This is a genomic window from Arthrobacter sp. SAFR-044 (assembly GCF_059414985.1).
The window spans coordinates 1-57452 of record NZ_JBPFDN010000015.1; the positions used below are offsets into that span (position 1 = coordinate 1).

52 protein-coding genes (1 of these 52 running past the window's edge) are annotated in these 57452 nt (G+C 66.2%); 16 read left to right on the forward strand and 36 right to left on the reverse strand.

The features are described from left to right. Window positions 1-181 precede the first annotated feature (181 nt). The 3 genes from ACR65J_RS18470 to ACR65J_RS18480 all read left to right on the forward strand — a co-directional run bounded on the left by ACR65J_RS18470 (window position 182) and on the right by ACR65J_RS18480 (window position 2424). Window positions 182-934: a DUF4191 domain-containing protein gene (locus tag ACR65J_RS18470; RefSeq protein WP_255175166.1), complete on the forward strand. Its 753-nt coding sequence runs from the start codon at window positions 182-184 to the stop codon at window positions 932-934. A 119-nt stretch (window positions 935-1053) separates the two neighbouring features. Then, entirely contained in the window at window positions 1054-1413 is a 360-nt protein-coding gene (locus ACR65J_RS18475) for a DUF3817 domain-containing protein (RefSeq protein ID WP_440171805.1), read from the forward strand. 15 nt (window positions 1414-1428) lie between these two features. Beyond that, window positions 1429-2424, forward strand: a complete 996-nt coding sequence (locus tag ACR65J_RS18480) for a DMT family transporter (protein WP_440171807.1) — start codon at window positions 1429-1431, stop codon at window positions 2422-2424. A 19-nt stretch (window positions 2425-2443) separates the two neighbouring features. Here ACR65J_RS18480 and ACR65J_RS18485 read toward each other — a convergent pair whose 3' ends face one another. Then, the gene (locus ACR65J_RS18485) at window positions 2444-2881 is read right to left on the reverse strand and encodes an RDD family protein (protein WP_440171809.1); all 438 of its coding nucleotides are present in this window, start codon (window positions 2879-2881) and stop codon (window positions 2444-2446) included. Between the two features lie 285 nt (window positions 2882-3166). Between ACR65J_RS18485 and glnA (ACR65J_RS18490) the strand changes: the two genes are divergently transcribed. Then, window positions 3167-4591, forward strand: a complete 1425-nt coding sequence (gene glnA / locus ACR65J_RS18490; RefSeq protein ID WP_440171811.1) for a type I glutamate--ammonia ligase — start codon at window positions 3167-3169, stop codon at window positions 4589-4591. 260 nt (window positions 4592-4851) lie between these two features. Here the strand turns inward: glnA (ACR65J_RS18490) and ACR65J_RS18495 are convergent, their stop codons facing one another. From ACR65J_RS18495 to glnA (ACR65J_RS18505), 3 genes are read right to left on the reverse strand one after another with little or no spacing between them, the layout of a single operon-like run. Beyond that, window positions 4852-5433, reverse strand: coding sequence for a GNAT family N-acetyltransferase (locus tag ACR65J_RS18495; RefSeq protein WP_440171813.1), 582 nt, complete (start codon window positions 5431-5433; stop codon window positions 4852-4854). Further along, a complete protein-coding gene (locus tag ACR65J_RS18500; RefSeq protein WP_440171814.1) occupies window positions 5423-8434 on the reverse strand; it encodes a bifunctional [glutamine synthetase] adenylyltransferase/[glutamine synthetase]-adenylyl-L-tyrosine phosphorylase in 3012 nt (1003 codons plus the stop codon). Before ACR65J_RS18500 ends, ACR65J_RS18495 begins: the two co-directional genes overlap by 11 nt. A gap of 9 nt (window positions 8435-8443) precedes the next feature. Next, entirely contained in the window at window positions 8444-9784 is a 1341-nt protein-coding gene (gene glnA / locus ACR65J_RS18505) for a type I glutamate--ammonia ligase (protein WP_141160830.1), read from the reverse strand. Between the two features lie 287 nt (window positions 9785-10071). On the opposite strand from glnA (ACR65J_RS18505), the gene panB reads away from it, so the two are divergent. Beyond that, complete coding sequence (gene panB / locus ACR65J_RS18510; protein ID WP_440171817.1) at window positions 10072-10959, forward strand: 3-methyl-2-oxobutanoate hydroxymethyltransferase; 888 nt, start codon at window positions 10072-10074, stop codon at window positions 10957-10959. A 15-nt stretch (window positions 10960-10974) separates the two neighbouring features. Here the strand turns inward: panB and ACR65J_RS18515 are convergent, their stop codons facing one another. Then, on the reverse strand, window positions 10975-11139 hold the full coding sequence (locus ACR65J_RS18515; RefSeq protein WP_255175160.1) for an SPOR domain-containing protein: 165 nt from the start codon (window positions 11137-11139) through the stop codon (window positions 10975-10977). Window positions 11140-11258: 119 nt separating this feature from the next. On the opposite strand from ACR65J_RS18515, the gene map reads away from it, so the two are divergent. Both map and ppgK read left to right on the forward strand, forming a co-directional pair. Then, a complete protein-coding gene (map, locus tag ACR65J_RS18520) occupies window positions 11259-12137 on the forward strand; it encodes a type I methionyl aminopeptidase (RefSeq protein WP_440171819.1) in 879 nt (292 codons plus the stop codon). Between the two features lie 107 nt (window positions 12138-12244). Next, entirely contained in the window at window positions 12245-13048 is an 804-nt protein-coding gene (gene ppgK / locus ACR65J_RS18525; protein ID WP_440171949.1) for a polyphosphate--glucose phosphotransferase, read from the forward strand. Between the two features lie 52 nt (window positions 13049-13100). Here the strand turns inward: ppgK and nrdR are convergent, their stop codons facing one another. From nrdR to ACR65J_RS18540, 3 genes are all read right to left on the reverse strand, one after another. Further along, a complete protein-coding gene (nrdR, locus tag ACR65J_RS18530) occupies window positions 13101-13604 on the reverse strand; it encodes a transcriptional regulator NrdR (protein ID WP_440171821.1) in 504 nt (167 codons plus the stop codon). Between the two features lie 137 nt (window positions 13605-13741). Then, complete coding sequence (gene hisD / locus ACR65J_RS18535) at window positions 13742-15115, reverse strand: histidinol dehydrogenase (RefSeq protein WP_440171823.1); 1374 nt, start codon at window positions 15113-15115, stop codon at window positions 13742-13744. Window positions 15116-15119: 4 nt separating this feature from the next. Continuing rightward, window positions 15120-15653, reverse strand: a complete 534-nt coding sequence (locus ACR65J_RS18540) for a hypothetical protein (protein ID WP_440171825.1) — start codon at window positions 15651-15653, stop codon at window positions 15120-15122. Between the two features lie 128 nt (window positions 15654-15781). On the opposite strand from ACR65J_RS18540, the gene ACR65J_RS18545 reads away from it, so the two are divergent. After that, window positions 15782-16282 (forward strand): flavin reductase family protein, encoded by a 501-nt coding sequence (locus ACR65J_RS18545; protein ID WP_056331660.1) that lies wholly within the window; start codon window positions 15782-15784, stop codon window positions 16280-16282. A gap of 73 nt (window positions 16283-16355) precedes the next feature. Here the strand turns inward: ACR65J_RS18545 and dnaE are convergent, their stop codons facing one another. From dnaE to dinB, 23 genes are all read right to left on the reverse strand, one after another. After that, window positions 16356-19913, reverse strand: coding sequence for a DNA polymerase III subunit alpha (dnaE, locus tag ACR65J_RS18550; protein WP_440171827.1), 3558 nt, complete (start codon window positions 19911-19913; stop codon window positions 16356-16358). Window positions 19914-19962: 49 nt separating this feature from the next. After that, the gene (locus ACR65J_RS18555; RefSeq protein ID WP_440171829.1) at window positions 19963-20889 is read right to left on the reverse strand and encodes an RluA family pseudouridine synthase; all 927 of its coding nucleotides are present in this window, start codon (window positions 20887-20889) and stop codon (window positions 19963-19965) included. Next, window positions 20882-21454, reverse strand: coding sequence for a signal peptidase II (lspA, locus tag ACR65J_RS18560; protein ID WP_440171831.1), 573 nt, complete (start codon window positions 21452-21454; stop codon window positions 20882-20884). The genes ACR65J_RS18555 and lspA overlap by 8 nt, the downstream gene beginning before the upstream one ends. Window positions 21455-21548: 94 nt before the next feature. After that, complete coding sequence (locus ACR65J_RS18565) at window positions 21549-22235, reverse strand: DivIVA domain-containing protein (protein ID WP_440171833.1); 687 nt, start codon at window positions 22233-22235, stop codon at window positions 21549-21551. A gap of 175 nt (window positions 22236-22410) precedes the next feature. Continuing rightward, window positions 22411-22698, reverse strand: coding sequence for a YggT family protein (locus tag ACR65J_RS18570; protein ID WP_440171835.1), 288 nt, complete (start codon window positions 22696-22698; stop codon window positions 22411-22413). A gap of 135 nt (window positions 22699-22833) precedes the next feature. Beyond that, entirely contained in the window at window positions 22834-23364 is a 531-nt protein-coding gene (locus tag ACR65J_RS18575) for a cell division protein SepF (RefSeq protein ID WP_142121297.1), read from the reverse strand. A 90-nt stretch (window positions 23365-23454) separates the two neighbouring features. Beyond that, window positions 23455-24216, reverse strand: a complete 762-nt coding sequence (locus tag ACR65J_RS18580; protein ID WP_440171837.1) for a YggS family pyridoxal phosphate-dependent enzyme — start codon at window positions 24214-24216, stop codon at window positions 23455-23457. Next, window positions 24209-24898, reverse strand: a complete 690-nt coding sequence (locus tag ACR65J_RS18585) for a purine nucleoside phosphorylase YfiH/LACC1 family protein (RefSeq protein WP_440171839.1) — start codon at window positions 24896-24898, stop codon at window positions 24209-24211. Before ACR65J_RS18585 ends, ACR65J_RS18580 begins: the two co-directional genes overlap by 8 nt. Before the next feature lie 8 nt (window positions 24899-24906). Continuing rightward, complete coding sequence (gene ftsZ, locus ACR65J_RS18590; RefSeq protein WP_440171841.1) at window positions 24907-26160, reverse strand: cell division protein FtsZ; 1254 nt, start codon at window positions 26158-26160, stop codon at window positions 24907-24909. Between the two features lie 184 nt (window positions 26161-26344). Further along, entirely contained in the window at window positions 26345-27268 is a 924-nt protein-coding gene (locus ACR65J_RS18595; RefSeq protein WP_440171843.1) for a cell division protein FtsQ/DivIB, read from the reverse strand. Next, on the reverse strand, window positions 27261-28637 hold the full coding sequence (gene murC, locus ACR65J_RS18600; protein ID WP_440171845.1) for a UDP-N-acetylmuramate--L-alanine ligase: 1377 nt from the start codon (window positions 28635-28637) through the stop codon (window positions 27261-27263). The genes ACR65J_RS18595 and murC overlap by 8 nt, the downstream gene beginning before the upstream one ends. Then, window positions 28634-29734 carry an undecaprenyldiphospho-muramoylpentapeptide beta-N-acetylglucosaminyltransferase gene (gene murG, locus ACR65J_RS18605; RefSeq protein ID WP_440171846.1) on the reverse strand — a complete coding sequence of 367 codons (1101 nt, stop codon included), beginning with the start codon at window positions 29732-29734 and terminating at the stop codon, window positions 28634-28636. Before murG ends, murC begins: the two co-directional genes overlap by 4 nt. Before the next feature lie 6 nt (window positions 29735-29740). Continuing rightward, window positions 29741-31075, reverse strand: coding sequence for a putative lipid II flippase FtsW (gene ftsW / locus ACR65J_RS18610; RefSeq protein ID WP_440171848.1), 1335 nt, complete (start codon window positions 31073-31075; stop codon window positions 29741-29743). A gap of 2 nt (window positions 31076-31077) precedes the next feature. After that, complete coding sequence (gene murD / locus ACR65J_RS18615; protein ID WP_440171850.1) at window positions 31078-32655, reverse strand: UDP-N-acetylmuramoyl-L-alanine--D-glutamate ligase; 1578 nt, start codon at window positions 32653-32655, stop codon at window positions 31078-31080. Then, a complete protein-coding gene (gene mraY, locus ACR65J_RS18620; protein WP_440171852.1) occupies window positions 32637-33746 on the reverse strand; it encodes a phospho-N-acetylmuramoyl-pentapeptide-transferase in 1110 nt (369 codons plus the stop codon). Before mraY ends, murD begins: the two co-directional genes overlap by 19 nt. After that, window positions 33743-35206: a UDP-N-acetylmuramoyl-tripeptide--D-alanyl-D-alanine ligase gene (locus ACR65J_RS18625; protein WP_440171854.1), complete on the reverse strand. Its 1464-nt coding sequence runs from the start codon at window positions 35204-35206 to the stop codon at window positions 33743-33745. Before ACR65J_RS18625 ends, mraY begins: the two co-directional genes overlap by 4 nt. 6 nt (window positions 35207-35212) lie before the next feature. Continuing rightward, window positions 35213-36844 carry a UDP-N-acetylmuramoyl-L-alanyl-D-glutamate--2,6-diaminopimelate ligase gene (locus tag ACR65J_RS18630; RefSeq protein ID WP_440171856.1) on the reverse strand — a complete coding sequence of 544 codons (1632 nt, stop codon included), beginning with the start codon at window positions 36842-36844 and terminating at the stop codon, window positions 35213-35215. A gap of 97 nt (window positions 36845-36941) precedes the next feature. After that, complete coding sequence (locus ACR65J_RS18635; protein WP_440171858.1) at window positions 36942-38744, reverse strand: peptidoglycan D,D-transpeptidase FtsI family protein; 1803 nt, start codon at window positions 38742-38744, stop codon at window positions 36942-36944. A 48-nt stretch (window positions 38745-38792) separates the two neighbouring features. Beyond that, window positions 38793-39527 (reverse strand): cell division protein FtsL, encoded by a 735-nt coding sequence (ftsL, locus tag ACR65J_RS18640; RefSeq protein ID WP_440171860.1) that lies wholly within the window; start codon window positions 39525-39527, stop codon window positions 38793-38795. Then, window positions 39524-40516, reverse strand: coding sequence for a 16S rRNA (cytosine(1402)-N(4))-methyltransferase RsmH (gene rsmH / locus ACR65J_RS18645; protein ID WP_440171862.1), 993 nt, complete (start codon window positions 40514-40516; stop codon window positions 39524-39526). Before rsmH ends, ftsL begins: the two co-directional genes overlap by 4 nt. Window positions 40517-40682: 166 nt before the next feature. Beyond that, complete coding sequence (gene mraZ, locus ACR65J_RS18650) at window positions 40683-41111, reverse strand: division/cell wall cluster transcriptional repressor MraZ (RefSeq protein WP_018763545.1); 429 nt, start codon at window positions 41109-41111, stop codon at window positions 40683-40685. Between the two features lie 364 nt (window positions 41112-41475). Beyond that, window positions 41476-41847, reverse strand: coding sequence for an SCO2097 family morphological protein (locus tag ACR65J_RS18655; protein WP_440171864.1), 372 nt, complete (start codon window positions 41845-41847; stop codon window positions 41476-41478). A gap of 252 nt (window positions 41848-42099) precedes the next feature. Next, a complete protein-coding gene (dinB, locus tag ACR65J_RS18660) occupies window positions 42100-43332 on the reverse strand; it encodes a DNA polymerase IV (protein WP_440171951.1) in 1233 nt (410 codons plus the stop codon). A gap of 124 nt (window positions 43333-43456) precedes the next feature. Here dinB and ACR65J_RS18665 point away from each other — a divergent pair, with 124 nt between their 5' ends. Together ACR65J_RS18665 and ACR65J_RS18670 are read left to right on the forward strand one after the other, a co-directional pair. Next, window positions 43457-43981 (forward strand): hypothetical protein, encoded by a 525-nt coding sequence (locus ACR65J_RS18665; RefSeq protein WP_440171866.1) that lies wholly within the window; start codon window positions 43457-43459, stop codon window positions 43979-43981. Continuing rightward, window positions 43978-45072 (forward strand): polyprenyl synthetase family protein, encoded by a 1095-nt coding sequence (locus ACR65J_RS18670; RefSeq protein WP_440171868.1) that lies wholly within the window; start codon window positions 43978-43980, stop codon window positions 45070-45072. The genes ACR65J_RS18665 and ACR65J_RS18670 overlap by 4 nt, the downstream gene beginning before the upstream one ends. A 9-nt stretch (window positions 45073-45081) precedes the next feature. On the opposite strand, the gene ACR65J_RS18675 is transcribed toward ACR65J_RS18670, so the two are convergent. Next, a complete protein-coding gene (locus ACR65J_RS18675; RefSeq protein WP_324644755.1) occupies window positions 45082-45435 on the reverse strand; it encodes an Rv2175c family DNA-binding protein in 354 nt (117 codons plus the stop codon). 249 nt (window positions 45436-45684) lie between these two features. On the opposite strand from ACR65J_RS18675, the gene ACR65J_RS18680 reads away from it, so the two are divergent. After that, a complete protein-coding gene (locus tag ACR65J_RS18680; protein WP_440171870.1) occupies window positions 45685-47085 on the forward strand; it encodes a lytic transglycosylase in 1401 nt (466 codons plus the stop codon). A 101-nt stretch (window positions 47086-47186) separates the two neighbouring features. Beyond that, window positions 47187-49262, forward strand: coding sequence for a Stk1 family PASTA domain-containing Ser/Thr kinase (pknB, locus tag ACR65J_RS18685; RefSeq protein ID WP_440171872.1), 2076 nt, complete (start codon window positions 47187-47189; stop codon window positions 49260-49262). A 50-nt stretch (window positions 49263-49312) separates the two neighbouring features. On the opposite strand, the gene ACR65J_RS18690 is transcribed toward pknB, so the two are convergent. Both ACR65J_RS18690 and ACR65J_RS18695 read right to left on the reverse strand, forming a co-directional pair. Next, a complete protein-coding gene (locus ACR65J_RS18690; RefSeq protein WP_159632253.1) occupies window positions 49313-50704 on the reverse strand; it encodes a class II 3-deoxy-7-phosphoheptulonate synthase in 1392 nt (463 codons plus the stop codon). Between the two features lie 98 nt (window positions 50705-50802). Next, the gene (locus ACR65J_RS18695; protein ID WP_440171875.1) at window positions 50803-51624 is read right to left on the reverse strand and encodes a lysophospholipid acyltransferase family protein; all 822 of its coding nucleotides are present in this window, start codon (window positions 51622-51624) and stop codon (window positions 50803-50805) included. Window positions 51625-51734: 110 nt separating this feature from the next. On the opposite strand from ACR65J_RS18695, the gene ACR65J_RS18700 reads away from it, so the two are divergent. Genes ACR65J_RS18700 through ACR65J_RS18710 form a run of 3 tightly spaced genes read left to right on the forward strand, consistent with a single transcriptional unit; the run spans window position 51735 to window position 53871 of the window. Next, window positions 51735-52523 carry an alpha/beta hydrolase gene (locus ACR65J_RS18700; protein WP_440171877.1) on the forward strand — a complete coding sequence of 263 codons (789 nt, stop codon included), beginning with the start codon at window positions 51735-51737 and terminating at the stop codon, window positions 52521-52523. Then, a complete protein-coding gene (locus tag ACR65J_RS18705) occupies window positions 52520-53317 on the forward strand; it encodes an alpha/beta hydrolase (RefSeq protein ID WP_440171879.1) in 798 nt (265 codons plus the stop codon). Before ACR65J_RS18700 ends, ACR65J_RS18705 begins: the two co-directional genes overlap by 4 nt. Next, entirely contained in the window at window positions 53314-53871 is a 558-nt protein-coding gene (locus tag ACR65J_RS18710; protein ID WP_440171881.1) for a hypothetical protein, read from the forward strand. Before ACR65J_RS18705 ends, ACR65J_RS18710 begins: the two co-directional genes overlap by 4 nt. A 28-nt stretch (window positions 53872-53899) precedes the next feature. On the opposite strand, the gene ACR65J_RS18715 is transcribed toward ACR65J_RS18710, so the two are convergent. Further along, complete coding sequence (locus ACR65J_RS18715) at window positions 53900-54988, reverse strand: ROK family glucokinase (RefSeq protein ID WP_440171883.1); 1089 nt, start codon at window positions 54986-54988, stop codon at window positions 53900-53902. A 168-nt stretch (window positions 54989-55156) separates the two neighbouring features. Between ACR65J_RS18715 and ACR65J_RS18720 the strand changes: the two genes are divergently transcribed. Continuing rightward, entirely contained in the window at window positions 55157-56965 is a 1809-nt protein-coding gene (locus tag ACR65J_RS18720; RefSeq protein ID WP_440171885.1) for an AMP-dependent synthetase/ligase, read from the forward strand. A 62-nt stretch (window positions 56966-57027) separates the two neighbouring features. On the opposite strand, the gene ACR65J_RS18725 is transcribed toward ACR65J_RS18720, so the two are convergent. After that, window positions 57028-57452 carry the 3' portion of a pyruvate carboxylase gene (locus ACR65J_RS18725; protein ID WP_440171887.1) on the reverse strand. It continues 2974 nt past the right edge of the window, so 425 of the gene's 3399 nt are visible here — the last part of the coding sequence; its start codon lies off the right edge, out of view; its stop codon occupies window positions 57028-57030.

The following is a 57452-nucleotide window of genomic DNA, read 5'->3' on the forward strand; positions in this document are numbered from 1 at the left end:
ATCCCCGCCAACCTCGCCCACATCGCAGAAGGCATCCAGGACTCCGGCACCACCCGCCAGGAAGCCGCCACCCTCCTCGCAGCCCATTCCTGACCTCACCTTCGTGAAGTTGCCATGAGCCGGACGCTGGATGATTCCAACGTCCGGCCCTTTGGTTTAAGTCACGTAGAATTGAGGCACTATGGCGAAATCCCCTGACTCCAGCAACTCCACCCCGGCGGGCTCAAGCGCGGTGAAGCGCGGCCTGTTCACGCGCAAGCCCAAGGAAGCTAAGGCCAAGAAGCCCAGCAGGCTCAAGCAGATCGGCGAGGTCTTTACCATGACCCGCCGCCACGACCCCATGGTTCCGTGGCTGATGCTCCTGGTGTTCCTCGGTGTTGTGGCCGTGAGCTTCCTGGTGGGTTTCTGGCTGGATAACTGGATCACCGGCCTGATCATCGGCATTCCCCTGGGTCTGCTGGCAGCAACCTTTATTCTGTCCCGCCGCGCTGAGCGTGCTGCATTCGCGCAGATCGAGAACCAGCCCGGAGCCTCCGGCGCCGCCCTGGGGACGCTCCGCCGCGGCTGGATCACGGAAGAACAGCCTGTGGCTGTCAACCCGCGCACGCAGGACGCCGTGTTCCGCGCAGTCGGCCGTCCCGGCGTCGTCCTTGTCAGCGAAGGCCCCACCCACCGGGTGAAGCCGCTGCTCGATGCCGAGCGCAAGCGCCTTGCGCGCATCCTGCCCAACGTCCCTGTCCACACCATCCAGACCGGGCGCGGCGAAGGCCAGGTGCCGCTGAGCCAGGTGGCAAAGCAGATGGGCAAGATGAAGAACGAGTTGACCAAACTTGAAGTCAGCACGGTATCCAAGCGCATCGCATCCATGGGCACCCGGCTTCCCATTCCCAAGGGCATCGACCCCTACAAGGCCCGTCCCAACCGCGGACGCTAGCTGATAGGACGCCCCGGTACCGGCCCTGCCGGCAGCCGGGGCGTTTTTTCTTGGGCCCGCACCGCCGCCCGCAGCCCCTTTCACCGCCGGCGGCACCATACATCACACGACGACAGGACATGACCGTGCACCCCAGGACTACCGTGATCCGTGCTTTCCGCATCCTCGCCGTGGCCGAGGCCTGCAGTTGGGCAGCGCTCCTCGCCGGCATGTATTTCAAATGGATTGCCGGCACCACGGAGATCGGCGTGCAGCTCGCAGGCCCTGTCCACGGGGCCCTGTTTATTGGCTACGGTGTTGCCGCGCTCATGCTGTGGCGGGTGCAGCGCTGGCCGTTCCTGGTGGCCGTGCTGGCCGGTGGCTCGGCGGTCTTCCCGTTCGCCACCCTCCTTTTCGAGCGCTGGGCCGGGCGCCGCGGTTACCTCAGCGCTGCCGGGGCCGCGGAACCCGCCCCTGTCCTTGAATCAAGCCGCGCCTAGGGGAACAGGCCTGCCGTGGAATCCGTTGAGCAGGGGCTGAAGGCACAGCGATCGCAGAAGGCGGAGGCGCCCGATCCGCGGGTGCAGGGGCGCAGACGGCTGGTCGCTCTCCTGTCCCTGCTGGGGGCAACCCTGTTCTGGGCCGGCAACTACGTTGTGGGCGCCGGCGCCGTCCAAAGCATCGACCCCCTGAGCCTGGTCTTCCTGCGGTGGGCCATCGCGCTGGTGCCGCTGCTGCTGATAGCCCAGCTGGTGGAGCGGCCATGCTGGCGGGAAGTCGCGGCCGCGTGGCCGTGGCTGCTGGCGCTCAGCGTGTGCGGGCTGCTGGGCTACAACCTCCTCCTTTACTTTGCGCTGGAACACACCGACGCATTCAATGCATCGCTGATCAATGCCTTCAATCCCGCGCTCATCACGCTCGCGGCCGCGCTCTTCCTGCGCGAACGGCTCACGCGACTGGCAGTCGCCGGCGTCGTGATGGCCCTGGCCGGCGTCCTCATCGTTATCAGTGGAGGGAATATTGGCAGGCTGGCCTCTGCCGGCTTCGGCACAGGCGAGATGCTTATGGTGGGGGCAGTTCTTGTCTGGACGGCCTACACCGTCATTGGCCGGCTGGCACCAAAGATCCCGCCGATTACCGCTACTGCCGTTCAAGCAGCCCTGGCGGTGGCCCTGTTGGCCCCGGTGCGGTTCGCGACGGGCGGCCTGGCCCTTCCCGCAACGGGCAGCACGGTGGCGTCATTGCTCTTCATCGCCATCTTCCCGTCGGTACTGTCCTACCTCCTGTGGAACCGGGCACTGACGGTCCTGCCGGCAGGCGGTGCAGGCGTGTTCCTCAACCTGATCACCGTCTTCACGGCAGTCCTCACCATTCTCACCGGACACGTCCACACAGCCGCGCAGTTTGTGGGCGGCGCCATCGTGATCGGCGGTGTAATCGTCACGAACGCGCCGGCCTTCCGCCGGCAGCGGCGGTCCAGGCAGCTGCCCGGCCAGAAGGACGCCCACTGACGCCCGTTGGGACGCGGGACTACCGCCGGATGAGGAGCGTATTCATGGCCTTGTCATGCAGCCCCCGCTGGTCCGGGTCGAAAATGACGGCGGGGATGACCAGGCAGAGGAGCACTGCCCGCACCAAACCAGCCAGCGGTCCCGGGGTGCCGCCTCCCGGCTTTATCACGGCGATGCCCATGATGCGGTGGCCGATGCTGTAACCAAGGGTTCCCACCAGCAGGGTCTGCTCGATGGCGAAGACCCCAAGCGTGGCCCAGGAATCGCCACCAAAGGCAAAGTTGCTGATCAGCAGCGCGATGCCCCAGTCGATCATGATCGCAACGATCCGGCGTCCAGCGCGCGCAATGGAGCCGGGGCCGGACTCCGGCAGTCCCAGGCGCTCCCCCGGATACTTTGAGATTCCGGAGGTATCCGGTCCAGTGAGCCAGGAGCCAATGTCTTTGCGATCTACCACCGTCCAAGTTTACCGATCCATCCCGCCGCGGCGCGCCCACAGTGTGGATGGGACTCGACCACACTGTGGACGGAGGATAGCGTGGACATAGCAGGGCATTCTGTAACCTGCCCGAAACAATGCGGACACGGACGGGAAATGCCGGATCCATAGTCTGTTAGCAGTTTCAAGCAATCCCCCGGCAGGTACAGGCGACAGGGAAAACCGTGCGTTCTCCCTGATTTTGGATTGCGCTGGATCACATGGCTTGCATGCCAGATATTTACATATGCGTTAGGAGCATAGATGTTCAAGACTGCGGACGAAGTCCTCAAGTTCATCAAGGACGAAGATGTAAAGTTCGTCGATATCCGCTTCACCGACCTGCCGGGCGTCCAGCAGCACTTCAACGTCCCCGCCAAGAGCGTTGACGCTGATTTCTTCGTCAACGGCCAGCTCTTCGACGGTTCGTCCATCCGCGGATTCCAGGGCATCGCCGAGTCTGACATGCAGCTGATCCCGGACGTCACCACCGCGTTCCTGGACACGTTCCGCATGGAGAAGACCCTCGCGCTGAACTTCTCGATCGTCAACCCGCGCACCGGTGATCCCTACCACCGCGACCCGCGCGGCGTGGCCGAGAAGGCTGAGGCCTACCTGGCCTCCACCGGCATCGCCGACACCGCGTTCTTCGCTCCCGAAGCCGAATTCTTTGTGTTCGACAACGTCCAGTACCAGTCCTCCCCCGAGGGCAGCTTCTACAAGATCGACTCCGAAGAAGCCCACTGGAACAGCGGCCGCGAGGAAGAGGGCGGCAACCTGGGCTACAAGACCCCCGTCAAGGGCGGTTACTTCCCGGTCTCCCCCACCGACAAGCAGGCTGACCTGCGTGACGCCATGTGTGTTGCCCTGGACGAAGCCGGCCTCGAGGTCGAGCGCAGCCACCACGAAGTTGGATCCGCCGGCCAGGCCGAGATCAACTACAAGTTCACCACCCTGACCCACGCTGCCGATGACCTGCAGAAGTTCAAGTACGTCATCAAGAACACCGCTGACGCCTGGGGCAAGTCCGTTACCTTCATGCCGAAGCCGGTCTTCGGCGACAACGGCTCCGGCATGCACTGCCACCAGTCGCTGTGGAACGGCGGCGAGCCGCTGTTCTACGACGAGAAGGGCTACGCCGGCCTGTCCGACACCGCCCGCTGGTACATCGGCGGCCTGCTGCAGCACTCCTCCGCCGTGCTGGCCTTCACCAACCCGACGGTGAACTCCTACCGCCGCCTGGTCAAGGGCTTCGAAGCCCCGGTCAACATGGTCTACTCGCAGGGCAACCGCTCCGCCGGTATCCGTATCCCCATCACGGGCTCCAACCCCAAGGCCAAGCGCATCGAGTTCCGCGCACCGGACCCGTCCTCCAACCCGTACCTGGCCTTCGCTGCCCAGCTGATGGCCGGCATTGACGGCATCCGTAACCGCATCGAGCCCCCGGCTCCCATCGACAAGGACCTCTACGAGCTCCCCGCCGAGGAAGCCAAGGACATCCCCAAGGCTCCGGGCACCCTGGAGGAAGCCCTGGAGGCCCTGCGTGAGGACAACGAGTTCCTGCAGGCCGGTGGCGTCTTCACCCAGGACCTGATCGACACCTGGATCGAGTACAAGTACGAATACGAGATCCGCCCGCTGTCCCTGCGCCCGAACCCCTACGAGTTCGAGCTCTACTACGGCGTCTAGCACCACCGCTTCCTGAAGCAGCAAAGGCGGCCACCGGTTCATCCGGTGGCCGCCTTTCGCGTTGTCCGGGCCGCCAGGCCACGGACGGAGACCGTAAAGGTGGGGGCCCGCCTCCAGACGTGCTGAGACCGGGAGCCGGACCCCCTGACGAATGCCCCCCGAGACGAAGACTGTCCAGCCTTCCCCCCAACAAGGTTGGAGAGCACCGCCATCCACATAATCGGGCAAACGCTTGGCAAGCGCAATGCCGGTCCGGCGCGTTACGCCTGCGTCGTACGTGTGTCCGGCGCGCCTTGCGCCGGCGTCGTGCGTATGTCGGGTGCGGCAAAGCTGTGGAACATGGTCCGCTGCGGGCCCGCGGAGCCGCCCAGGTAGGGCCCTGCATCGATAAAACCGGCGCGGCGGTATGCGGCCAGGCCCGCGGGGTTTTCTTCATTGACGGAAAGTACGACGCCGGACTCGCCGCCTTGGTGCCGGGCGGTCAGCCTGCGTGCGGCCTCCACAGCGGCACTGGCCGCCAGGGTGCCGAGCCCCTTGCCCTGGTGCCTGCTGTCGATGAGGAAGCCCCGCAGCAGCCAGGCTGACTGGTCCTCGGGCCACCCGGCGAGGCAGGCGGCCCCCGCCTGGAGCGTCAGGAGGCCGACCGCCTTACCCTCCGACTCCACCACGTACGGCCAGCGCGATTCATCCGCCAGTCCTGCCAGCGCCATGCGCAGGGGGTCGCCCACGAAACGTTCCTGGCCAGGCAGCAGCGACATGCCGACGATCGCACCCAACTGGATGGCGCGGGCGTCTGCGTCCAGGTCCCGCAACGGGATGAGCCAGACCCAGTCAGTGCCCATAGAAGACACGTTCAAACACGGCCCGGGCCCGGCGGCTCACCCGCAGGTAGTCTTCCTCCAGCGCGGCTGCGTGACCCGGTTCGTAACCACACCAGCGCGCCACGGCCTCCAGGTCGCGGCGCGAGGACGGCAGGAGGTCGGAGGCCTTACCGCTCCAAATGACGTTTGCGGACCGGATCCGGCTGGCCAGCCGCCACGCGTCGGCCAGGAGCCCGGCATCGGCGGCATCCAGCAGGCCGAGTTCTGCTGCCGCTTCCAGGGCCTCCAGCGTGGACGTGGTCCGGAGTTCCCGATGTTTACCGGCGTGCTGGAGCTGCAGCAACTGCACCAGCCACTCGACGTCGCTGAGGCCGCCGCGGCCCAGTTTGAGGTGCCGGGCGGGGTCGGCGCCGCGTGGCAGCCGCTCCGATTCCACCCGGGCCTTAATGCGCCGGATCTCGCGCACGTCCTGCTCCGCCACGGTTTCCGGATACCGGATGGGGTCGATCAGCTTGAGGAAATCAGCGGCCAGGGTATCGTCGCCGGCCATGGGCCTTGCCCTCAGCAGGGCCTGGGCTTCCCAGATCAGGGACCAGCGGCGGTAATACTCGGCGAAGGAGTCAAGGGACCGCACCATGGCCCCGTTCTTGCCTTCCGGACGGAGGTCGGCGTCCATCTGGAGGACCCGTTCCGCCATGATGGCCGGTTTCAGGGGCTGGGTGAGGAGGCTGGACACCTTTGCCACGATGCGGCCGGCCTGTTCCTGAGCCTCCGCTTCCGTAAAGCCGGGCAGCGCCCGGTGGACGTACATGACGTCGGCATCGGAGCCGTAGCCGATTTCACGGCCGCCCTGGCGGCCCATGGCCACCACCAGCACGGTGGTCTTGAGCGGCCCGGCGGCGGAGACTATTCCTTCTGCCACCCGCAGGGCGCCCAGGACGGCGGCGCGGTCGGTGTCCGCCAGGGCCCTGCCCACGTGGTCCTGGTCCAGGAGGCCGGCGGAATCGGCGATGGCGATGCGCAGGATTTCCCGGCGGCGGATCAACCGGATCAGGCGCATGGCACTCTCCGGATCCTCGTGCCGCGACATCTTGGCGATGATTTCCTGCCACTGGGCTTCGAAACCCACCGGCAGCAGGTCCTTGTCCTGTCCCAGCCATGCCACGGACTCGGGCGAGACCTCCAGGAGGTCGGCTATCAGCCGCGAATTGGACAGCATGTGGCAGAGCCGCTCAGCCGCGGCGTTGGAGTCACGGAGCAGGCCAAGGTACCAGTGCGTGGTGCCCAGCGCCTCGCTGACGCGGCGGAAGGCGAGCAGGCCGGCGTCGGGGTCCACGCCTTCGGCGAGCCAGTCCAGCAGGACGGGCAGCAGCTGCCGCTGCAGCGCCGCCCGCCGGCTCACCCCGGCCGTCAGCGCCTCGATGTGGCGCATTGCGCCCTTCGGATCCCGGTAGCCGAGGGCCGCAAGCCGCCCCTGCGCCGCCTCGGGGGTCAGCCTGGCATCCTCGCTGCTGAGTTTGGCAGCCGTGTTCAGCAGAGGCCGGTAGAAGATGCGCTCGTGGAGTTCACGGACCGAGCGCTTGGTGCGCTGCCAGGCGGACAGCAGGGAATCCGGGCTGGGCCGTTCGTTGGAGAAGGGGCCCAGCACGGCCTTCGCCAGCGACCGCAGTGCCGGCTCCGTCACCGGCATCAGGTGGGTGCGCCGCAGCTGGAACAGCTGGATCCGGTGTTCCAGGAGCCGCAGGTACCGGTAGGCGTTGTCGAACGCTGCGGCGTCGGAACGGCCGATATAACCACCTGCCGACAGCGCGGCGATCGCGGAAGTGGTGTCCCGCCGTCGTAATGATTCATCTGCCTTGCCGTGCACCAGCTGGAGCAGCTGGACGGTGAACTCAACATCGCGCAGTCCGCCGCGGCCCAGCTTGATCTGGCGCTGCTCCTCGGCGGCCGGGATGTGCTCGGTCACCCGGCGGCGCATCGCCTGGACGGACTCCACAAAGCCCTCGCGCCCTGCCGAGCTCCAGATCAGGGGCGCCACGGCGTCCTCATAGGCCCGGCCCAGGGCGGCGTCGCCGGCAATGGAACGGGCCTTGAGCAGCGCCTGGAATTCCCAGCTTTCGGCCCACCTGGCGTAGTACGTCTCGTGGGAGGCCAGCGTGCGGACCAACGGGCCGGACTTGCCCTCGGGACGCAGGTTGGCGTCCACCTCCCACAGGCCCGGTTCCCTGGCCACGGAGGAGATGGCCCTGGAGATGCCGCTTGCCAGGGCCGTGCCTATGGTGTTCGCCTGGGCGTCCTCCAGGCTCCCGGCGTCCACCACGTAGATGACGTCGACATCAGAGATGTAGTTAAGCTCCCGGGCTCCGCATTTGCCCATGCCGATGACGGCAAGGCCGACGTCGGCGACGTCGGCAGCGCTGTGCTGCTCCGCCGCTTCCGCACGGGAGACGGCGAGGGCAGCCTCGATGGCGGCGGCGGCCAGGTCCGCCAGTTCACCGCCCACCGACGGCAGGAAATCCAGGGGATCCGCGGCGCAGAGGTCCTTGACGGCGAGGTCCACCAAACCACGCCGATAGGCGGTGCGCAGGGCCGCGTAAGCATCCGCGCCGGTAGCCGAGGCCACGGGCCGGGCGGCGCGGGGATCGGCGCCCACGGACTGCAGGAGCGTGGCGCGCAGCCGGTCCGGGTCGGCGGGCAGTGGCTCGGGGCTGGCCCGGACCCGGAAAGCCTCCAGATGCTCCGGGTGCCTGATGAGGAATTCCCCCAGGGCCTCGGACGCGCCCAGGACCCGGTACATCGGCTCGCTGTCTTCAAGGTCGGCGGCCGCCAGGTCCCGCAGCTGGGGGTGCTTCTCAATCAGGCGCACCAGCGACTGCAGGGCGGTGTCCGGGCTGGCCGCGAGTTGCAGCCCGGCGAAGAGCCTGTCCTGGTCCAGTCCCTCGAGTTCGCGCGCGGCAAGGAACCGTTCGCCCTTTTCCAGGTCACTGAATCCCGCCGCGATCAGGCGGCGAGCCAGGCTCACGCCGGGCACCTAGAGGATGCCGAGGTTGCGCTGCAGCTCGTAGGGCGTCACCTGCAGCCGGTAGTCCTGCCATTCGGCGCGCTTGTTGCGCAGGAAGTGCTCGTAGACCTGTTCGCCCAGGATCTGCGGCATCAGCTCTGAGTCCTCCATGGAGCGGATGGCGTCGTGCAGGCTGGCCGGGAGTGGATCATGGCCCATGGCCCGGCGTTCAGCGGAGCTGAGCGACCAGACGTCGTCCTCGGCTGCGGCGGGAAGGTCGTAGCCTTCCTCGATGCCTTTCAGGCCCGCGCCGAGCAGGACGGCGTAGGCGAGGTACGGGTTGGCGGCGGAGTCGATGCCGCGGTACTCGATCCGTGCGGACTGGCCCTTGCCCGGCTTGTACAGCGGCACGCGGACCAGCGCAGAGCGGTTGTTGTGGCCCCAGCTGAGATAGCTGGGCGCCTCGCCGCCACCCCACAGGCGCTTGTAGGAGTTGACGAACTGGTTGGTGACAGCCGTGAACTCGGGGGCGTGCTTGAGGATGCCGGCAATGAACTGCCGGGCCGTCTTGGACAGCTGGAACTCTGCGCCCGCCTCGAAGAACGCGTTGCTGTCGCCCTCGAACAGTGAGAAGTGCGTGTGCATGCCGGAACCGGGGTGGTCGGTGAACGGCTTGGGCATGAACGTGGCGTAAGTGCCCTGCTGCAGTGCCACTTCCTTGATCACGGTGCGGAACGTCATGATGTTGTCCGCCGTCTGCAGGGCGTCCGCGTAGCGCAGATCGATCTCGTTCTGGCCCGGGCCTGCCTCGTGGTGGCTGAATTCCACGGAAATGCCGACCGATTCCAGCATGGTCACCGCGGTGCGCCGGAAGTCCTGGGCCACGCCACCGGGGACATGGTCAAAGTAGCCGCCCTCGTCCACCGGAACAGGAGCACCGTTAGGACCCGGCTCGTGCGACTTGAGCAGGTAGAACTCGATTTCGGGGTGGGTGTAGCAGGTGAAGCCCATGTCCGCGGCCTTGGCCAGGGTCCGCTTGAGCACGTTGCGCGGATCGGCAGCGGAGGGCTCGCCGTCGGGGGTCAGGATGTCGCAGAACATCCTGGACGTCTGTTCCGTCTCGCCGCGCCACGGCAGGATCTGGAAGGTGGCGGGATCGGGCTGCGCCAGCATGTCGGATTCAAAAACACGGGCCAGGCCTTCGATGGAGGAACCGTCGAAACCCAGGCCTTCTTCGAATGCGCCCTCGACCTCTGCCGGGGCCAGCGCCACGGACTTCAGCGAACCCACGACGTCGGTGAACCACAGGCGCACGAAACGTACGTCGCGCTCTTCGATTGTGCGCAGGACAAACTCTTGCTGGCGGTCCATGATGGCCTCTTCTCCGGTCAACGTCCATGCTCCGGGTCCACGCGAGGGGAATGCCGGCAGCAGTTCATCAACACTGTACTAATCATTCTGCGCCGATGCCGAAGCCTGCGCCGCGCGTAACACAGCATTAACCTGGCGGGCCCCAAATGACACCCTCGGGCCGCCCCTGCGTCCGGTTCCAGGCGGCGCATCACCGGTGGGCCCCAGCTGCCGTTATGACGCTGATCACCCCTGCCCCGCGCTGGCCCCGGTAGCTAGGACGGCCGGTACCGCATTACGCTCATCCCATGGCCTCCAACAGCTCCGGCTCCAGCGCGTCCGCAGAAGTACCCGCCCCCTACGGCAGCGGCCCCGGCGTGCCTGCCCCCGCAGAACGGAAGCCGGCAAGGGTGCGCCTCCACCACCTCCAGCAGGCCAAGCGCGATGGCACCAAATTCGCCATGCTCACCGCGTACGAGCAGTACACGGCCGAGATTTTTGATGCTGCCGGCATCGAGGTGCTCCTGGTGGGAGATTCGGCGTCCAACAACGTCTTTGGCAACGAGACCAGCCTCCCGGTCACTGTCGACGAACTCCTCCCCCTCTGCCGGGCGGTGGCACGGTCGGCCAAACGCGCCCTGGTGGTTGCCGACCTGCCCTTCGGCAGCTACGAAGTCAGTGCCGAACAGGCCGTGGCCGCCGGTGTCCGGTTCCTGAAGGAAGGGCTCGCCCACGCGGTGAAGATCGAGGGCGGCAAGTACTACGCACCCACGGTCAGGGCCATGGTGCAGGCCGGCATCCCGGTCATGGCGCACATCGGCTTCACTCCGCAGAGCGAGCACGCCCTGGGCGGCTACCGCGTCCAGGGCCGCGGCGACGACGCCCAGCGGCTGATCGACGACGCCCGCGCACTCGAAGAAGCCGGGGCGTTCTGCGTACTGATGGAAATGGTGCCCGCTGAGACGGCCACGGCGGTTGACGCCGCGGTCAATGTCCCGACGGTGGGCATCGGCGCCGGAAAGGCCACGACTGGCCAGGTCCTGGTGTGGCAGGACATGGCGGGACTCCGCGGCGGAAAGATGGCCAAGTTCGTGAAGCAGTACGCGGACCTTCGCAGCACACTGCACGACGCCGCCACGGCCTATGGCGACGACGTCAGGTCAGGCGGGTTCCCCGGCCCGGAGCATTCGTTCTAGGCAGGAAACAGGCCATCAGTCGTCGTCGCCCTTTTCCCAGGCCTCGTTGCGCGCCCTGACCTTCTCGATGGCGTGCTCCGCTTCTTCGCGGGTCTTGTAGGGCCCAATGAGCTGGCTCCAGTCCGACAGCCGGTCCTCTTCCACTTCGTGGGTGTTGATGTTGAACCAGTACTCAGTCATCGTTGCTCCTCGTTCCGGCGACAGGAACCAGGGGGTGATCCACGTAACACAAACACTTACGCGCCCCTCCCCAGCTTGTCGGTTGTTAGGCGTTCTGTGGTGCCTTATATGATCAATCTATGCCTTCCCTTGCCTCGACTGCACCCATTGGCACCCTCACCCCGGGTACCCTGAGTCCGCAGCGTCCCGTCCCGGCGTCCATCCCCCGTCCGGAGTACGTTGGCAACCCCGCCCCCGCAAAATTCACCGGGTCCGAGGTCAAGTCCGCCGAAACCATCGAGAAGATCCGGATCGCCGGAAAAATCGCGGCCCAGGCCATCGTGGAAGTAGGCAAGCACATCCAGCCGGGTGTCACCACCGACGAACTGGACAGGGTGGGCCACGAATTCCTGCTCGACCACAATGCCTACCCCTCCACGCTCGGTTACCGCGGATTCCCCAAGTCGTTGTGCTCCTCCCTGAACGAGGTCATCTGCCATGGCATCCCGGACAGCACGGTGGTCCAGGACGGCGACATCCTGAACATCGACATCACGGCCTATCTCAACGGCGTCCACGGAGACACCAACTACACCTTCCTGGTGGGGGATGTGGACGAGGAATCCCGGCTGCTGGTGGAGCGCACCCAGGAGTCATTGAACCGGGCCATCAAGGCCGTGGCACCGGGACGCGAAATCAACATCATTGGCAGGGCCATCCAGTCCTACGCCAAGCGCTTTGGTTACGGCGTGGTGCGTGACTTCACCGGCCACGGCGTCGGGGAGGCCTTCCACACCGGGCTGATCATCCCCCACTATGACGCGGCCCCTGCCTACAACACCGTGATCGAAACCGGAATGGTGTTCACCATCGAACCGATGCTCACGCTGGGCACCGTGGAGTGGGACATGTGGAGCGATGACTGGACCGTCGTCACCCGGGACCGCAAGCGCACCGCCCAGTTCGAGCACACCCTGCTGGTCACCGAGACCGGCGCCGAAATCCTTACCCTGCCGTAGCCTGGTCCATGCCCCCGGGGCATGCTGCCGGTGCAGACCGGACACCTGTCATGGGCCGCCCCAAGCTGGCCCTTTTCCTGCCCGCCCCTGTCAAGAACGGAATCCCATTGGCCAAGAAGGACGAGAAGTCGCACAAGAACGCACCGCTGATCGGCATCGACATCGGTGGTACGGGCATCAAGGGCGGCATTGTCGACCTGAAGAAGGGCAAGCTGCTCGGAGAACGGTTCCGGGTTCCCACCCCGCAGCCGGCCACCCCTGAAGCCGTGGCGGAGGCCGTGGCCCTGGTGGTGGCCGAGCTCTCGGCACGTCCGGAAGCACCGGAAGCCGGCTCCCCTGTGGGGGTGACCTTCCCGGGCATCATCCAGCACGGCGTGGTCCACTCCGCCGCCAATGTGGACAAGAGCTGGCTGGACACGGACATCGACGCCCTTCTCACGGCACGGCTCGGCCGCCCGGTGGAGGTCATCAATGATGCCGACGCCGCAGGCCTGGCGGAAGCACGCTATGGTGCCGGCGCGGGCGTCTCGGGCACCGTCCTGGTGATCACGTTGGGCACCGGCATCGGTTCAGCCTTCATCTTCGACGGAAAGCTGGTCCCCAACGCAGAGCTGGGGCACCTGGAAATTGACGGTTTCGACGCCGAATCGAAGGCGTCAGCTGTTGCCCGCGAGCGGGACGGGCTGTCCTGGGACGAGTACAGCGTGCTGCTGCAGCGCTACTTCTCGCATGTGGAGTTCCTGTTCTCCCCTGAACTGTTCATCGTGGGCGGCGGAATTTCCAAGCGCGCCGACGAATACCTTCCCAACCTCAGGCTCCGCACCCCGATTGTCCCTGCCGTCCTCCGCAATGAGGCAGGCATCGTGGGGGCAGCGCTGGAAATCGCGCTGCAGCACAAGCTGGCCAAATAGGAGTGGTGCCGGTGGCGGCTGCGGCTTCCCCTCCGCTGCCGCCACCGGAGTTTTAGAGCGGGCTCTTCTCGGAGCTCTTGGCCGGAGCGGCTGCGCCCTTGGCGCCTTCCCCGGCCTCGTGGCGGAGCAGGGCGATGGCGGTCTCGAAGTCCTCGAGGGATTCAAAGGCCTGGTAGACGCTGGCAAAGCGCAGGTAGGCTACCTCATCAAGTTTCTGCAGGGGCCCGAGGATCACCAGGCCCACCTCGTGGGCGTCAATTTCAGCGGCACCCGAGGCACGGATCTGTTCTTCGACTTCCTGGGCCAGCATGGCGAGGTCGTCCTCGCTCACGGGCCGCCCCTGGCATGCCTTGCGCACGCCGTTGATCACCTTGCTGCGGCTGAACGGCTCACCAACGCCGGAACGCTTGATCACGGACAGGCTGGTGGTTTCGACCGTGGTGAACCGGCGGCCGCATTCAGGGCATTGCCGGCGCCGGCGGATGGCCGAGCCATCATCAGCCATCCGGCTGTCCACCACGCGGGAATCAGGGTTGCGGCAGAACGGGCAGTACATGGCGTTCCCCCTTTTCGCTTGTGGTGTGAAACGGAATTCGAAGCCAGCAGCACCGCCGGGGGGCGATGCCGTGGCGTACCCAGTTTACGGGCAGATCTGGGGTAATAACAATCCTGTAATTACTACATGTAGTGGTGTCACCGGTCACCGTCGAACCGGGCCGTGACGGCGTCGCCGTGGGCCGGAAGATCCTCGGCCCGGGACAGGCTCACGATGTGTCCGCTGACCTCGGCCAAGGCTTCCCGGCTGTAGTTGACCACCTGGATGGCGCGTAGGAAAGTGGTCACGTTCAGCCCGGACGAAAACGCGGCCGTACCGCTGGTGGGCAGCACGTGGTTGGAGCCGGCGCAGTAGTCGCCAAGGCTGACCGGGCTGTAGTCGCCCACGAAGATGGCGCCCGCGTTCCGGATGCGCGCGGCTACGGCGGAAGCGTTCCGGGTCATGATTTCCAGGTGCTCCGCAGCGTAGGCGTCACAGGCCGCGATGCCCTGGTCCAGGCCGTCCACCAGCACGACTCCGGACTGGGGACCGGACAGCGCTTCCTGCACCCTGGCCGCGTGCTTGGTCGCGGCGGCCTGGAGTGCCAGCTCAGCCCGCACGGCAGCGGCCAGGTCCTCGGAATCGGTGATGAGGACCGATGCTGCCTTGGGATCGTGCTCGGCCTGGCTGAGCAGGTCGGCGGCAACCAGGGCGGGCTGGGCGGAGTCGTCCGCCAGGATGGCGATCTCGGTGGTTCCCGCCTCGGAGTCAATCCCGACGACACCTTTGACCAGGCGCTTGGCCGTGGCGACGAAGATGTTGCCGGGACCGGTCACCACGTCCACAGGCTGCAGTGCCGGGCCCGCATCCGTTGCATCGACGCCATAGGCGAAGGCGGCGATGGCCTGGGCGCCGCCGATGGCGTAGACCTCGGTGATGCCCAGCAGCGCTGCCGCCGCCAGGATGGTGGGGTGCGGCAGCCCGTCGAATTCCTTTTGCGGGGGCGAGGCCAGGGCGATGGACTCCACGCCCGCAGCCAGCGCGGGCACCACGTTCATGATCACCGATGACGGGTACACGGCAAGGCCACCGGGAACGTACAGTCCCACGCGGGAAACGGGCACCCAGTTCTGGCTGACCACGGCGCCGTCGCCCAGTTCGACGTCGACGTTGCGGGGGCGCTGCCCGTCGGCGAACTTCCGCGCCCGGCTGATGGATTCCTCCAGCGCAGCCCGCACGGCCGGATCCAGCTGGTCCAGGGCCGCGGCCATTGCCTCCCTGGGGACCAGCGGGTGCTCCTGCGCGACGCCGTCGAACCGTTCAGCCAGCTCAGCCAGTGCCGCGAAGCCGCGCTCCCGGACGGCGGAAATGATCTTCAGGACCTTTTCCTCGGCGTCCGCCACGGTCTGGCCCTTGGCGCGGGGCACCGCGGCGCGCAGTGCCGGGAGGCTCAGGTGGCGGCCCCGAAGGTCAATGGTGCGGAAGTCGACGGCGGCTGTCACGGGGGCGGGAAACTCCGGGGATGTGGTCACCGCTCTATTTTACGGGGCTGTGCACGCCTGCTGTTTCCGAGCCGGCGGGACCAGGCTTTCTGCCCGTGGCGCCCACCAGTTCAAGGATGAAGACGGACACGGCCGTGGCGGCGGGCCAGAGCAGCAGGACCGGCCACGCGCGCAGGGAGAAGGCGATGCTGGCGTTTGCCGACGTGTCGACGGCCGGGCCCCACAGCCGTCCCGCCAGGACACCTGTCCCCCATGCCACGGCGCTGCCCGCGAACGCCCCGGCCAGGCCGGTGAGCAGTGCCGCCTGCGGGTCCGGACGCTTGCCGTCCGCCAGGAATACGGCCAGCAGGCAGCCTGCCAGCACCATGATGCCTGCGAGCGTGAGATCGCGCGGCAGCCACACCAGGGGCACGGTCCCGGCCGCCAGGGCCGGGTCGCGGGTGATCAGGTTCAGCCCGCCCGGCGCCAGGAGCCACCACAGGATTCCCGCCGGAATACCCGCGGCCGCCGGGACCAGCAGCAGGGACCATGGCAGCAACCGCCTGGCGGGGCGGGCGAAGTTCGTCATGCAACACACCTTAACAAAGGTTCCTGCCAGGCCATCCGCCGTGGTGCTGCCGCCAGCCTGTTTTCCCGCCGTGACCGCGGGCCAATACGCTTGGGGAAAGAGTTATGCCACTTAGTTCAGGAGTTCCGGTGACCGATAACAGCGAGCCGTTCGAGCAGACGTTCAGGGAGATGTTCCGCCGGCATGCCGCGGGCGTCGCCATCATCACCGTGAATTACCAGGATGAGCCCTACGGTTTCACGGCAACCTCCGTCGCGTCCCTGTCGGCGAAACCGCCGCGCTTCACGTTCAACATGGCGCGCAGCTCCAGGTCCTGGCCCGCCGTGGCCAACACCCAGTACCTGGGGGTGCACATGCTGGGCCTGGAGAACCAGGAGTTGGCGGCCCGCTTTGCCCGCCCTGGCAACCGCTTCGAAGGCAACCACTGGGAAATCGGCCCGCACGGGGTGCCCATCCTCAAGGACGTGGCCGGATGGTTGATCGGCGAGATCCAGATGCGGCTCTCCTTCGAGAACAACGCCGTGGTGGTGGTCCAGGTGGTGGACGGCCAAGTGGGCGGCGAGGGATCGCCGCTGCTTTACCACGGCGGCGCCTACGGCCAGCCGGTGCCGCTGGACTACGAGATCTGACGACCACGGACCGGCGCAGCACCAACAGGCGGCCGACGGCGGGAGGTGATTCCCGCCGTCGGCCGCCTGTTTGTCAGGCGTCCAGGCAGGCCGGGCCCAGCAGGACCTTAAGGTCACCGAACAGCGACGGGCTGGGGTTCACCCGCAGGTGGACCGGCAGGCCCATGATTTCGGTCCGCGTGTCACCTTGCAGGTGCAGCCGCACCTCCGAGTTGCCCCGGTGCGTGCGCAGCACGTCGCCGAGTTCGGTGACCACGGTCTCGGTGGCCTTGTGGGTGGGCATGGTGATGACCAGGGGCCCATGCAGCCCTTCGCTGAGGTCCGGAACCGACAGTTCCATGCAGTTCAGCGTGATGGCGCCGTCGTCGCGCTTCTGCAGGCGGCCCTTGACCACCACGATCAGGTCCTCGGCGAGCACGGAGGCGATGGGCCCATACACCTGCCCGAAGAACATCACCTCGATGGAACCGCCCAGGTCCTCGATCTCCGCCCGGGCGTAGGCGTTGCCGCTGGCTTTCGCGATCCGGCGGCTCAGCGAGGTGATCATGCCGGCGATGGTAATGATGGCCCCGTCCTGCGGCCCGTCCTCGCCAATGATGGAGGTAATGCTCATCTCGGCATGCTGGGCCAGGAGGCCCTCCAGGCCCTGCAGCGGGTGGTCGGAAACATACAGGCCCAGCATGTCCCGTTCGAAGGAGAGCTTGTCCTTCTTCTCCCACTCGGGCAGGTCCGGAATCTCGATGCTGAGGGACGCCTCCGATTCGGCTTCCTCGAAGCCGGCAAAGAGGTCGAACTGGCCGATCGCCTCGTTCCGTTTCAAGGTGATGACGGAGTCGATGGCCTCTTCATGGATCATGGCCAGCGCACGCCGGTGGTGGCCCAGGGAGTCGAAGGCCCCGGACTTGATCAGCGATTCGATGGTTCTCTTGTTGCAGACCACCGCCGGCACCTTCATGAGGTAGTCCTTGAAGGACGTGTAGGCGCCTTCGCTCTCGCGTGCGGTGACCATGGCCTCGACGGCGTTGGCACCCACGTTGCGGATGGCGCCCATGCCGAAGCGGATGTCAGTGCCTACCGGGGTGAAGTTCAGGGCGGACTCGTTGACATCCGGCGGAAGCACCGTGATGCCCATGCGGCGGCACTCGTTCAGGTAGATGGCGGACTTGTCCTTGTCGTCACCGACCGAGGTCAGCAGCGCTGCCATGTATTCGGGCGCGTAGTGCGCCTTCAGGTACGCGGTCCAGTAGGAGATGACCCCGTACGCGGCTGAGTGGGCCTTGTTGAAGGCGTAGTCGGAGAAGGGCAGGAGGATGTCCCAGAGGGTCTTGACCGCTTCCATGGAGTAGCCGTTGTCCTGCATGCCCTGGGAGAAGCCGGCGAACTGCTTATCCAGCTCCGACTTCTTTTTCTTGCCCATGGCGCGCCGGAGGATATCTGCCTGGCCCAGCGAGTAGCCGGCCAGTTTCTGCGCTACGGCCATGACCTGCTCCTGGTACACGATCAGGCCATACGTTCCGCCGAGGATCTCCTTGAGTGGTTCCTCCAGCTCAGGGTGAATGGGAATGACTTCCTGGATCCCGTTCTTGCGCAGTGCGTAGTCGGTGTGGGCGTTGGCGCCCATGGGCCCGGGCCGGTAGAGCGCCAGAACAGCGGAAATGTCTTCGAAGTTGTCGGGCTTCATGAGCTTGAGCAGGGACCGCATGGGGCCGCCGTCGAGCTGGAACACGCCCAGGGTGTCGCCGCGGGCCAGGAGTTCGTAGGACGGGGCATCGTCCAGCTCGAGGTTTTCCAGGTCCAGGTCGATGCCGCGGTTCATCTTGATGTTCTCGAGGGCATCGGAAATGATCGTCAGGTTCCGCAGGCCCAGGAAGTCCATCTTGATCAGGCCAAGGCCCTCGGACGTGGGGTAGTCGAACTGGGTGATCACCTGGCCGTCCTGGAAGCGGCGCATGATGGGGATGACGTCGATGATGGGGTCCGAGGACATGATGACGCCTGCCGCGTGCACGCCCCACTGGCGCTTCAGGCCTTCAATGCCCAGGGCCGTCTCGAAGACCTTGGCAGCCTCCGGGTCAGTGGCGATCAGCTGCCGGAAGTCACCGGCCTCGCTGTAGCGCTTGGCTTCCGGGTTCTGGATGTCCGCGAGCGGAATATCCTTGGCCATGACGGCGGGCGGCAGGGCCTTGGTCAGCGTCTCGCCCATGCTGAAGGGGTAGCCCAGGACGCGCGAGGAGTCCTTGAGGGCCTGCTTGGTCTTGATGGTGCCGTAGGTGACGATCATGGCCACGCGCTCGTCGCCGTACTTGCGGGTCACGTAATCGATGACCTCGGACCGGCGCCGGTCATCGAAGTCGACGTCGAAGTCGGGCATGGAGACGCGGTCCGGGTTGAGGAAGCGTTCGAAGATCAGGCCGTGGCGCAGGGGGTCGAGGTCGGTGATGCGCATGGCGTAGGCCACCATGGAGCCGGCACCCGAACCACGGCCGGGGCCTACCCGGATGCCGTTGTTCTTGGCCCAGTTGATGAAGTCGGCGACCACCAGAAAGTAGCCGGGGAAGCCCATGGAGGTGATGACGCCGAGCTCGTAATCGGCCTGCTTGCGGACCTCGTCCGGGATGCCGCCCGGGTAGCGGTACTGCAGGCCCTTGTCCACTTCCTTGACCAGCCAGGAGGTCTCGTCCTCGCCGGGCGGGCAGGGGAACCGCGGCATGAAGTTGGCGTCGGTGTTGAAGGACACCTCACAGCGTTCGGCAATCAGGAGGGTGTTGTCGCACGCCTCCGGGTGGTCACGGAAGAGCTCCCGCATCTCCTGGGGGGATTTCAGGTAGTAGCCGCTGCCGGAGAACGCGAACCTTGAGCCGCCGTTGTCGTAGGTGGGTTCCAGCAGCGTGGAACCGGACTGGATGGCCAGCAGGGCTTCGTGCGCCTTGGCGTCGTGCTCGTGCGTGTAGTGGAGGTCGTTGGTGGCCACCAGCGGCAGGTTCAGGTCCTTGGCGAGCCGCAGCAGGTCGCCGGTGACCCGCCGTTCGATGTCCAGGCCGTGATCCATCAGTTCGCAGAAGTAGTTCTCCGCGCCAAAGATGTCCCGGAACTCGGCCGCGGCCTCCAGCGCTTCGCGGTACTGGCCGAGCCGGAGCCGGGTCTGGACCTCCCCGGAGGGGCAGCCCGTGGTGGCGATGAGCCCCTCTGAATACGTGTTGAGCAGTTCCCGGTCCAGCCGGGGCCACTTGCCGAAAACTGAATCAAGGGAGGCGATGGACGAGGCCCGGAAGAGGTTCCGCATGCCTACGTTGTTGTAACTGAGGAGGGTCATGTGGGTGTAGGACCCACCGCCGGAGACGTCGTCCTTGCGCTGGGATTCATCGCCCCACCGCACGCGTTCCTTGTCCGTCCGGGCAGTACCGGGAGTCACATAGGCTTCGACGCCGATGATCGGCTTGATGCCTTTGTCCGTGGCTTTGCGCCAGAAGTCGAATGCACCGAACAGGTAGCCGTGGTCTGTGGTGGCGAGGGCCGGCATGCCCAGCCGCTCGGTTTCGTCGAACAGCTCCCCCAGGCGGGCGGCTCCATCCAGCATGGAATATTCGGTGTGGGTGTGCAGGTGGACAAACGAATCATTGCTGGAACTCACCGCACTATTCTAAGCGCTGCCCCGGGACTGTCCTGCCAGGCCGGCCGTGTCAGGCCTGGCCCGACTCCAGCACTTCCAGGGCGTAGGAAAGGTCCTGCGGGTACTCGCTGGTGACCGTAACGCGCTCCCCCGTCACGGGGTGGTCAAAGGCCAGTTGGCGGGCGTGCAGCCACTGCCGCGTGAGCCCCAGGTTGGCGGCCAGGCGCGGATCGGCGCCGTAGGTCAGGTCGCCGGCGCAGGGGTGGCGGAGCGCGGAGAAGTGGACCCGGATCTGGTGGGTGCGGCCGGTTTCGAGGTGGACTTCAACCAGGCTGGCCTTGCCGAACGCCTCCAGGACTTCGTAATGGGTAACGGAGGGCCGCCCGTCCTCAATGACGGCGAAACGCCAGTCATGCCCGGGGTGGCGGCCGATGGGGGCGTCGATGGTTCCCGTCAAGGGATCGGGAAGGCCCTGCACCACCGCGTGATAGACCTTGTCAACGGTGCGCTCCTTGAAGGCTCGCTTGAGTGCGGTGTAGGCGCGCTCTGACTTGGCAACCACCATCACCCCGGAAGTGCCGACGTCGAGCCGGTGCACGATGCCTGCCCGCTCCGGGGCACCCGAGGTGGAGATGCGGTACCCGGCGGCGGCAAGCCCGCCCACCACGGTGGGCCCCACCCAGCCGGGCGAGGGATGGGCGGCCACGCCAACGGGTTTGTCGACGACGACGAAATCGTCGTCGTCGAGCAGGATATTCAGGCCTTCCACAGGTTCCTCCACGACTTCAAGCGGGTCCCGCCGTTCCGGGACGGTGACCTCGAGGGTGTCCCCGGCCACGAGTTTTGCCGATTTGCCCAGCGCCTTGCCCCGGTTCAGCACGTGCCCGTCCGCGAGAAGGGACGCGGCGACGGACCGGGAGACGCCCAGGAGGCCGGCCAGGCCGGCGTCCGCCCGCGCCCCCGCGTACTCCTCGGCGACGACGATGCGGTCAGTCATGGCCCGGGTTGCCCTTGTGTGCGCTCCCCAGCCGTGTTCCGTCCAGGGCGATCCCCCGGATGGTCAGGATGCAGATGATGGCGACGGCGGATACCACGGCGGAGTCGGCAATGTTGAAGATGGCGAAGTTGGGAAGCTGGATGAAGTCCACCACGTGTCCCATGCCGAAGGACGGCTCGCGGAAGAGCCGGTCGGTGAGGTTGCCCAGCGCCCCGCCAAGCAGAAGGCCCAAGGCAAGGGACCACCAGGCCGAGCCGAGCCGGCGGACCTGGAAAAGGATGGCGACGGCCACACCGGCCATAATGATGGAAAACACCCAGGTGACGTTCTCGCCGATGGAGAATGCCGCGCCCGAATTCCGGATGAAATACCAGTGCAGCAGGGGTGGCAGCACGGGGATCCGCTCCCCCTCCACCATGGTGGAGGTGACCCAGAGCTTGGTCAGCTGGTCCAGGACATAGGCGAAGACCGCGAACCCCGCGAACAGGGACAGCAGCACGGCCCGGCGGGGGCGCGGCGAGGGTGGGACAGGGCGTGCCGCGTCGGCGGCAAGATCGTCAGTCATGGTGCTTTCAATTCGGGAAATTTGGGTGTCAATGCCAAAAGCCGGTGGCCGAGGAATCCTCAGCCACCGGCTTTCAGAATACGTGCTGCCAGACTTAGTTGGCTTCGCTGACTTCCGGGGTCGCGACGGAGCCGCGGGCATCCAGGTCGCGCAGCTGGCCTTCGATGTAGGCCTTCAGGCGTGAACGGTAATCGCGTTCGAAGCCGCGGAGCTGCTCCACCTTGCGTTCCAGAACGGAGCGCTGCTGCTCCAGGGCACCGAGGATCTTGCGGGACTTTTCCTGGGCGTCGTTGACGAGGCTGCTGGCTTCGATCTGCGCTTCGGCGATGATCTTGTCCTTCTGGGCCTGGCCGTCGGCGACGTGGCGGTCGTGCATCTGCTGTGCCATGGCCAGCAGGCCTGCAGCAGACTCGGCGGAGGCAGTGGCGGCGGGAGCCGGCGCAGCGGGCGCGGCAGCGGCAGGGGCGGCCGGCTGGACGTCCTTCTTCTTGCTGGCTTCGGCAGCCTTCGCTTCGGCTTCCGCCTTCTCGCGGGCCTCGTCCTTGTCGGCCTTGACCGGCGCGGGGACCTTCTCCACCACGGGGGCGGCGGCGGAGCTTGCCGGAACGCTGGAACCTGCTTCGGCGAGCTTCTTGCGGAGCTCGTCGTTTTCCTGGTTCAGGCGGCGGAGTTCAACGACGATTTCGTCCAGGAAGTCGTCAACCTCGTCCTGGTCATAGCCCTCACGGAACTTGGTGGGCTGAAAGCGCTTGTTGACAACGTCTTCTGGCGTCAAAGCCATCTGGTCACCTCACTGGTCTGGTTAGTCAGTAGGCCTTCCGGCCGTCAAAACTAAGGTACCTAAATTTGGTCTGCTTACTCTAATTCAACACTGCGGTGTCAAACGGGAGGTTTCTTCGCTTTACAGTAGCTGTTCCGGGAAGGATCACACTGCATTGCGGGGTCTGGTGTGAAAGTCAGGCCAGGCCCCTGGTGACGCTCATCGCGATACTGACGCCGATGAACAGGATCAGGAAGCCCAGGTCCAGGGAGACTCCGCCCAGGCGAAGGGGCGGAATCAGCCGCCGCAGACCCTTGAGTGGCGGATCCGTGATGGAGTAGACGGCGTGTGCCACCACCAGGGCGGCGCCCCGCGGCCGCCATTCCCTCGCAAACATCTGCACCCAGTCGAACACCAGGCGAATGATGAGGCCCACGAAGAACAGCAGCAGGGCGAGATAGAGAAGTCCGAAAACAATTCCCATGACTTATTTCATATCTCCATATTCGTGCGGCCCGTCCGTTGCGGCGGCCGCTGTCGTCCTGCTGTTGTCACGTCTATTTCAGCACAGATGCCAGACAGGTGTCCCTGTCTGGCATCTCCGTACAGCCTGTGGCGCTTAGCTTTGATTGAAGAAGCTGGCCTGTGTGTCGCTGGCTTTCTTGTCGTCACCGATCACTTCGACGTAGGACGGTGAAAGCAGGAACACCTTGTTGGTGACCCGTTCAATGCTCCCCCGCAGGCCGAAGACAAGGCCTGCCGAGAAGTCCACCAGGCGCTTTGCATCGGCCTCACCCATGTCCGTCACGTTCATGATCACCGGAATGCCGTCCCGGAAGCTCTCACCGATGAGCTTGGCATCGTTGTACGAGCGGGGATGGATGGTGGTGATCTGGCGCAGGCCGGTGTTCTCTTCGCGGCTCGATGCCGCGCGCTTAATGGGGGTCACAGGGGCGCGGTATTCCTCTTCAGGGGCATAGGACGCCTCGCGGCTGACTTCGCGGACCGGTGCCGGAGCACGGCGTTCCTCGCGGTCAACTTCCATGGGTTCGTCCTCATCCTTACGTGTGGTCTGTTGCTCGGACTCGTAATGCTCATCGCCGTCGGCGAGCCCAAGATAGATCATTGTCTTGCGCAGAGCGCCGGCCATGGTCGACTCCTAATCGTGTCCCGTAAGCGGGCCGCCCAATGATTTGACAGCACTGGAGTCCCCCGCCCATCACTTCCAATAGGACCGACGCTACCCCACGGCAGGACGGGAACCGAGAATATCGGAACCGATTCGCAGGTGTGTCGCTCCGAACCTGACGGCAGCCTCCAGGTCCTGGCTCATGCCTGCCGAGATCGCTGCCGCACCCGGATGCTGCGTCACGAGCCGGGCCGAAATTTCCGCAAGCTTTTCGAACGCCGGTTCCGGCGGCGCTCCCAGCGGTGCAACTGCCATGACGCCGGCCAGGTTCAGGCTGTCAGCCCCGGCGATCCGTTCTGCCAGGAGGGGCACGTCGGCGGGGGTTGCCCCGCCGCGGTGCGTGCCGCCGTCGTCACTGCGTCCGTCCTCCTCGAGGCTGACCTGGATGAAGCAGTCCATCCGGGCGCGGCCGCCGGCGTCCATCTCGTTCCGCACTGCCTTTGCCAGGGCATCGACAAGCTGCGGGCGGTCCACCGAATGGACCGCGGCGGCGTACCGCGCAACGGATTTGGCCTTCTTGGTCTGCAGCTGGCCAACGAAGTGCCAGGTCAGGGCAAGGTCTGCCAGCTCCAGCGCCTTGGCCGCGGCCTCCTGGTCCCGGTTCTCGCCGACGTCGGTGACCCCGAGGGCCGCCAGCCGCCGGACGTCCTCTGCCGGGTGGAACTTGGTGACCACGATCAACGACGGCGGGCGGTCACTGCGCCCCGCACTTTCGGATGCCGCGGCGATCCGCTTCCGCACCGCGGCGAGCCTTTCGGCAAGCTCTGCGCTGCGGGAATCATTCCCCTGGTTCTTGGCTGGCCGATCAGTCATGGCACCAGACCAGTCCGGCGAAGCGGCCCGTGTTCCGGTTCCGGCGGTACGAATAGAGCGTGTCCGTCTCAAGCGTGCAGGGACCCGCATACTCCACCGGCACCCCGAGAGCCTCCAACTGTGCCCGGGCGCCGGCCGGAAGGTCCAGCGCCGGCGTCCCCCACGTAGTGGTGCTCCACGTTGCTGGAACCAGCGCCGACACCTCATCGCGCAGGGCGGCAGGGACTTCGTAGCAGGACCCGCAGATTGAGGGGCCCAGCCAGGCCCGGATCCGGGATGCGCCAAGGGACTTCATGCTGTCCACGGCAGCCGGGAGGACACCGTTTGCGATACCGGGGCGGCCGGCATGCGCGGCGGCAAGGACGGGTCCGTTCCCGGACTCCCCCGCCAGCAGCACCGGAATGCAGTCCGCCACCATGACAGCCAAGGGAAGGCCACGGGAGACCATGGCATCAGCTTCAGGGGCAGGTGAGCCGCTGTCCATGACGGCCACGGTGTTGCCGTGGACCTGGTTCATGAAGCGCAGCGAGCCGGGCACCGCGGCGATGGACTGTTCCAGGCGCGACCGGCGCTCCTGGACCGCGGCGGGATGGTCCCCCACATGCAGGGCAAGGTTTCCCGCACCCGCATCGGTAAATGCGGCCGACACCCCGGGCAGGATGTCGGCGCGCCAATGGAACAAGCCGCTGCCTACTTCAGGAAGTCGGGGACATCCAGGTCGTCCGGGTGGGTGCCGGTCAGGTCCGGCTCCACCACGGACGGCAGGTCGACGTCGAAGCCGGAGTCGGCCGGAACGGCCTGCGGACGCTGCTGCCCCCAGTTGCTGAGTCCTGCTGCGCCGACACCGGCGTGGATCGGCTGGACGTTCTGCTGGTGGTTACCGTTGCCCTGGTGGTTTCCGCCCTGGGGGTGGGCCGAGGCGGGAGCAACAGCAGGGGCGGCTGGCCGCTGGGGTGCGGCCTGCGGCTGGGACTGGTCCATGGAGGGCGAGGTGGCCTTGACGTCGTCGAAGCCGGCGGCGATCACGGTGACGCGTGCTTCGTCCCCCAGGGCGTCGTCGATGACGGCACCGAAAATAATGTTCGCCTCGGGGTGGGCCACTTCCTGGACCAGCCGGGCGGCCTCGTTGATCTCGAACAGGCCCAGGTCCGAACCGCCCTGGATGGACAGCAGCACGCCGTGCGCGCCGTCGATGGATGCTTCCAGCAGCGGCGAGGCGATGGCCAGTTCGGCCGCCTTCACGGCGCGGTCTTCGCCGCGGGCCGAACCGATGCCCATAAGGGCGGAGCCGGCTCCCTGCATGACGGACTTAACATCCGCGAAGTCAAGGTTGATCAGGCCCGGGGTGGTGATGAGGTCGGTGATGCCCTGGACGCCGGACAGCAGGACCTGGTCCGCCGAGCGGAACGCGTCAAGGACGGACACGTTGCGGTCGCTGATGGAGAGCAGGCGGTCGTTGGGGATCACGATCAGGGTGTCCACCTCGTCGCGCAGGGCATCGATGCCTGCCTCGGCCGAACCGGCACGCCGGCGGCCCTCGAAGGTGAAGGGGCGGGTGACCACGCCAATGGTCAGGGCACCAAGCGAACGTGCGATCCGGGCGACGACGGGCGCGCCGCCGGTGCCCGTGCCGCCGCCTTCACCGGCGGTGACGAAGACCATGTCGGCGCCGCGGAGGACTTCCTCGATCTCGTCCGCGTGGTCCTCGGCGGCCTGCTTGCCCACCTCGGGGTTGGCGCCGGCACCCAGGCCACGGGTCAGCTCGCGTCCTACGTCGAGCTTCACGTCGGCGTCGCTCATGAGCAGGGCCTGGGCGTCGGTGTTGATGGCGATGAACTCAACACCCCTGAGGCCGACCTCGATCATGCGGTTGACTGCGTTCACGCCACCGCCGCCGATGCCGACGACTTTGATGACGGCCAAGTAATTCTGCGGAGCTGCCACGTTACGTGTCCCTTGTTCGTGTCTTATTGCGAAAACTGATGGAGAGCTTGAAACCTTCAACCCTAACCCTCCAGTTGAAGGTTATAGTTATGTCAAGTAACTCTTGTCTGTGACGGTATTTCCTCTGGTTCCGACATTCAATAACCGGGTCCGCGTGTCGGATTAATACCGGGAAAGAAAGCGCTCAGCGCGTCACGGGGTGCCGGGGCACACTGACATCGTAGACCCTGACGGGGTTCTTGGGATCCGCCGGAGCCTTGAGGAGAGCGGCCAGGACCTTGGCCTTAAGTTCCTTCTCGGAGGCGTTGCCCCACACGATGGTCTGGCCGTCAACCAGCTTGAGTTCCACGGCGTCCACGGACTGCGCGGAGGCATTGGAAAGCTTGGCCAGGACGTCGGCAGGCAGGGCACCCAGCACTGCGGCCGTGGCGCGGAACAGGTCCTGGCCGATGGCGCCGGCACCGCCGTCGATGACCGGCAGCGATGCCGTCGCAGGATCGTCGGTGGTGGCCAGCTGGACGCCGTCGACGTCCACCAGCTGGTACTGCTCCCCCTGCTTGACCAGTGCAACCGGCACCCGCTCATGCACGGCAACGGCAAGGGTCGACGGCGGCCGCGCCTCGACGGATACGGATTTGATCTGGACCAGGGAGCCCAGGAGCCCCCGGACGTCGTCGTCGGCGATCTGGGGCAGCGGCTTGCCGCGAAGGGGTTCCAGTGCTGTCTGCACTTGGGCAGGTGTGACGAAACGCGTGCCCGTCACGGAAATGGTCTGCAGGGCGAGGACCGGCGAATAGATGGCGGCTGCCAGCAGCCCCACCACCAGCGCAAGCACCGTTCCGGCAGCGATCAGGACTTTCTTCCTGCGGCGCCGTCCTTTGGGCTCGGGGAACGCCAGTACCGTCGCCCCGGAAGGTTTCCCGGCCTTCGCCGGCTTGTGCACCGCCTGGTCCGGGACGCTGCGGGATGCTGTGATCACGTCACCGCCGGCGGGGCTGTCCGCCGTACCAGATGGTCGCGGCTCTGTCTTGGCGCTGCTCGCGGGCGCCGCGGCGGGGCTGGCATTCCGCTTGGGCGGGGCGTAGGTGGGACGGCGGGAGCTAGGCATGCAGCGCCTCCACGATCCGGGGCCCGTAGGCCGTGACGTCACCCGCGCCGACCGTGAGGACTACGTCCCCGTCGGCCGCGGCTTTGGCCAGGGTTTCGACGGCGTCAGCTGCACTTGCCAGCCGGCCGCCTTCATTGAGGTGGTCGGCGATGAGCTGGCTGGTGACGCCCGGGATGGGATCCTCCCTGGCAGGGTAGATATCGAGGACCAGGGCGGTATCGGCAAGGTTGAGGGCGTCGGCGAACTGGGCTGCGAACTCACGGGTGCGGGAGAACAGGTGCGGCTGGAACAGGACGTGCACCTTGTGGCCGCCGGCTACCGAACGGGCTGCCGTGAGCGCCGCACGGACTTCCGTGGGGTGGTGGGCGTAGTCGTCGAAGACCCGGACGCCGCGCACCGATCCCTTGAGTTCGAAGCGGCGCGATGCGCCGGCGAAATGGGCCAGGCCCGCGGCCGCGGCCACCGGGTCCACGCCGAGTTCAAGGGCCACGGCAAAGGCGGCAGCGGCGTTCAGGGCGTTGTGGCGTCCCGGTACCTGCAGCGACAGCGCGTACCGGGCACCATGCGCCGACACCGCGACATTGCCGGGGCCGTCGTCGTAAAGCCGGACGTCCGCCGCCTCATTGGTGCCGTACAGGACCACCCGGGTGTTGCCCCTGGTCCTGGTCCGCTCTGCGAGGGCCAACGCTCCGGCGTCGTCCGCGCAGGCCACCAGGAGGCCGTCGGCCGGCAGCAGCGCCGTGAAGCGGTCAAAGGACTCGTACACGGCCTCGGCGGTGCCGTAGTAGTCAAGGTGGTCTGGCTCCACGTTGGTGACGACCGCGATGCGGGGCCTGTAGTTCAGGAAGGACCCGTCGGATTCATCCGCTTCGGCGACGAAGATGCCGGACGTGCCGTTGGCTGCGTTGACGCCGAGGGCGGGGATGTTGGCGCCCACCGCAAAAGAAGGATCCAGCCCGGCCGCCCGCAGCAGCACGGTGACCATGGACGTGGTGGTCGACTTGCCATGCGTGCCGGCGACGGTGACGACGGTGTCATCGCCCATGGTGGCTGCCAGCGCCTGGGACCGGTGCAGCACCGGCAGGCCCGCACGCTGCGCTGCCGCCAGTTCGGGATTGTCCCCGCGGATCGCCGAACCCGCCACCACGGTCTGCGCGTCACCGAGGTTCCCGGCGGCGTAACCAACGCAGATCCGCGCGCCGGCCGCGGCAAGGTCCGCCATGACGGGCAGGTCCTTGGCGTCGGAGCCGCTGACCGGGACACCGCGCGCCACCATGATGCGGGCCACGGCGGACATTCCTACTCCCCCAATGCCGATGAAGTGCACCTTGCCAAGGGATTCCAAGCGGGGGGTGTTGTGGGGGTTCATGCAGATACCGCTTCCAGGACAAGACCAGCCATGCGCTGGTCGGCGTTTCGGATGCCGAGCCGGTAGGACTTGGCTTCCATGGCGGCAAGCCGGGCCTTATCGGTGACCAGAGGAACCAGCTCGCGCTCAACCCATTCCGGGGTGAAGTCGCGGTCGTCCACCAGCACCGCGCCGCCTGCGGCAACCAGGCCCGCCGCGTTCAGTGCCTGCTCCCCGTTCCCAATGGGAAGGGGCACCAGGACCGCCGGGACGCCGACGGCGGCAACTTCGCACACGGTGGCAGCCCCCGACCGGGCCAGCAACAGGTCGGCCGCAGCGTAGGCAAGTTCCATGCCGTCGATGTACTCCACCTGCCGGTAGCCCTTCGCGGCCAGGGGTTGGCCGGCCTCGTCCAGGACGGTCTTTCCCCGGCCGGTGACGTGGAGTGTCTGGATACCGGCGTCCGCAAGGAGGGCAACGGAGGCTGCGATTGTCCGGTTGATGCTCTGCGCGCCGGAGGACCCGCCGGTGACGATCAGGGTGGGCCGGTGGGGATCCAGTCCAAGGGCCTCGCGGGCGGCGGTGCGCGCACTCTTCCGGTCCAGGCCGGAAATCTCCTTGCGCATCGGCATGCCCACGTGCACGGCGTTGGGAAGCGGAGTTTCCTCGAAGGCCACGGCAACCCGGCCTTTCAGGAAGGCACCTACCCGGTTGGCCAGTCCCGGCCGGGCGTTGGCCTCATGGATCACCAGGGGTATGCCGCGCTTCCGCGCCGCAAGGTACATGGGGGTGCAGACGTAGCCGCCTACGCCCACCAGCACGTCGGCCTGGGCACGGTCCAGGATGGCGCCGGCCTGCCGGACTGCGCCGGCCAGCCGGGCCGGCAGGCGCAGCAGGTCACCGGAGGGTTTGCGGGGAAAAGGCACCCGGTCGATCGTGGCCAGCTGGACGCCGGCAGCGGGAACCAGCCGGGTCTCCATTCCCGACGGCGTTCCTACCGCCAGGATTGAAGCCTCCGGGGCCTCGCTGCGAAGGGCCGCGGCGATGGCGAGCAACGGACTGATATGGCCGGCTGTTCCGCCACCGGCCAGGACGATGGAAGGTTGTGTCGGAGTCATCTGGGGTTAGGCACGCTTTCTGGAATTCTTTGGTTGGTTCTTGTCCCGCCCTGGCCGGCCCTTGAACTTCAGCATCCGCTTGGGGCGCATGGCGGGAGCCATCTGCTCCCGGGCCAGGGACAGGACCACGCCCACTGCGCAGAGTGACATCAGCAGGGCCGAACCGCCGTAGGAAATGAATGGCAACGGAACACCGATGACAGGCATGAGGCCGGTGACCACGGACATGTTCACCGTGGCCTGGCCCAGCAGCCAGACCATGATGGTGCCGGCAAGGACCCGGTGGAACATGTCCTCCTGTGCCACCACCACGCGGTAAATGGCAGCGCCCAGGATGGCGAAGAGGACCAGGACGACGACGGTTCCCACCAGGCCGAGTTCCTCGCCGATGATGGCGAAGATGAAGTCGTTGTGGGCTTCGGGGATCCAGCTGTACTTCTGGCGGCTCTGCCCCAGGCCCACGCCCAGCCAGCCTCCGGAGGCGAGGCCGTACATGCCGTTGGTGGCCTGGTAGTTGGCGTCGATGCCGTCGGCACAGGACTGCCCGGTCCACCAGGAGGTGATGCGGCACATGCGGTTGGAGCTGGTGACGGCCATGACCGCGGTGCCGGCAGCGGCGATGATGCCTGCGATGCCGAAGAGGTAGAGGGGAACGCCGGCGAAGAACAGGGCCGCCGCCATGATCATCATGATGATCATGGCCGTGCCCAGGTCGTTGCCCACCAGGATCAGCACGATGACGATGGCCGCCATCGGAACGGCGGGCACCAGCACGTGCTGCCACCGGCTCAGCAGCTTGCCCTTCCTGGCCAGCACGGTGGCCAGCCACAGGGCCAGGGCCAGCTTGGCCGCCTCGGACGGCTGGAAGGTGATGCCGCCCAGGTCGATCCAGTTCCGGTTGCCGTTGATCTCGTCGCCTACCACCTGGACCAGGCCCAGGAGGAGCACGGCAACTCCGACGGCGGGCCACGCGAGCCGCTTCAGCCAGACCACGTTGACGCGTGAGAGCACGAACATGGTGAAGATGCCGATCGCGGCAAAGACGCCCTGCTTCAGGGCATCACCGTAGGGGGACTTTCCGGCGGCGATCGATTCGACGCTGGAGGCCGAGAGGACCATCATGATCCCAATGGCCGTCAAGGCCAGGGTCGCGCCCAGGATGAGGTAGTAGGTGGAGCCGTTCCGGGACTTGCCCGTGCCCTCCAGCGCCGACCAGAACCCGCGGTAGATGGTGCGCAGTTTGGCACCGGCTTCAGCAGGCTGCCGGATGGCGGTGGAGCCGGGGCGCGGTTTGGCACCCTTGGGCTTAACACCCTGCTGCCGGGTGGGCGTGCTGACCATTGTTACTCCTCGCCGGTCTGGGCCTGCCCTTCCACCAGCTCGCGGACAGCATCGATGAAAGTACCACCACGGTGAGCGTAGGAAGAGAACTGATCCATGGAAGCAGCTGCCGGAGCCATGAGCACGGTATCGCCGGATTCGGCGAGCCGGGCTGCCGACGCAACGGCCCAGGACATCACCTGTTCTCCGTTGCCGGGGGTACCGGCAGTGGTGCCGCCGGGCGCCGAAGCAGTCTCCACTCCTTCAGTGTCACCTGCCCCCGGTTCGATCACCGGGACATCCGGGGCGTGTCGCTGGAGGGCTTCCCGGAGCTGCGAGGTGTCCGTTCCGATCAGGACCACGGCCTTGAGCCGCGCTGCGTGATCACGCACCAGGTCGTCATAGCTCACGCCCTTCGAGAGGCCGCCGGCAATCCAGACCACCTTGCTGAAGGCCGACAGGGACGCCGACGCGGCATGGGGATTGGTGGCTTTGGAGTCATTGACCCACAGGACCCCGTCCAGACGGGCCACGGGTTGGATGCGGTGGTCGCCGGGCACGTAATCGAGGATGCCCTGGCGCACCGCCTTGGCCTCCACCCCGTAGGCCCGCACCAAACCGGCAGCGGCAAGGGCATTGGCAACCATGTGGCGCGGGGCCAGCGGTCCAAGGTCGGCCATCGAGGCAAGCTCGGCTGCGCTGTCCCTGCGTTCTTCGATGAACGCCCGGTCCACCAGCAGCCCCTCCACCACTCCGAGCATGCTGATGGCCGGCGTCAGCGTGGTGAAGGCGACGGCGCGGCAGCCTTCGACCACGTCGGCGTTCTCCACCATGCGCTCGGTTTCCACCTGCTCAGCGTTGTAGATGCAGGCTTTCTGCGTGCGTTCGTAAACCTTGGCCTTGTCCGCCAGGTAGGAATCATAGGAGCCGTGCCAGTCGACATGGTCCTCGGCTACGTTGAGGCAAACGCTGGCAACAGGCGACACCGATTCCGCCCAGTGCAGCTGGAAGCTGGAAAGCTCCACCGCGAAGACGTCGTACTCCACGGGATCGCGAAGGGCATCAAGGATGGGGGTGCCCACGTTGCCCACAGCGATGGCCTTGAGTCCGGCGGCCCGCAGCATCGATTCCGTGAGTCCCACCGTGGTGGTCTTGCCGTTGGTACCTGTGATGGCCAGCCAGTCCGCCGTCTTCCGGCCTTCCCTGACCCGTACGCGCCAGGCCAGTTCGACGTCGCCCCACACCGGAATGTGCTTCCGTGCCGCAGCCGCCAGCAGTGCCTGGTCGGGACGCCAGCCCGGCGAGGTCACAATCAGTTCCGGCAGTTCGCCGTCGATCCGCGGGAGGTGGGTTACCGCGTCAGGGCCCAGCAGCACGTCGGCGGCGCCGACGATTTTCAGGGTATCGGCGTGTGCACGCGCGGGGTCGCTGGTGGCGGCGTCCACCACCACCACGCGGGCGCCGAGCTCGATCAGGGTGTCCGCGGCCGCGAAGCCGGAGACTCCGATGCCCGTCACGACGACGCGCAGGCCGGCCCAGTCGGAGTCCCAGGAAACAAGGTTTGCCAGGCGGGGGGAAACGGTCACAGCAGTACAACCCATTCAGCGTAGAAGATGCCCAGGCCAACGGCGACGAAGAGTCCGCCAAGGATCCAGAACCGGACAACGACGGTAACCTCGGCCCAGCCCTTCAATTCAAAGTGGTGCTGCAGCGGCGCCATCTTGAACACACGTTTCCCGCCGGTTGCCTTGAAGTAGCCCACCTGGATGATGACGGACAGCGTGATGAGCACGAAAAGCCCGCCCACGATGCCCAGCAGCAGTTCAGTGCGGGACAGGATGGCGAATCCAGCCACGGCTCCACCGATGGCCAGCGATCCGGTGTCGCCCATGAAGATCTTCGCCGGGGAGGTGTTCCACCAGAGGAAGCCCACCAGGGCGGCGCTGAGGATGGCGGCCAGGAGTGCCAGGTCCAACGGGTCCCTGACGGAGTAGCAGCCGCTTCCGGCCTCCCGCGGGGAACCGCAGGCCTGGTTGCTCTGCCAGATGCCCATGAGGGTGTAGGCGCCGAAGACCATGATGGAGGCTCCGGCCGCAAGGCCGTCCAGTCCGTCGGTAAGGTTCACGCCGTTGGTGGCGGCGGTAACGATGAGGTTGGACCAGATGACGAACAGGACCGCGCCAAGGACGGTGCCGCCGAAGGCGAGGTCAAGCCAGGGCAGGTCGCGGACCAGGGAAATCTTGGTTGACGCCGGCGTCAGCCCGGCGCTGTTTGGGAAATTCAAAGCCAGGACGGCGAAGATGATGCCGACCGCTGCCTGGAGGATGAGCTTGGCCTTGGCGTTCAGGCCCAGGCTGCGCTGCCGGGAGATCTTGATGAAATCGTCCAGGAAGCCCACCAGGCCCATGCCCACCATGAGGAACAGCAGGATGAGGGCCGAGGCCGAGGGCCCGGGCGAGTCCGGATTCATCAGCAGCATGATGAGGTGGGTGAGCCCGTAACTCAGAAGTACTGCGGCCACCACCACGGTGCCGCCCATGGTGGGCGTCCCGCGCTTGGTGTGGTGGGATGTGGGGCCGTCGTCTCGGATGAACTGGCCGTAGCCGCGGTGCACCAGCAGGCGGATGAAAAGCGGGGTCCCCACCAGGGCAAAGAGCAGGGCCAGGCCTGCGCCGATCAACAGAGCAATCACAGCAGAGTGCTCCTTTCGTCGGCAGGGGTCGGGGCTGGGGGTAATGCTATCCGATCGCCCAAATGGCGCAGTCCTACGCTGTTGGAGGACTTGAACAGCACCAGGTCGCCCGGCTCGAGTTCTGCGTCCAGGACGTCGTAGGCCTCATCGAGGGTCTCGGCGAAGAGGCATTCGTCGCCCCAGGATCCCTCCTGCACGGCCGATACATAGAGTGCCCGCGCTTCCCGGCCCACCACCAGCAGCCGTGCGATGTTGAGGCGGACAACCTGGGTGCCAACGGCAGTGTGCTCGCGGATGGAGTCCTCGCCGAGTTCCAGCATGGCGCCCAGCACCGCCCAGGTGCGCCGTCCCCGGCCAAGGTCGGCCAGGGTGCGAAGGGCGGCGCGCATCGATTCCGGGTTGGCGTTGTAGGCATCGTTGATGATGGTGACGCCGTCGGGCCGTTCGGTGCGTTCCATGCGCCAGCGGCTTGCGGCAGCCTGTTTGCTCAACGACTCAGCGATGTGGTCTCCGGGCACGCCTGCGGCCCAGGCCGCCGCGGCGGCTGCCAGCAGGTTCCCCACGTGGTGGGCTCCGATGAGCCTGCTGCTGACGTGGCGGGGAGCGGCGCCGTCGGGCAGCTGGAGGTCGAATTCGGGGCTGCCCTCGGCGTTGGTATCGGCGTTCAGCGCCTGCACCTGGGCGTCCTGGCGGCCTTCCGCGGAGAAGCCGAGGACCGTGGCCTGGGTACGGCTGCGCATGGCGGCGACGCGCTCGTCGTCGAGGTTGATGATGGCGGTTCCCCGGGCTGTCAGGCCTTCAACCATTTCGCCCTTGGCCAGCGCGATGTTTCCGACTCCGCCGAACTCGCCGGCGTGTGCGGTGCCTACTGCCAGGACCACTCCGATGTCCGGCTTGACCATCTCCGCGAGGTAGCGGATGTGCCCGATGCCGGTGGCCCCCATCTCAATGACCAGGTAGCGGGTTTCGGTGTCCGCCCGGAAAACCGTGAGCGGGACACCCACCTCGCCGTTGTAGGAGCCCTGGGGCGCCACGGTGTTGCCCTGCGTGGCCAGGATTCCGGCCAGCAGGTCCTTGGTGGTGGTTTTGCCGGCGGAACCGGTGATGCCAACCACTGTCAGCTGGCTGCCGGTTTCTGCACGGGCGGCGCGGATGCGGCGGACGGCTTCGGCTGCGAGGGCTCCCATCGCCAGCACGGCGTCGGGAACCACGATGGAAGGGTAGGCGGCGCCGTCGGGGCCTGCCGCGGGGCGCTCAACGAGTGCCAGGACCGCACCGGCAGCGAAGGCCGCGTCAATGAAATCATGGCCGTCGGCGTGCTCGCCCGGCTTTGCGACGTAAAGCGAACCCTGGATGGCTTCGCGTGAATCCGTCACCACCGAGAGGGGCGTGATTCCGGGATCGGCGTCCAGGCGCCCGCTGGTGATTTCGGCGATTTCCGCCGCAGTAAATGCAATCATCTCGGTCTAGGACTCTATCCGGTCGTCATGGAGAACGTTGAATCCCCTGGCTGTCAAGGCGGTGCGCAGCTCCACCCTGTCGTCCAGGGCGAGGTTCACGCCCTTCACTTCCTGCCATACCTCGTGGCCGCGGCCCGCGACGAGGATGGTGTCCTGGGGGCGCGCCACCGCTGCGGCATGCTGGATGGCCTCCGCGCGCGGGAAGACCTCCAGCAGCTCGGCACCCAAGGACTCCTGTTCAACGGCGTCGCGTGCCCCGGCCAGGACATCGGCGCGGATGGCTGCTGCGTCCTCGTCGTGCGGGTCGTCGTCGGTGATGATCACGGTGTCGGCGAGCCGGGCGGCGATGGCGCCCATTGCCGGGCGTTTGCCCTGGTCCCGCTGTCCCGTGGCGCCGAAAACGACGATGAGGCGCGAGTCCGGTTCCGGCGACCGGACCGCTTCCAAGGCCCGCGCCAGGGCATCGGTGTTGTGGGCGAAGTCCACCACGGCCGCGGGCCGTTCGGAGATCAGCTGCATGCGTCCGGGCACGGCGACGGTGAAGGGATCGGCCTGGTCCAGGGCTGCCTGAAGGTCGGCCAGGCCGACGCCGGACGCCAGCACCATGAGCACCGCCAGGGCGGCGTTGGCCACGTTGAAACTGCCAGGCAGCCCGGTGTGCACGTCCAGGACGGCGCCGTCCGGGCCAGTCAAGGTGAATTCGGTTCCCAGGCCGCGCGGTGAGGCAGCGGTGACTGTCCAGTCCGCCGGGTCCTTGCCCGTGGTGCTGAGGGTGGTGACCGGCACCTGGGCGGTGCCGGCCAGCCGCCGGCCCCACTCGTCGTCGACCGTTACAACTGCCTGCCGGGCACGGGCTGGAGTGAAAAGCTCTGCCTTGGTGGCGAAGTACTCTGCCATGGTGTTGTGCAGGTCCAGGTGGTCCTGCGTGAGGTTGGTGAATCCCGCCACGTCGAAGAGAAGTCCGTCCACCCGCTGGTACGAGATGGCATGCGAGGACACCTCCATGGCTGCGGCGTCGAGCCCGCGTTCGCGCATGAGGGCAATGAGGCCATGGACCTCAGGTGATTCCGGCGTGGTGAGGAGGCTGGGAATGGACTCCCCTCCGGCGAGGATCTCGATGGTCCCGATCAGCCCTGTCTGCCGTCCCAAAGCGCGCAGCAGCGAGGTGATGAAGTAGGTGGTGGTGGTCTTCCCGTTGGTGCCGGTGACACCGAAGAGCGGCAGCGGGCGTCCGTCTGCAGGCTGGCTCCGGTAGATCATGGCAGAGAGGGGGCCCACATCGTTGCGGGGGTTTTCGACGACGAGCACGGGGACGGGCGTGTCCGCGGCCAGGGCAATCAGGCGCGCGCCGGCGTCGTCCGTCAGAACGGCGGCGGCGCCGGCGCCGATGGCGTCCGTCACGAAGTCAGCGCCGTGCCTGCTGGCGCCCGGCAACGCCACGTAAAGGTCGCCCGGCTCCACAGTGCGCGAGTTGAGGGATATGCCTGTGATCTCCACGTCAGCAGCCGGAGCGGGCACGGCGACGCCAAGGGCCTGCCCGACGGCGGCCAGCGGGACGGGCGCAACGGCTGCGGGCCGGAAGCGGCCTGCACTTTCATCCCGGACAGCGTCGGCGCCGGGCGTGGTGAACTCTGACAAGGGAATCTCCGATGGTGCTAGTGCGTGCCCGGCATGGTTCGGCCCCGGGCACTGTGATGCGCTGGATGCTGCTGGTACTGCCGGCGTGGAACAGCTGCTATTTGGCGTACTGGGGCATCCTGGCCGGTTCGCCGGTTGAAGGCTGGACGTTGTAGGTCCGCAGCGTCTGGCTCATGACGGACCGGAACACCGGTCCGTTCGTGATGCCGTAAATGCTGCCCTTCGGCCGCTGGAGCACCACCTCCACAATAAACCGCGGATCATCCATCGGCGCCATTCCCACGATGGAGGCGGTGTAGCCGCAGTAACCGGACTTGCCGTCGTCGCAGGGCGATTCGGAGGTACCGGTCTTGGCACCCACCCGGTAGCCGTCGATGCCGGCATCCTTGATTTCGCCCTCGGTGACGGCGCTTTCCAGGATGTCCTGGACCTGCTGGGCGGTACTGTCCGACACAATCTGCCGGGATGGCTGGGCCGGTACTTTCTCCTCAGTCCCATCGGCGGAAATGTAGGAGTCGATCAGCCGTGGCTGCAGCATGACGCCGTTGTTGGCGATGCTCTGGTAGGCCCGGACGGTCTGGAGTGTGGACTGCGATACGCCCTGGCCGAAGAGGACGGTGTACTGCTGGCGCCCGTCCCACTGGTCCGGGGGTGAAAGGATGCCGGAGGCCGTCGCGGGAAGTCCAATGTCCGGCGCCTCGCCAATGCCGAACTTCTTCAGCCAGTCGTAGCGCTGTTCCTTGCTAAGCCGCTGGCCTGCCATCACGGTTCCGGTGTTCATGGAATAGCCGATGATTCCCGCCAGCGTCCGTTCCTCCGTGCCGTGCGTGAAGGCGTCGCTGAACGTCTGGCCATCCACGGTGTAGGTGGGTGGAATGGTGAACCTGTCCAGTGGCTTGGCAAGGCCTTCATCGATCACGGCTGCGGCCGTCATCATCTTCTCCACCGAGCCCGGCTCATACGCTGCCGTCACGGAGCGGACGCCGCGGTCCTTGGCCGCCACCAGTCCGGGGTTGTTGGGGTCCGGGGAGTTGGTGTCCGCCAGGGCAAGCAGGTTCCCGGTTTTGGCATCCATCACGATGATGACGCCCCATTCGGCGCTCAGCTTGTCCGCCTGGCTCTGGATGGCCTGCTGGGCAAAGTACTGCAGGTCGGAGTTGAGGGTGAGTTTGACGTCCTCGCCGTTCCGGGGCGGGGTCAACTCGTCAAGGCCAACGGGGATGCGGAGCCCGTCGGCGCCGATCTCGAACAGGCGCTTGCCGTCCGTTCCCTTCAGCTTGTCGTCCTGCGTCTGCTCAATGCCGGCCTGCCCGGTGGTACCGTCCTGGAGGAATCCCACTACTCCCCCTGCAACGGCACCATTCGGATAAACGCGCTTGCTGACGCCCTCGGCAACGATGCCCGGAACCTGGAGCTTGGAGATCCGGTCCTCAACATCGGGTTTTACATCCTTGGCCACGATGTAATAGGGCTGCTGGCCGGTCACGGCGTCCCTGACAGCGTTGGTGTCCATGCCCAGGGCCGAGGCAAGTTCGGAGATTGCCTGGTCGCGGCTGACGTCCACCAGCTTTTCGTGGCCGTCAGTTTGTTCCAGCCGCTTGTAAGACTCGGTTTTGGTGTTGACCCGCTGGTCAACCACGATGTTGTAGCGGATCACGCTGTTGGCCAGGACGGTGCCGCGCGAGTCCAGGATGCTGCCCCGCTCGGCCGGCAGGATGGCCGACGTCATCCTGCTGTTCAGTGCAGCTTCCGCCATGCCGCCGACGTCCAGCCCCTGGACCAGGAAGAGCTTCCCGCCCACCACGAGCAGGAGGGTAAGCATGACGCCGAGCCCCAGCCGCAAGCGCTTCGTGGCGTTGGGTACCTTGCTTTTTCCTGCCTTGCCGGTCGTCTTCGCCACCGTGGATTTCCTTGCTGCTCGACGCTGTTGCCTGACGTGCCCGCCGGCCTACTGTCCGGGAACCTTCTGCTGCGGTGCCGGTACGGAGCCGCCGTGAAGTTCGGGGGCCGGCTTTGCCGCCGCTGCTGCGGCCTGCGCGGCTGCAGCAGCCTGGTTTGCAGCGGCTTGGGCGGCATCTGCGGAGGGAGCTCCAGCGTTCCCGGCGCCCGGCGCCGCGGCCTTGTCAGCTGCGGGCGCCTTGGGATCTGCAGCCTTGGACTCCGCATTCTTGGACTCAGCGCCCTTGGACGCCGGCGGCACAATCAGCTGGCCGGCCACGGCAGGCGACGGGATCACCGCTCCTGTTGCCGCGCCCTTGACTGCGGGGGTCGCCTTTCCTGTGACAGACAGGGTGGACAGGTCAATCTGGCCTTTCACCGTGGATGCCACCATGCCCAGCTCGGTGGCCTTGGCCGCGAGGTTTTGCGGGGCCTCATAGTTCTGCACTTGCTGGGTAAGGTCCTGGTTGGCCTTGGTCAGCGAGCTCTGCTTGGCACGCAGCTCCACCAGCTGGTACTGCGCGGTGGACACCGAGATGTTCAGGACCAGCACCGCAACCAGTGCTACTGCGAGCATCGCAAAGCACAGCACAACGAAAGGTGCACGCCGCTTCCGCGGGGCCGACCGGACCACGGAGAGCGGTGTACGGGCCTTTTGCGCCCCGCCCGGTTTGCCTGCCGGCCTGGCATCGGGCGCCGAGCTGCCGGAAACAACGGGAAAGTTCTTGACGGCGGCGGTGCTCATGCAGCTCTCCTGGCTCTGATTCGTTCTGCCGCGCGGAGCCTGGCGGAGGCGGCACGCGGGTTTTCGGCGATTTCGACGGCGGTGGGCACCTCGGTGCCTTTGGTCAGGGTCTTGAGTTCGGGCTTGTGTTCTTCCAGCTCCACCGGGAAACCCAGGGGCGCCGAAGACTTGGAGCGGGACTGGAAAACGCCTTTGACGATCTTGTCCTCCAGCGAGTGGTAGGACATGACCACGATGCGGCCGCCGAGGGCCAGTGAATCGACGGCGGCGGGAACCGCCCGTTCCAGGACATCGAGTTCTTCGTTGACCTCGATCCGCAAGGCCTGGAAGGTCCGCTTGGCGGGATGTCCGCCGGACTTCGCAGCGGAGGCTGGGACCACGGAACGGATCTGCTCCACAAGCTCCCCGGTGGTGGCGAATGGTTTGGCGGCGCGCGCTGCGACGATCCGGTTGGCAATCCGGCCGGCGAACTTTTCCTCGCCCCACTTCCGGATGATCCGGACCAGGTCTTCCTCGCTGTAAGTGTTCACGACGTCCGCAGCGGTTTGGCCCCGGCTGGTGTCCATGCGCATGTCCAGCGGAGCGTCGAAAGAGTAGGCGAAGCCGCGCTCACGCTCGTCAAGCTGCAGGGAGGAGACGCCCAGGTCCATGAGGATGCCGTGCGCTTCGGCGATGCCGAGGTCTGCCAGGACGTCCTGGATCTCGTCGTACACGGCGTGGACCAGGTCAGTGCGGGCGGTGAACGGCTCAAGGCGTTCGCCTGCAAGTGCCAGTGCTTCCTCGTCACGGTCGATCCCGATGAGGTGGAGGTCGGGAAACCGTTGGAGCATGGCCTCGGAGTGCCCTCCCATGCCCAGGGTGGTGTCGACAGCAACGGGGGTCTCACCGCGCAGCCTTGCCGCTTCGAATCCCGGTGCCAACAAATTGATGCACCGGTCGCGAAGGACCGGTACATGGCGTTCGGACGTGGGCTTGGGTTGATCGGTCATGCCTGGTCCTTTCCGCCGTCGTTGTCCCCTGTTGCTTCTGGGATCAGATCCCCATCCGCGCCTACCGTTCCGCCCGCCTGGCTCCGGGGAAGGTGAGCCAGGTTGGCAGCCGATGGGCCGGCTGGAGATCTCATCCAAGAAACCATCTGCCGCCCTGCTCCGGGATTCAGAGAATGCCCGGAATGGGATCGTCAGTTTCGGAAAAGGCCGTCTCCTTCTCCGCAAGGTATTCATTCCAAGCCTGGGCGTCCCAGATCTCGGCGCGGGTACCGGCGCCGATAACGGCAAGTTCCCTACCGAGTCCTGCATACTCCCGGAGCGCCGGTGGAATAGTCACGCGCCCCTGCTTGTCAGGTACCTCGTCCGAGGCTCCAGAGAGAAATACGCGGATGTAGTCACGTGCCTGCTTGGAGGAGATTGGAGCCTCCCGCATCTGCTCGTGAACCCGTGCGAATTCCTTCTCGCTGAAGACGTAGATGCAACGCTCCTGGCCCCTCGTGAGCACCAGCCCGCTGGCAAGTTCCTCACGGAACTTAGCGGGGAGAATGATCCGTCCCTTTTCATCCAGACGCGGCGAGTGAGTGCCCAGAAACACTGGCCCACCGCCTGTCCGCCGTCAGGAACTGCACATCCCCTATGTTGCAACCACCCTCTTATGTCCTCCACATTACTCCACTTTCCACCACAGTCAACGCAAAACCGCCCCGCGCAGGACCGGAATATGGGAAAAAGGCCTTGAATTACCGCGGATTGGGCCCGGTGGTGGGAAGTGGAGGAAGTTTCACATCGGCTGGGGCGTCGGAATTCCGATCAACCGCCGGCATGGAGCGAATTTCCCCGAAATTGCCCTTTAAATGCGAAAAGACCCGCCGGAGCGGATCTTTTCGCATTCCCCTGCTGCCAGGGGGAGCGAAATGGAGGAGGCGGGAGCCGGAAAGCGGCCGGCCTCCCGGAGTTGCTTAGGGCTCTCCCCTGCGGCGCTCGTCCCAACGCTCTTCCAGGCTGCTCATAAACGAACTGCGCTGCTTTCCGGGTTTGCCGCTGCCGGCCTTGGATCCGGCCTTGCCGCGGGAGCTGCGCATTGTGGCGAAGTACACCCCGCCGCCCATGACGACGAAGCCCAGCACTCCTACAAGGATGTTCTGGAAACTGACGCCCACCAGCAACAGGAAGACGCCGGCCAGCGCGCACAGGACCCCAATGACCACATGCCTGGTTGACCATGAACGCCCCGGATCCGAACCCATTGAGTTCGCAAATTTCGGGTCGTCCTCGTGAAGCTGCTTTTCAAGCTGCTCAAGCAGCTTCTGTTCGTGCTCCGACAGCGGCATCACGACCTCCTTTTGTAGGCCAACGTCCGGGCTGATCCCAGCCACTACTTCTACTCCGTAGAACGCCTGCTGTTGCTGGAAAGTTCCCGCCCGGCCGGCTTTGGCCAAAGCAGGAACCCAGCATGCGGTCGCGGGAGCGGGAGCATGTCCAAGAGGGTCCGGCAGTAAGTCCATTCACTCGAAACTATGTACCTCTAAGGATAGATTGTTGAGGGCTGATCTGAAAGACGGCAATGACTTCAGGGGCCCCTGTCAGGCGGGCCGTTGCGTGCTGTCGCCCGGCCGGTTTTCCGGCTCCATGAGGCGTGCCGGGAGGACCGACTTGTTGCCGAATTTCCGGGCCACCTCGTCCAGCGCCTGCTCCGCGGCACGCCAGTTGTCATCCCTGCGGTCAATGCTCAGCTGGAGAGAGGTCCGGGCCGCTTCCTCGAGCTGCTCGGCCCGGACACCTACCAACCGTACGGTCATGGCCCTGGCCCCCAGGGACTCCAGGAGCTGGACTGCCACCGCATAGATGAGTTGGGCGCTGTCCACAGGGGTCTGGACGGTCCTGCTGCGGGTGATTGTGGAAAAGTCGGCGAACCGCAACTTCAGGGCGACGGTCCGGGCCACCATTCCAGAGCTCCGCAGACGGCCCGCCGTGCGGTGGGAAAGCCGCAGCAGTTCCCGGCGAAGGAGGGCGTCGTCGTCGGTGTCCGTGGCAAAGGTCTCTTCCGCCCCGATACTCTTTTCCAACCGCACCGGCGTCACCGGACGGGGATCGATGCCCCATGCAAGCTGGTGAACGTGCTCTCCCGTTGCGCCCAGGACCTTCTTCAAGGACGACACCGGAGTTTCCGCAACGTCGGCCACGGTTTTGATGCCCATCTTTGCCAGCACCTCTTTCGTTTTGGCACCAACGCCCCAGAGTGCGCCCACGGGCAGGCTATGAAGGTAAGGAACGGTCTGGTCCGGCCCGATGAGCAGCAGCCCGTCCGGCTTGCACCGGGTGGATGCGATCTTGGCAACGAACTTGGTCTCCGCGATCCCCACCGACGCAGTGATGCCAAGTTCCGCTGCGACCCGGCGGCGGATCATCTCACCGATTCCCCTGGGCGGGCCCAACCTCCGGAGTGCTCCCGTGACATCCAGGAAGGCCTCGTCAACGCTGAGGGGCTCGACGAGGCCGGTGATGGATTCGAAGATGGCCATCAGCTGCCCCGACACCTCGTAGTAGAGCTTGTGCCGCGGTTCGATCACCACTGCCTGCGGACACATCCGCATTGCCACGGCCATGGGCATCGCTGATTTGACCCCGAAGGCCCGGGCCTCGTAGGAACCGGAGAGGACCACCGAACGCTCCCCAGGGAAGCCGACGATCACGGGCTTGCCGCGAAGTTCGGGCCGCGTGCGCAGTTCCACCGAGACAAAGAACGCATCCATGTCGACGTGCATGATGCACGTGCGCCGCCGGCCCGGAAGGCGCGCGGCGGATGCCTGGTTCATACCTGCGGGCCCCACGGCTGCAATCCTATCGGTTGGTAGGGACTGCCCGGGTTTGTCAGGAGAGCATTTCAGGCTGGCTAAACTGGAGGCTGGTTCCGCCAACAACACCAGGAGGAAAGTCTTCGTGACGGCTATTGGATACTTCAAGCCAGCTGGCCTGGCCGCGCTTGCCGCTGTTGGGGCGCTTGTCCTGGCTGCCTGCAGCCAGGCACCGTCCGGACAAGCTGAGCCGTCCCAGTCCGCTTCCATTGCCGCAACCCAGTCAGCCCTGACGGCTTCACCCAGCCCCTCGGCGTCGCCCAATACCTCCGCAACCGTGGGTGCCATGGTGGCGGGCTTTCCGCAGCAGCTCCTCCCGCTGATGACCGGCGCAACGGTTGTCTCCAGCAGCTTCGACAAGGCCTCCTCCCCTTCGACCGCCGCACTCGTCGGTACGGTCAGCGCCCCCACCGCCTCAGTCATCGACTTCTACAGCAAGGCGTTGGAGGGCCAGGGGTTCAAGGCCGTGCCCGGGGACAAAGTGGGCGGAGTGGCATCCAAGGATTTCGTCCGCGGGGACAGCGAGACTGTTAACCTCTCGGTCGTTGAAGCCGCCGGCGTTTCCACCTTCACCATCGGTGCCAACGTGGCAGCTGAGTCTGCAAAGTGACGGCCGCCGAGCAGCTGAGGAATGAACAGGCCGGCTTCGTAGCAGGGGTGGCTGGTGAGCTCACAGGTTTCCTGACGGCCCGGCAGGCCGTCATGTCCGGCATCTCCCCTGATATCGAGCCCATCATGGGGTCGATCTCCAATCTGGTCACCGGCGGCAAGCGCCTCCGAGCCTTGATGTGCTACTGGGGCTGGCGGGGTGCAGGCGGCGAGGCGGGGGCCGGCGAGGTGGTTACGGCCGGTGCTGCGCTCGAGCTGTTCCAGGCGGCCGCCCTGATCCACGATGACATCATCGACCGTTCGGATACCCGGCGGGGCGGTCCCAGCGTGCACCGCCGCTTCAGCCAACTGCACACCGCGCAGGGCTGGGCACTGGACAGCGAACGGTTTGGCCAGGCCGCTGCCATACTTGCGGGCGACCTTTGCCTGTCCTTCAGCGAGGAGGCGTTCACGGACATCGGCGAGCGGGCTGCCTCGGGAAGCCGGGCCCGGTTGATCTTCAACCTCATGCGGGCAGAGGTGATGGCCGGCCAGTACCTGGACATCCTGGAAGAAGTAGCAGGTCCGGTCCGGGACCGGGCAGGTGCCGTCGGCAGGGCACAGTCGATCATCCGGTTCAAGAGCGCCAAATACTCCACGGAACACCCTTTGGCCCTGGGCGGAGCCCTGGCTGGAGCCTCGAATGAGTTGCTTCGGGGCTATTCAGCTTTTGCCCTTCCGCTCGGTGAAGCCTTCCAGCTCCGCGACGACGTCCTGGGCGTGTTCGGGGATCCGTTGACCACGGGCAAGCCGGCGGGCGATGACCTGCGCGAAGGAAAGCGGACGGTTCTGGTGGCCCTCGCCCTGGACCAGGCTTCGCCGGAGGAATCGGCCTTCATTGATGCCAGCCTTGGCAGCCCGGATCTTTCGGACGCTGACATCCTGGAAATCCGGCGGATCATCGAGGATTCCGGAGCGCTGCAGGCTACTGAGGTCCTCATCAGTGAATTCGGATCCGCGGCATTTGACGCCCTGGACGGACTCGAATTGGAAGAGCTGCCCAAAACCGCCCTTCGGAGGCTGGCCGAGGTAACGGTCAGCCGAGCCTCCTGAGCCGGTCCGTTACCAGGCCAGGGTCTGGGCCCTGCGCCTGATTTCCGTCTTGCGGCCTTCCCGCAGGGCGTCAATGGGGCGGCCGCGCAACGATTCGTCTTCGGTGAACAGCCAGACGATGAGGTCCTCGTCTGAGTAGCCGGCGTCCGCCAGCACCACGATGGTTCCTTTAAGGCTGTCCACTACCTGGCCGTCCTGGATGAACTCGGCGGGTACCGAACGGATTTTCCGGTCGCCCACGCGCAACGCCGCCAGGGAACGCTCGTCAATCAGGCTGTGCACCTTGGTAATTGAAACATCCAACAAACGGGCGACGTCGGGCAGCGGCAACCACTGGCCCACCAGGTTTTCTACATTACTCACGGATCAAGGTTGCCACGCCGTCCACCCCGCCGCCTAGTCGGAGCAATTCATTCCGCCCCTGGCCTGCGGACACTCCCGAAAAGAAGCCATTACGGGAATTCCTAAAATTCTTGTGCTATCAGCAAATTCATGAGAGATTCACACACATCACATTTGTAACACGGATAACTTAAGTCACAGTAGTATCAAGATTGACAGCGGCATCCCCGCCCGCGTCCGCACCCGCAGTTGAGAAGAGGATTCTTTCCGATGACGATGTCCCGCTCGCCCAAGCAGCCCCCCAAGCCGAGTCTGCCGATGATTGCCGCAACCACTGCGGCGCTGCCAGCGGTCGTACTGTCATCCTTGGCCCTCGCCCAGCCGGCCGCGGCCCAGCAGCCCGCACGGAATATTCCGAGCAGCCTTGCAGCAGCGATGAAGGCCCAGGCCGCAGCGAAAGCGGCGGGCAGCGTAATCCCTGCCGCTGTTGTCTCCACCACCATTCCCGCGGCCTTCCAGCCCACGCAGCCGGCTGCGCCCGCTGAGTACACGATCGTCCGCGGTGATACCGTCAGCGCCATCGCCGGACGTTTTGGCCTCAGCACCGGAGACATCCTGAAGCTGAACAACCTTCAGGCCAACACCATTATTTACCCCGGCCAGAAGCTCAAGCTTTCCGGCTCGGCGGAGCCTGCGGCTCCGGCACCCGCCGCTGCCCCTGCGCCCGCAGCCCCGGCCCCGGCCGGCGGCGCAACTTACACGGTAAAGCCCGGTGACACCCTTGGCGCCATCGCCGCGAAGCACAACGTGTCGCTTTCGGACGTCTTTGCCTGGAACAACCTCTCGATGCGCTCCATCATCTATCCGGGACAGAAGGTCAAGGTGGGCGGCGGCGACGCCGCGCCTGCACCGGCAGCGCCTGCACCGGCCGCGGCCCCGGCCCCGGCGGCACCGGCACTGGCCAACACCACGGCACCGGCCACGGGCTCCTACACCATCAAGGCCGGCGATACGCTCTCGGCCATCGCATCCCGCCACGGCGTCAAGCTGTCGGACCTGCTCGCCGCGAACAAACTGGGTATGACCACGGTCATTTATCCGGGCAGCAAACTGGTGATTCCCGGCGGCTCCGGCCAGGCGGCCGCGCAGCCCGCAGCGGCAGCACCCCAGCCGGCAGCCGCTCCGCTGGTGCCCAGTTCCTTCCTGGGGTTCAGCTACCCCGCCGCTGTGGTCAGCTCCGCCAACGAGAACAAGGCCCTGCTGAACGCCTCCCCCGTCCCCTCACGGGATGAGATGAAGAACATCGTTGCCGACACCGCGCGCCGCATGGGTGTGGATCCCTCCCTGGCCATGGCTTTCGCTTTCCAGGAATCCGGCTTCAACCAGCGGGCAGTGTCACCGGCGAACGCGATCGGCACCATGCAGGTCATTCCCAGCTCCGGGCAGTGGGCGTCCGACCTTGTTGGCCGGAAGCTGAACCTGCTGGACCCGTACGACAACGCCACGGCCGGCGTCGCCATCATCCGGCAACTGCTGGCCACCAGCAAGGACCAGGACACTGCGATTGCGGGCTACTACCAGGGCCAGTACTCGGTGAGTAAGTACGGCATGTACGACGACACCAAGGCCTACCTGGCGGCGATCAAGGCACATCAGAAGAACTTCAGCTGAGCTGCTGCCACTGACCAATATCTGTTTGCGGGTCCGAACCGTTACCGGTTCGGACCCGTTTTCATTTCGGACGCGTTTTGCTGCGGGATTAGGATCGTAGGGTGCAGGAACACGTGTCAGACCCAGTTGTAGGGACGCTGGTGGACAACCGCTATGCCGTCACCTCCAGGCTTGCCCGTGGCGGGATGTCCACCGTCTACCTGGCCATTGACCAAAGGCTGGACCGTGAGGTGGCGCTCAAGGTGCTGCACCCCCACCTCGCCGCCGACGAAAACTTCCTGGGCAGGCTAGGCCGTGAGGCCAAGGCAGCCGCCCGCCTGTCCCATCCGCACGTAGTGGGTGTTTTGGACCAGGGCAACGACGGCAATACCGCCTATCTCGTTATGGAATACATCAAGGGCCACACGCTCAGGGACGTCCTCAGGGACAGGGGCGCCCTGCCACCCCGGCTGGCGCTGGCACTGATCGACCCTGTGGTGGAGGGGTTGGGTGCGGCACACGCAGCCGGCTTCATCCACCGCGACGTGAAGCCCGAGAACGTCCTGATCGCCGACGACGGCCGGATCAAGATCGGGGACTTTGGCCTGGCCCGTGCCGTCACCAGCTCAACCAGCACCGGGGCCCTGATCGGGACAGTGGCCTACATCTCGCCGGAACTGGTCCTTGGAAAACCGGCGGATGCGCGCAGCGACGTCTATTCCGTGGGCATCATGCTGTATGAAATGCTGACCGGGAGCCAGCCGTTCGAGGGCGAAGTACCCATCCAGGTGGCTTACCAGCACGTCAACGGTACGGTGGGACCACCGTCGGATCTTGTCCCCCGGCTCGCCGCCGAAGTGGATGAACTGGTGCAGTGGTGCACCGCCAACGATCCCGAGAACCGGCCGGTGGACGGCAACGCGCTGCTCCAGGAACTGCGCCACATCCGGACCAACCTCACCGACGCGGAGCTGGACCTGCAGCCCCCGGCAGCGGCAGCGGCCGCGTATCCGCACCAGACCGAGGTCCTGGGCCGCGCCAGCAATCCGACAACCCTGATGCCTCCCTCCCGGCCGGCTGCCCCCGCCTACCCGCCGGGGCAGTACCCGACAGCCGATTTCCCGACCGAGCACGTGGCCCACCATCAGCGGCCCGGACTTACGCTGCCCGACGACGACGATGCGGACAGCGGCTGGTCTCCCCCGCCACCGCGGCTGGGCAAGCGGGCGCAGCGGAAAGCCGACCGGGAAAGCGAGAAGCTGCGCGCGCTGGCCGCCGCCACAGCGGTGCGTACCCTTCGGGAAGGAAATCCGCGCCGCCGCGGCCTCATATGGGTGGTGGTCCTCATCCTCGCGGCCCTGCTGGCCACGGGCGCCGGCTGGTTCTTCGGCATGGGGCCCGGTGCCGCCGCTGCCGTTCCTGCAGTGGCCAACAAGACAGTGGCCCAGGCCCAGCAACTGCTCGACGGGGTGGGCTTCCGCTCCACCACGAGCGATGTCTTCGACGACGACGTGCCGACCGGCCTCGTGGTGGGCAGCGAACCCGCCGCGGGGACGGAAATCCGGAAGTTCCAGCCTGTCTCACTGCTGGTGTCGAAGGGGCCCCAGCTTTTCCCGTTGCCAAAGCTCACCGGCGGGAGTTTGGACGCAGCAAAGACCGTCCTGAATGCGGCGGAGATGGCGCTGGGGACGGTCGCCGAAAAATTCGATGAGGAAGCAGCTGCCGGAGCCGTCCTGTCCCAGGATCCCGCTGCCGGCACCCCTGCCCGGCACGGTACTCCCGTAGGACTTGTGGTTTCCAAGGGCCCGCAGCCCATTGCCGTTCCGTCGGTCGTGGGAAAGGCCGAGGACGATGCCGTGGCTGCGGTTGAGGCGGCAGGCCTCACCGCTGAGGTGGCCCCTGATGAGGTGTTCGACCGGAACGTTCCGGAGGGCGCCGTCGTCAGCCAGTCCCCGCCCAATGGGACGCTGGCCAGGGGCGGCACGGTCACCCTGACCATCTCCAAGGGCCCCAGGATGGTTGCCGTCCCCAGCTTCATCGGCAAGCAGGCATCGGAGGCACGCAAGGCGCTCGAGGCACTGGGCTTCCAGGTCCGGGTGAACAACATCCTGGGCGGCTTCTTCGGCACCGTGCGGGACCAGTCGCCGGTGGACCGCGAGGTCCCGGAAGGCTCGGTCGTCACCATCACGGTGGTGTAGTCAGGGTGGGCAGGCATCGCCTGCCCACCTTGAACCGTTTGGCTTTGTTCCTAGTGCTTGGCGAGCGCGCCGGCTACCAGGAAGGCCATTTCGAGTGACTGCATGTGGTTCAGGCGGGGGTCGCAGACAGACTCGTAGCGGTCCAGGAACGCATCCTGGTCTATCGGGTCGGCGCCGCCCAGGCACTCGGCGACGTCGTCGCCTGTCATCTCCACGTGCAGGCCGCCCGGTACGGTCCCCAGCCCGTGGTGCACCTCGAAGAAGCCGCGAACTTCGTCGATGACGTCGTCGAAGTTCCGCGTCTTGTATCCGTTGGGTGACGTGACCGTGTTGCCGTGCATGGGGTCGGTGACCCACAGGACCTGCGCCCCGGAGGCGGTGACCTTCTCGACGACGGCAGGCAGCTTCTCGCGGATGTTGCCGGCGCCCATGCGGGTGATGAAGGTGAGGCGGCCGGGCTCGCGGTCCGGGTCGAGCTTGTCGATCAGGCGAAGGGCGTCATCACCGGTGGTGGACGGGCCCAGCTTCACGCCGATGGGGTTGCGTACCCGCGAGAGGAAGTCGACGTGGGCGTGGTCGAGTTCCCGGGTACGCTCGCCGATCCAGAGGAAGTGGGCCGAGGTGTCGTACGGGAAGCCGGTGCGGGAGTCAATGCGGGTCAGCGCGCGTTCGTAATCCAGCAGCAGTGCCTCGTGGCTGGCGAAGAACTCCACCCGCTTGAGGGCTTCGAAGTCTGCGCCGCAGGAGTCCATGAATTTGATGGCACGGTCAATGTCGCGGGCCAGCGACTCGTAACGGGCGTGGGCGGGGTTTTCGGTAAAGCCCTTGTTCCACTGGTGCACCGAGCGCAGGTCCGCGAAACCACCCTGGGTGAAGGCGCGGATGAGGTTCAGGGTGGAGGCCGACGTGTGGTAGGCGCGCAGCATGCGCGCGGCGTCGTGGCCGCGGGACTCGGGAGTGAAGTCGTACCCGTTGACGATGTCGCCGCGGTAGGCGGGCAGGGTCACGCCGTCGCGGGTTTCGTCATTGGAGGAACGGGGCTTGGCGAACTGGCCAGCCATGCGGCCCATTTTGATGACCGGCATGGCGGCGCCGTAGGTAAGCACCACTGCCATCTGGAGGATGGTCTTGACGCGGGCGCTGATCTTGTCAGCCGTGGCTGCCTCGAAGGTCTCGGCACAGTCGCCGCCCTGCAGCAGGAACGCCTTGCCCTGGGCGGCGGCAGCCAGCCGCTCCCGCAGGACGTCCACTTCACCCGCAAACACCAGCGGCGGAAGGACCGACAGTTCCTTCACCGACGCCTCAAATACATCCCGGTCCTGCCAGCTGGGCTGCTGGGAGATGGGAAGGTCCCGCCAGTGGTCCAGTCCGGGATAGTTGGCCGCTCCGCTCTGGGCGGTGCTGGACAGAGAAAAGGCTGGTTTTGCAGATAGCTCAGTCACCCTCTAAGACTAGCGGCAGGGCGGCAGCGGCGGGCACCGGACCGTCACGCTGTCCGCTGTCCCCGTCATAACTGCCGCGCGGCCGCCGGCAGGTTCCGCTACCCCGTGGCCTGCGTGCCGGCGTCGTCCTCCATACCAGGATGTGCCGACGCCGTACCGGAGCCGGCGTCCGGGACGAACCCGCCGTCGGAGGCCGCCGGGGCGGCAAGGGGCTCAGCTGCGGCCCGGGGTTCCTCAGGCTTGCCGGCGAGCCGCAGCTTCACTACGGCTGCGTATTCATCCACGTACTCCTGGCCGGAGAGCCGCAGCAGCTGGGACATGATCTCGTCCGTGACCTTGCGCTGGACCGTCCGGTCCTCCGCCTGCTCCCGGTACTGGCTGAAATCCAGTGGCTCGCCGAAGATCATGCCGATCCTGCGGATGTTCGGCAGCCGTTTGCCGATGGGCTGCACCTTGTCCGTGCCGATCATGGCCACGGGGATCACGGGGACGCCTGCCTGCAGCGCGAGCCTGGCCACGCCCACCTTGCCCCGGTACAACCGTCCGTCAGGGCTTCGCGTGCCCTCCGGGTAGATGCCCAGCAACCCGCCTGCGTTGAGCACTTCCATCCCGGCGTTCAGCGACGCGGCGGAAGCAGCGCCTCCGGAGCGGTCCATGGGCAGTTGGTTGGTGAGGCGGAAGAATGCGGCCGTAAGCCTGCCCTTGATGCCGGTTCCAGTGAAGTATTCCGACTTGGCGAGGAAGACCACGGGCCGCCGCACCATGAGCGGCATGAAGATGGAGTCGGAGAACGACAGGTGGTTGGAGGCGATGATGGCGGCCCCCTGCGCCGGAATGTTGTCCAGGCCCTTGACCCAGGGCCTGAAGAGCAGCTTGATCACCGGACCGAGGAAGATCCTTTTCATGACCCAATAGAACACGTGGTGAACCTCTCCGGAAGGCAGCCCCAGGCCCTGCGTCGGGCCTGGCCAGCGATTCAATGCAACCCTACTCTAGTGAGATTTGGCTGGAACAGTGACACGATGGAGTCATGACTGAAAGCAGCACCCCGCCCCGTCCGGCCGCTTTCAGTTATCCAGGCCACGGGGCCAACGCCCGCATCGGCGTAGCCATCTGCCACGGTTTCACAGGCAGTCCCCTGAGTGTCATGCCGTGGGCGCAGCACCTCGCAGATCTGGGATACGCCGTATCCGTCCCCCTGCTGCCGGGGCACGGAACAGACTGGCGCCAGCTCGCAGCCACAGGCTGGAAGGACTGGTACCGCAGCTATGAAGAGGCCCTCCTCGACCTGGCCGGCCGGACGGATTCATGCTTCACCGCGGGCCTGTCGATGGGCGGTGCCATCGCCCTCCTCGCGGCATCCCGCCACCCGGTGGCCGGGGTCAGCGTTGTCAACCCCGGCCTGAGCTTCTACGACCGCCGGGTGCGGATCATCGGCCTCCTCAAGTACTTCCAGCGGACCACGGTCCCCATCCAGGAGGACCAGCCGACGGCGCCTGCGACGAACGACGGCGACTACTCGCTGACCCCGCTGGCTGCCGTGCATGAACTCAAGAAACTGTTCCGCGCCGCCGTTCGCGGCCTGCCAGGTGTTGACGCCCCCGTCCAGGTCTTCAAGTCCCGCACCGACGCCGTGGTCCCGCCCACCTCACTGGCACTGCTGCAGAAGGGGCTGGGCGCCAACCTCGACGAGGTGACGGAGCTTGCCAGCAGCGGACATGTGGCTACTCTGGACGTTGACGCGCCCGCGATCTTCGCCAGGTCCGGAGAATTCGTCGCCGCCCACGCCCGCCGCACCAGTACCTTGGAGACGCCATGACCTCCGGTCCGGACCACAGCCCGTTCACCAGCGCCTTCAGCGGCGAAGGGGCCAGCACGGGGGTGGTCCTCTCCCACGGCTTCACGGGCAGCCCGCATGGCCTGCGCGCCTGGGCCACGGCGTTCGCAGCAGCCGGTTTCGCCGTCCGGATGCCGCTGCTGCCGGGCCACGGGACCACGTGGCAGGATCTGGCCCGCACCCGCTGGCAACAGTGGCACGGCGCCCTGGATGACGCCTTCCTGGAACTGGACGCCGAGTGCGACCAGGTCTTCGCGGCCGGCCTCAGCATGGGCGGGGCGCTGGCCCTGCGCATTGCGGCCACCCGGCCCGTCGCCGGAGTGCTCCTGGTGAACCCCGGCCTGGTGATTGACGATCCCCGGGCGCCCTTGGCAGGAATCCTGAAGCTGGTGCTCAAAAGCACCCCGTCGATCGGCAATGACATCCTCAAGGCAGGGATGGATGAAGGCGCCTACGCGCGCACGCCCGTGGCCGCTGCCCATGAACTGAACAAGATGTTCAGGGACACCGTCCGGCTCCTTCCCCGGGTTACCGCCCCTGTACAGGCCTACCGCTCCACCGTGGACCATGTGGTGTCGGATGCCAGCATGGACGTCCTCAGGCGGGGGCTGACGCATGCTCCGCTGGAAGTGGTGCGGCTCGAGAACAGCTACCACGTCGCCACCCTGGACAACGACGCCGACCGCATCTTCGAAGGGTCCGTGGACTTTATCAAGCGCGTCCTGCAGGACGCGCCCGCCGGGGTACGCGGGACCGGGACAGGAGGTCCGCAGTGAACAGGCCTGACTCCGACCAGCCGGACCAGGGCGCCAACCAGGACGACGCCGTGTGGCTGGACCTGGTGGCCAGGCTCGAATCGGACACAGTTGCGATCCGCCCCGATTCCCCCGCCCCCGGGGAACAGTTGCCAACCGGACCGGTTGCTGCGGCGCCGGAGCCCCCGGCACCGCCCACCTTCCGCGACTTCGATCCCCTGGGCCTGGCGGGAACGCAGCCCGCGGAGAGGCCCCCGGCGGAGCGCCGGACGCGGCCCGGGGATGGGACGGACGGGCCCGGAGAGGGGCCCCGGGACTACGAGGTGGACGACGACGGCGAGGAGTTCGTGCCGGAGGAACCGCCCAGCCTGGCCGGCACCGATCCCCTGACCATGCTCGCGTGGCTCGGCGCCGTCGGCGGCCCTGTCGCGCTGCTGCTCTCCGCCATGTTCTGGCGGTCAGCGCCCCTGCTGGCCGTCGTTGGCATCGTTGCGGTGTTCGTGCTGGCCACGGTGTACCTGATCATGAAGCTGCCCCAGGAAAAAAACGGCGACGACGACGGCGCCCGGGTCTAGCTTCCCGCCAGCCATCCTGCCGTCGTCGTCAGCTGCGGACGCGGCTGCTGACGCGGGAAAGGTCAGCGGCCCCGATAAGGCCCGCGTTGGGGCCCAGTGCCGCTAATTCGATCCCCGCAGCCGGACGGAATCCGCGCCCAGTCAGGTTCCGCGCGAAGGCCTTGCGGGCCGGCTCCACCAACAGGTCCCCCGCCGAGCACAGGCCGCCGCCGATAACGAACAGACCCGGGTCCAGTGCCGCTGCCAGGTTGGCCAGCCCGAGCCCCAGCCATTCGCCGACCTCCTCAATCAGCTCCCGCGACGCGGGGTCGCCGGCCAGGGCCAGTTCGGTCACAATGGCGCCGGTGATCGCTTCGGGATGTCCGCCCACGGCTGCCAGCAGGTCTTGGGCCATCGGCGAGTTGGACCGGGCCAGGAGCCTCGCCTCCCGTCCCAGCGCGTTGCCCGAAGCATATTGCTCCCAGCAGCCGCGGTTCCCGCATTCGCAGCGGTGGCCGCCCGGCATGATGATCTGGTGGCCGAACTCCCCTGCCACGCCGAACCGGCCGCGTTCCACCCTGCCGTCCATCACCATGGCGCCGCCGATGCCGGTGCCCAGCGTGATGCAGACAAGCCGGTCCTCCCCTTGACCGGCACCAAAGCGCCACTCAGCCCACGCTGCGGCATCGGCATCGTTGGTCAAGAGCACCGGGCGGCGGAGGAGCCGCTGGAGGTTCTCGCGCAGGGGCTCGTTGCGCCAGGCCAGGTGCGGGCTGAAAAGGACCGTTCCACCGGCAAGGTCCATCCAGCCCGCGGCGCCGATACCCACCGACCAGATGCGGTGCCCCCGGCCCAGTTCCTCGACCAGTTCCACGATGACCTGCTCCACCGCGCGTGGATCCGTTCCGGGGGTGGAGCGCCGGGCCTCGTTGAGGATCCGGCCTTCCGCGTCCACCACGCCTGCGGCGACCTTGGTTCCCCCGATGTCGATTCCGATGGCCAGTCCCTTGCGGCCCAGGCGGAGGTGCCCGCCCGTGCCGCCATGGAGCTGTCCGACACGGTGGGCGGCGGGACGGCGGCGCCACGGAGCGGGTCTTTTCAGGGGGCCGGCCTGATCGCCGGGCAACGGTCCGTACATAGTCCACCATTCTAGGCGGGCAGCAAGATTGTCTTGACATACACCCCTTCATAGCGCCCATTGACGGCTAAGTTACTCACCAGTAGGTTTATGTACTGCACTGTTCCGCCCGGGGTACTAGTCTTTAGGCAACCCCTGCGCGGGACTTCAGATATCAAAGGAGCTATAGTGCGCGAATTCAGTGTTCCGCCCCTGGTTGTTGTCCCACCCGAAACCAACATCACTGACCTGGTGTTGCGCCAGGCGGGCAAGGCCAGCAACCCGGCACTGTTTTCCCGCCTGGATTCGGCGGGCTCGTGGCGCGACGTGCCCGCCACCGAATTCCTGGCCGACGTCAAGGCCCTGGCCAAGGGGCTCATTGCCAGTGGGGTCGGCGCCGGTGACCGTGTGGGCATCATGTCCCGCACCCGCTATGAGTGGTCTCTCGTGGATTTTTCCATCTGGTTCGCGGGAGCGGTTTCGGTTCCCATCTATGAAACCTCTTCCCCTTCCCAGGTGGCCTGGAACCTGGGTGACTCCGGCGCGGTGGCCGCCTTCGGCGAGTCCGCCCACCACGAGAACGTTATCCGGCAGGCCGTCACTGCCGAAGGCCTGACGGAAGTGCAGCACGTATGGCAGCTTGAGGGCCAGGGCCTCGATAGCCTGCGCGAGGCCGGCAGCGGCGTCAGCGACGAGGAACTTGAGTCCCGCCGCAGCGCAGCGGGACTGCGGGACGTGGCCACCATCATCTATACCTCCGGCACCACGGGACGCCCCAAGGGCTGCGAGCTGACCCACGGCAACTTCGTGGAACTCTCGGACAACGCCCTGGCCATCATCGGCGAGATTGTCCACGAGAAGGCCAAGACCATCATGTTCCTGCCGCTGGCCCACGTATTTGCGAGGTACATCTCGGTGCTGGCCATGGCAGCCGGAACCACGGTGGCCCACACCCCGGACATCAAGAACCTCCTGGCCGACCTGCAGAGCTACGAACCGACGTTCATCCTGGCGGTGCCCAGGGTCTTCGAGAAGGTCTACAACTCCGCGCTGACCAAGGCCGAGGACGGCGGCAAGGGCGCCATCTTCCACCGGGCCGCCGAAACTGCCATCGCCTTCTCCAAGGCCCGGCAGGAAGGACGGGTAGGTCTGGGCCTGAAGCTGCGGCACGCGTTGTTCGACAAGCTGGTCTACGGCAAGCTTCGGGCGGCCATGGGTGGACACGTTGCCCATGCGGTATCCGGCGGCGGCCCGCTGGGCGAGCGGCTGGGCCACTTCTTCCAGGGCATCGGCCTGCAGGTGCTGGAGGGATACGGGCTCACCGAAACCACCGCGCCCATCACGGTAAACACCCCATCACGAATCAAGATCGGCTCCGTGGGCAAGCCCCTGCCGGGCAACGCCGTCAAAATTGCCGACGACGGCGAGATCCTGGCCAAGGGAGTCTGCGTCATGCGCGGCTACTACCAGCGGGACGACCTCACCACCGAGGCCTTCACCGATGGGTGGTTCCACACCGGGGACATCGGCAAGCTGGATGACGAAGGTTTCGTCTGGATCACCGGCCGCAAGAAGGAAATCATTGTCACCGCAGGCGGCAAGAACGTCATCCCGGCCCTGTTGGAGGACCAGATCCGTGCGGACGCCCTCGTATCGCAGGTGCTCGTGGTGGGCGACAACAGGCCCTTCATCGGGGCCCTGGTCACCCTGGACCAGGAAGCCCTGCCGGGCTGGCTCCAGCGCCACGGGCTCCCGGCGGACACCACCCTGGAGCAGGCAGCGGCCAATCCGGTGGTCAAGGCAGCGGTGCAGGACCTGGTCACCGCGGCCAACACCTCGGTCTCGCAAGCCGAGGCCATCAAGTCCTTCCGCATTGTCCCGGCCGACTTCACCGAAGCGTCCGGACACCTGACACCGTCCATGAAGGTAAAGCGGGCACAAGTAATGAAAGACTTCGAAACCGTCATCGAGGAAATGTACTCGGCCCCGCGTTCCTGACCCGCCACAAACGAAAGGGTCCTTCACAACGTGAAGGACCCTTTCGCCGTTTCCGGAACTTCTTACTGCTCGATGACCAGCAGCAGGTCTCCGCCCTGGACCTGCTCCACCGCGGAGATGGCGAGGCGGGAGACCTTGCCGGCTACCGGCGTCGTGATGGATGCTTCCATCTTCATTGCCTCAATGGTGGCCACGGTGTCTCCTGCCTTGACCGTCTCCCCCGGCTTGACGGTGACGGTGACTGCCCCGGCGAAGGGAGCGGCCACCTGGCCGGGCTGGGCGGGATCGGCTTTCTCAGCGGCCTTGACGTTGCTCACCACGGAGCGGTCGCGCACCACCACGGGCCGGGACTGGCCGTTGAGGGTGCACATGACGGTGCGCATGCCCTTCTCGTCCGGCTCGGACACGGCTTCCAGGGACGCGATCAACCTCACGCCACGCTCCAACTGGATCTCGTGCTCGGTGCCGCGCTGGAGCCCGTAGAGGT

Excerpts from the sequence above, each read along its gene's own strand:
- nrdR (WP_440171821.1), bottom strand. The coding sequence starts at position 13,604 with ATGTACTGCCCGTTCTGCCGCAACCCTGATTCCCGCGTGGTGGACAGC.
- ACR65J_RS18495 (WP_440171813.1), bottom strand. The coding sequence starts at position 5,433 with ATGGGCACTGACTGGGTCTGGCTCATCCCGTTGCGGGACCTGGACGCA.
- glnA (WP_440171811.1), top strand. The coding sequence starts at position 3,167 with ATGTTCAAGACTGCGGACGAAGTCCTCAAGTTCATCAAGGACGAAGAT.
- lspA (WP_440171831.1), bottom strand. The coding sequence starts at position 21,454 with ATGACTGACGATCTTGCCGCCGACGCGGCACGCCCTGTCCCACCCTCG.
- ACR65J_RS18680 (WP_440171870.1), top strand. The coding sequence starts at position 45,685 with ATGACGATGTCCCGCTCGCCCAAGCAGCCCCCCAAGCCGAGTCTGCCG.
- murC (WP_440171845.1), bottom strand. The coding sequence starts at position 28,637 with ATGAACCCCCACAACACCCCCCGCTTGGAATCCCTTGGCAAGGTGCAC.
- ACR65J_RS18540 (WP_440171825.1), bottom strand. The coding sequence starts at position 15,653 with ATGACGAACTTCGCCCGCCCCGCCAGGCGGTTGCTGCCATGGTCCCTG.
- ACR65J_RS18555 (WP_440171829.1), bottom strand. The coding sequence starts at position 20,889 with ATGACTGACCGCATCGTCGTCGCCGAGGAGTACGCGGGGGCGCGGGCG.
- dinB (WP_440171951.1), bottom strand. The coding sequence starts at position 43,332 with ATGAACCAGGCATCCGCCGCGCGCCTTCCGGGCCGGCGGCGCACGTGC.
- ftsL (WP_440171860.1), bottom strand. The coding sequence starts at position 39,527 with ATGAGCACCGCCGCCGTCAAGAACTTTCCCGTTGTTTCCGGCAGCTCG.
- ACR65J_RS18470 (WP_255175166.1), top strand. The coding sequence starts at position 182 with ATGGCGAAATCCCCTGACTCCAGCAACTCCACCCCGGCGGGCTCAAGC.
- ACR65J_RS18565 (WP_440171833.1), bottom strand. The coding sequence starts at position 22,235 with ATGGCTTTGACGCCAGAAGACGTTGTCAACAAGCGCTTTCAGCCCACC.
- ACR65J_RS18700 (WP_440171877.1), top strand. The coding sequence starts at position 51,735 with ATGACTGAAAGCAGCACCCCGCCCCGTCCGGCCGCTTTCAGTTATCCA.
- ACR65J_RS18570 (WP_440171835.1), bottom strand. The coding sequence starts at position 22,698 with ATGGGAATTGTTTTCGGACTTCTCTATCTCGCCCTGCTGCTGTTCTTC.
- ACR65J_RS18475 (WP_440171805.1), top strand. The coding sequence starts at position 1,054 with ATGACCGTGCACCCCAGGACTACCGTGATCCGTGCTTTCCGCATCCTC.
- ACR65J_RS18595 (WP_440171843.1), bottom strand. The coding sequence starts at position 27,268 with ATGCCTAGCTCCCGCCGTCCCACCTACGCCCCGCCCAAGCGGAATGCC.
- murD (WP_440171850.1), bottom strand. The coding sequence starts at position 32,655 with ATGGGTTGTACTGCTGTGACCGTTTCCCCCCGCCTGGCAAACCTTGTT.
- rsmH (WP_440171862.1), bottom strand. The coding sequence starts at position 40,516 with ATGACCGATCAACCCAAGCCCACGTCCGAACGCCATGTACCGGTCCTT.
- ACR65J_RS18580 (WP_440171837.1), bottom strand. The coding sequence starts at position 24,216 with ATGACTGATCGGCCAGCCAAGAACCAGGGGAATGATTCCCGCAGCGCA.
- glnA (WP_141160830.1), bottom strand. The coding sequence starts at position 9,784 with ATGGACCGCCAGCAAGAGTTTGTCCTGCGCACAATCGAAGAGCGCGAC.
- panB (WP_440171817.1), top strand. The coding sequence starts at position 10,072 with ATGGCCTCCAACAGCTCCGGCTCCAGCGCGTCCGCAGAAGTACCCGCC.
- map (WP_440171819.1), top strand. The coding sequence starts at position 11,259 with ATGCCTTCCCTTGCCTCGACTGCACCCATTGGCACCCTCACCCCGGGT.
- ACR65J_RS18575 (WP_142121297.1), bottom strand. The coding sequence starts at position 23,364 with ATGGCCGGCGCTCTGCGCAAGACAATGATCTATCTTGGGCTCGCCGAC.
- ACR65J_RS18515 (WP_255175160.1), bottom strand. The coding sequence starts at position 11,139 with ATGACTGAGTACTGGTTCAACATCAACACCCACGAAGTGGAAGAGGAC.
- ACR65J_RS18655 (WP_440171864.1), bottom strand. The coding sequence starts at position 41,847 with ATGCCGCTGTCGGAGCACGAACAGAAGCTGCTTGAGCAGCTTGAAAAG.
- ACR65J_RS18705 (WP_440171879.1), top strand. The coding sequence starts at position 52,520 with ATGACCTCCGGTCCGGACCACAGCCCGTTCACCAGCGCCTTCAGCGGC.
- ACR65J_RS18715 (WP_440171883.1), bottom strand. The coding sequence starts at position 54,988 with ATGTACGGACCGTTGCCCGGCGATCAGGCCGGCCCCCTGAAAAGACCC.
- ACR65J_RS18625 (WP_440171854.1), bottom strand. The coding sequence starts at position 35,206 with ATGATTGCATTTACTGCGGCGGAAATCGCCGAAATCACCAGCGGGCGC.
- ftsW (WP_440171848.1), bottom strand. The coding sequence starts at position 31,075 with ATGGTCAGCACGCCCACCCGGCAGCAGGGTGTTAAGCCCAAGGGTGCC.
- murG (WP_440171846.1), bottom strand. The coding sequence starts at position 29,734 with ATGACTCCGACACAACCTTCCATCGTCCTGGCCGGTGGCGGAACAGCC.